This is a genomic window from Giesbergeria giesbergeri, assembly GCF_054779375.1.
The window spans coordinates 111,466-169,136 of sequence record NZ_BAAGYJ010000002.1 but is presented as its reverse complement, the minus strand read 5'-3'; the positions used below and the strand labels follow the sequence as shown (position 1 = coordinate 169,136).

The window sequence follows — 57,671 nt, the reverse complement described above, 5'->3', positions numbered from 1 at the left end:
GAGACGTCAACCAAGTCTCTAACGCATCGAGCGTTGCCGCATCGGTGCTCTGCGTGCCAATGATTTCAACCAAGTGCATATAGCGTGGCGGGTTGAAAAAGTGAATGCCACAAAAGCGCGGATGCAACGCCTCAGGCAATCCTTGTGCCAACGCATTCATCGACAAGCCCGACGTATTGGAGGCAATGATGGTATTGGTGCCAATATGGGGTGCAATCTTGGCGTATAGCTCGTTCTTCCAGTCCATGCGCTCAGCAATGGCCTCAATGATCAGGTCGCATTCAGCCAGCAAGGGCAGGTGCTCCTCGTAGTTGGCGGCATCGATCCACTTCAACTTGTCCACGCTGGCCAGCGGTGCCGGATCGAGTTTTTTCAGCCCACTGAGGGCTTTTTTGACGATGCCGTTTTTGTCGCCCTCTTTGGCTGGCAAATCGAACAACACCACAGGCACATTGGCATTGGCAAGGTGCGCTGCAATTTGCGCCCCCATCACACCAGCGCCCAGCACGGCAGCCTTTTTCACGGTCAGTTTGCTCAAGGTTGTCTCCTTTGATTTTGGGGTGCCGAAAAAATAAAACGAACGTTTGAATTGTAGAGGGGCCGTTCTACGGGTCAACCACTTTTTGTGAAAATTTTTTGCGCGTTGACCGTAGTACGGCAGATGCTGTTAGAAGGCGTAGTTCAACTGCACCGACAACATGTCGGCAGAGGTTTTGAACTGGCCGCGAATGGTCTGCACCACCGTGGTTTCGCTGGGATTGCTATAGACATTGCGTGCCGTCCTTGCATCCTTCACAAAAACATGGACATAGCCAAAATCCAGTGAGGCTTTGGGCGTCATACGCCACTTTGCCCCCAGCGCCAGCCAGACACGGTCGGCATCCGGCACGGTCATGGAGCGGAAGGTATCGCTTGGTACGGGGTTTTTGTCATAAGCCGTTCCAAACCGCAGCATCCATTGCTCATTGAGCTGATAGGTGGCCCCCAAACCAACGCGATAGGTGTCTTTGAAGTTATAACGCAATGGCGCTACCGCTCGCGTGCCATCGGCATAAACAGGCTCCAATTTTTGCAAACTGCTCCAACCCGACCATGTGTAGTCTGCCAGCACCGCCCATTTGCTATTGACCCGGTGGTGCAACGCCAAAGAGGCGGTATCGGGCGTGGTCAGATCAGCGGTAATGTCGCGTGTTGGGTTGGCTGTCTGGGTTTTTTCGCCCTTTAGATGAAAACGAATTTTGGAACGGTAACTAAAGCCCACACGGGTTTGTGGCTGTAGTTGGTACATCACACCCAAGTTATAGCCCCAAGCACCGCCATCGCCGGTCAGCCGGCCCGTTCCATCGGGGGTCGTGTTGGGGCCAAGCACCGTAGCCTGTTTGAAATCCACCTCTGCTCTGGCATAGTTGATCCCCACAGCCACCGACAGCGCATCATTGAGCTTGTAAGCCACCGATGGATTGAGATTGATGACTTTAATGCTGGTTTTTTGCCCCGAATAACGTCCGGTGAAAGCTTCTCCATAACTGGTTTCGTCGGCAAACGTGGGTGTGACCGCCATGCCAAAGCGCCAATCTGGCGTTGGTGCATAAGCGTAGTAAAACATCGGAATGGCATGCACCCCGCCGCCATCACCGCCACTATCACCTATGGGTTTTCCCACCACAGCATTCAAATAGCCACCCGTTCCCTCGTTGGTGAAGTGCGTACTGCGGTCAAGCACGGTGGTCGCCATGCTGAAGTTGTGTCGTTCAGGCAGATACGTCATACCAGCTGGATTGACAAATACGGTGCTGGCATCTTCTGCTGCGGCAGCAGCACCAGCATTGGCTACACCAATCCCAGAGGCGCTTTGCTCTGATAACTGAAAACCCGAAGCCAAGGCACCGCCACAAAACGCGGCAGCGATCAGCGCCGGAATGAGGCGCAGGGTCATTTTCTTTTTCATCCGTTTGTCTCCTGTGTTGTTGATGTAGGAATAAAAATTAGAACGAACATTCGTTTGAATTGATGGCAAAAAAATAATGCCCGTTCTGGTGGGATGACAGTGAAAAAATCTCTAGCGTTGATTACACCAACGTGCCTCAGGCCGCCTTGCGGCACACGGCGGGCTTATTGGCCGTTGCTACGTGGTAATCAAAGGGGAAATCATCCACACGCACCACCATGTCACGCAGATGATTGCGTCGGCGCATGATGTGGTACTCCGCTACGTTAATAACCCCTGCCTCCAAGGCCACCATGGCAATATCACGCACATTGGCTTGGGGGTTGTTGACAAAGCGCCCCTCTTTCTCAGCCGTGCGGATTTTGGCTTCGATCTCTTCGGCGGCCAGCGTTGCTTGGAGCGCCAGTTCAATCGCGCCAACCGGCTCATGCTCTTGGAGCGGCACAAAACACTCGGCGGTCAAGCGGTCGCGGGTGGCCGATGGTGCAATCAACAGCTGAGCCACTTGATGCCCCAGCGCATCTGATGGCAAAACACATGGATGGCCCCACGGAAACAAGATGCGATAAACCACGCGGGCCATGAAGCGCGCCGGAAAATTGGCTATCACCCCATCAAACGCCTGCTGTGCCTTGTACATGGCGTCCACAATAGCCCAATGGGCAAGGGCCGCATCCGCCTTCTGGCGACCTTCAGCTTCGTAGCGTTTCAGGGTGCAAGAGATCAAATACATCTGGGCCAAAATGTCACCCAAACGGGCCGACAGCTTCTCACGGCGCTTGACACTCCCGCCCAATACCAACAGCGACACATCAGACAAGAAGGCAAAGGCAGCAGAGAAACGGCTCAGTTGCTGGTAGTAGCGTTTCATTTCCGGGGCCACATCGGTATTGACACCCGCAAGGTGCGAGCCTGTCAGGCCCAACCACAAGGCACGCAAGCCATTTTTGGTAGTAAAGCCGATATGACCAAACAAGGCCTTATCAAAGTCCACCAACCCTTGCTGCACATGGGGGTTCTGGGCCGCCCGCATTTCTGACAACAAATAGGGATGACAGCGAATCGCACCCTGCCCAAAAATGATCAATGAGCGGGTTAGGATATTGGCACCCTCCACTGTGATGCCGATGGGCACTTGCTGGTAGGCACGCCCCAAAAAGTTGGACGGGCCAAGACAAATGCCCTTGCCGCCAATCACATCCATGCCATCATTGACCACCTGACGAGCACGCTCGGTTACATGGTACTTGGCAATGGCAGACACCACCGATGGTTTCTCTCCCAAATCCACCGCACCAGCGGTCATTTTGCGCACCGCATCCATCATGTAGGTGTAGGCGCCGATACGGGTCAGCGCCTCCTCAACACCCTCAAATTTGCCTACGGCCATCTTGAATTGCGAACGCACACGGGCATAACCGCCCACGGTACGCGCCGCCATTTGTGCCATGCCAGTGTTAGATGACGGCAGCGAGATAGAACGGCCCGCCGCCAAACACTCCATCAACATACGCCAGCCCTGCCCGGCCATCTTCGGGCCACCAATGATGAAGTCCAATGGCATGAACACCTCTTTGCCACGGGTTGGGCCGTTCATGAACATGGCATTCAGTGGGAAGTGGCGACGACCCGTATCAACACCCGGATGGTCGTATGGCACCAGCGCACAAGTGATACCTATGTGTTTTTGCTGACCCAGCAGACCCTCTGGATCATAGAGGTGGAAAGCCAAACCAAACACCGTGCATACCGGTGCCAAAGTGATATATCGTTTATCCCAAGACACCCGCATGCCAAGCACTTCCTTGCCTTGGTACATGCCTTTGCACACAATGCCCACATCCGGAATCGATGCCGCATCAGAACCGGCCCAAGGGCTGGTCAAGGCAAAGGCGGGCACCTCAATGCCCTTGGCCAAGCGCGGCAGGTAGTAGTTTTTTTGCTCCTCAGTGCCATAGTGCAACAACAACTCTGCTGGGCCCAGCGAGTTGGGCACCATCACAGACACCGACAACGCCGACGAGCGGGTGGACAGCTTGGTCACCACCTGCGAATGCGCATAGGCAGAAAACTCCAAACCACCGTATTTCTTGGGAATGATCATCCCCAAGAAGCCCTTGTCTTTGATGAAGCGCCACGCTTCGTGGGGCAGATCGTACAGTTCGTGGGTGACCTTCCAGTCATCCACCAAACGACAAGCCTCCTCGCACTCTGTATCAAGAAAGGACTGTTCTTGCGCCGCCAACTGGGGCACGGGGTAGGTGTGGAGTTTGTGCCAGTTGGGTTTGCCACGAAACAACTCCCCCTCCCACCATCCAGTGCATCACGCTCGGTGTCGGACATCTGGGGCAGCACTTGGCGGTAAGCCGCCAACACAGGGCTGGTAATCAGGCGGCGACGCAGCGGACGGATGGTAAGCAACAGCCCTAAGGCCAGTGCCACCCCTGCTGCCACCACAGGCCCGCTTGTCAATGTGAACTCCATCATTTGTCTCCTAGGATGCTCTCCAATGTTTGTCCCCTTGCTGATGGGCAACAAACATTCATACGTTCGTTTTAAATAATGATAAGAAGAAGGCCCGTAGATGACAAGTCTTTTTTCATTCATTCGTTTGAACGAGCTCCCCCGTCACGCTGGAGGGGGAGAGCACTAGGCAGCGATCAATGCTCTATCGGGGCAAATTGCGGCAGCGGTGCGCGCAAGCCACCCAGCAAAAAAGAGAGAAGGCGAGGCAACAACCGATCAATGCGATCAATCGAATCTTCGGGTTCAATCTGCCAGTCGGTCACCAAGCGCAAGCCATCGGTTCCAGCAATGGCGTAAGAGGTGGCCCCCAACATAAAGTGGAAGCGCCAGACAATCTCGGCCTTGGGCACATCTGGCAGCGCCTTGAATAAGGCCTCTTTCTAGCGTTCTACCACCGCCCCATACTCATGCGCCATAAAGGTACGGATGAACTCGGAAGGATCGGTTAACGTGCGGCCCAGCAAACGCAGAAAAGTCACGCCACCATGCTGCTGATTTTCGGCCATGCGCAACAAGGTGCCAAAAAAACCGTCCACGATCTGTGACGGCTTCAAGGGCTTGCCTGCAGCCGCACTTTCCATTTCATCCAGCACACGCAGGCGCTCTTCATTGAGCCATGCCAAGCGGCGTCGGAACACCTCCTGCATCAGTGCCCCCTTGGAACCAAAATGGTAATTGACTGCGGCCAGATTCACCGCGGCTCCACTGGTAATCTGGCGCATCGACGTGCCATCGTAGCCCTGTTCCATGAACAAACGCTCCGCCGCGTCGAGAATGCGTTCACGCGTATCTACCTGCCGAATTTCCATCACACTCACTCTCTATCATTCATACGTTCGCTTGAATGATAGAAAGAAGGCACAACTGCTGCAATCGTTTTTTTACGCCTTCCCGCCCGCGTCTTGATCCCACTTTTTCAAGCGGGCCAACTTCTCTTGGATCTTGATTTCCAGCCCTCTGGGCACTGGTTGATACCAACCAGGCTCTGCCATACCATCTGGCAAATAGGTGGCTGCTGCCGCATAGGCATGGGGTTCATCATGGGCGTAACGGTATGCCTGCCCATAGCCCTGTTCTTTCATGAGTTGGGTGGGCGCATTGCGCAAATGCACAGGCACTTCACGGCTCTTGTCCCGCTGCACAAAGGCCCGTGCCTGCTGGTAGGCCGCGTATCCTGCATTGCTTTTGGCCGCCACCGCCAGATAGATCACGGCCTGCGCCAACGCCAACTCCCCTTCTGGGCTACCCAATCGCTCATAGGTCAGGGCAGCCTCGTTGGCTATCTGCATCGCCCTAGGATCTGCGAGCCCAATATCCTCCCAAGCCATGCGAACTATGCGCCGGGCCACATAGCGAGGGTCGGCACCGCCGTCCAGCATGCGACAGAACCAGTAAAGCGCAGCATCGGGGTGGGAACCACGCACAGACTTGTGTAGCGCCGAGATCTGGTCATAGAAACTGTCTCCGCCCTTGTCAAAACGCCGACTGTTGAGGGTCAGTGCATTTTGGATAAAAGCCGCATTGATCTGGGTAACCCCAGCCGCATAGGCAGCCGTTTGGCATTGTTCCAGCAAATTCAGGAGCCGTCGGGCATCACCGTCGGCATAAGCGATCAGGGTGTCTTGGGCCGCAGCATCCCACTCCAGGGCGCTGGGTGCAATGGTGTGTGCGCGTTGCCACAGCTGCTTCAACTCCCCGTCAGTGAGTGGCTTGAGCACATAGACCTGGGCACGAGAGAGCAAAGCCGAGTTAACTTCAAAGGAAGGATTCTCTGTAGTGGCACCAATAAACGTCACCAAACCACTTTCGGCATAGGGAAGCAGGGCATCTTGCTGGGACTTATTAAACCGGTGAATTTCGTCCACGAACAGCAGTGTGTGCTGGCCGCTTGCCAGATGCTGTTCTGCCCGCTCCATCGCCGCTCGAATGTCTTTGACGCCAGAAAACACCGCAGACAACGCAATGAATTCGCACTGAAAAGCAGTCGCCATGAGCCGGGCCAAGGTGGTCTTGCCCACCCCTGGCGGCCCCCACAAAATCATGGAATGGGGTTTTCCTGATTGAAAAGCCAATCTGAGTGGTTTGCCCTGCCCCAACAGATGGGACTGTCCAACCACGTCATCCAAAGTTTGGGGGCGCAGGACTTCGGCCAGTGGGGTGTGTGCAGAAGACGTGGGCATGGCAAGCAAACGCAGAAAAAACGGGCATTATCCAACCCCCCACCTGTTCTTCAGGTATGTCATTTATTTTTCTGACACTGCACATGACCCCACACCTGTCCGCAGATCCATTTTTGATGGTGGTGACTACTGTAGGTAGCGCCGAACTGGCCCGCCAGATGGCCCGCAGCTTGGTCGAACAACAGCTGGTGGCCTGCGCACAAATCAGTGCCATTGAGAGCTTTTACCCTTGGGAAGGAAGGGTACAACACGATACCGAATGGCGCATTCTGTTCAAAACCCAGCGCCACCTGTATGCCCAGGTGCAATCAGCCATTCAGGCACTGCACAGTTACGATTTACCAGCCATTCATGCCGTCGCTGTGGAGGCTATTGAACCAGCCTATGGTGACTGGGTACAGTCCCACTGCAAACCAGCCGTGCTCTCTGTCTGACACTCTCCTCAGACCCAACACCGGCAATAGCCTGCTGTTACTGACGCAATACATCCGCCCCTGCGGGGGGCTTGAACTGGAAGGTAGCAGCGGGCAATACCGGATTGGTTTGCACCTGTGAAAACCGGATCATGGAACGCTGTCCAAAGCTGTCCAGAATTTCCAGTGCAGCCAATTGTTCCCCAGCAAAACCAATGCGCACACTTTGCAATTGGCCCTCTTTGCTCTTGGGGCGGGCCAGCACCCACTCCAGATTTTCTTCACCTTGAGGTGCCGGACTGACCTCTAACAGAAAATCCATGCGCAAAGCCTTCAAGTCGGGGGCAGCAGCCAATAAAGCTGCTGGTGCGCTACCCAAGGCCTGCGCCTGGGCACGTTGCGTGACTTGGTTCAAATCGGCATCGTAGAGCCACAGACTTTGACCGTCGGCCACAATGGTTTGCAAAAACGGCTTCTGGTAAACAAAGCGAAAACGCCCTGGACGCTGGAATTCAAAGGTGCCACTGGATGTCTTGCTGCGCGCTGCCTGCCCATCTTTGCCAGGGGAAGTCACTACCTGGGTAAAGTCTGCTCGCCCCGTTTGGGTTCCCCGCAAGAATACGTCAAGGCTTTTCAACCCGTCGGCCATCGCCGATGGAATGCCCACCAGCAAGACGAATGCAGTCAGTATCTTTTTCATCGGCATGGGCAACAGACACTTAAAAACCGACGGTCTCATCTGGTGCCAGTGGCTCATCCAGCACACCGGGCACATACACAGGCCGCCCCTGAGACTTTAAGAACGCCACTACGCGGTGGACTTCGTCGGCAGAAACCAACGCGCCATGCACCCGTGTTGGCACACCGGCGCCAGCCATCACATACAACATGTCTCCCATCCCCAGCAGGGTTTCTGCCCCAGTCTGATCGAGAATGGCTCGGCTGTCGGTCTTGCTGCTGACTTGGAAAGCCATGCGGGTAGGTATATTGGCCTTGATCAAAGCCGTAATGACCTCAGTGCCTGGTCGATGGGTAGACAAGATCAGATGGATACCCGTGGCACGGGCTTTTTGTGCCAAACGTGCGATCAATTCCTCGGTTTTCTTTCCCGCCACCAGCATCAGATCTGCCAGCTCATCGACCACCACCACAATGTGGGGCAAGTGCCCTAAAGGCTCGGGCTCCGAAAAATCTGCCACCAACGGATTGAGAATGCACTCATCACGGGCCTCGGCGGCATCAATCTTGGCGTTATAAGCCGCCAGATTGCGTACCCCCAACTTGCCCATGAGCCGGTAGCGGCGCTCCATTTCTGTCACGCACCAGTTCAAACCACGGGCTGCCTGGCGCATATCGGTCACGACAGGGGCCAACAGATGCGGAATATGGGCATAAAGGGACATCTCCAGCATCTTGGGATCGATCAGCAGTAGGCGCACATCCGCAGGCTCGGCCTTATAGAGCACACTCAGCAGCATGGCATGCAGGCCCATAGCCTTGCCAGAATCGGCGGTGCCCGCCAGCAAAACATGGGGCATTTTGGCCAAATCAGCAACCACTGGGTGGCCCACAATATCTTTGCCCAAGGCCAACGCCAGTAAGGAGGTATGCTCCCGAAAGGCTGCCGATGCCAAAATCTCGGTTAAACGAATACTTTGGCGTTTGACGTTGGGCAACTCCAACGCCATATGGTCTTTGCCCACAATGGTTTCTACCACCCGAATAGACACCAGACTCAGAGCGCGCGCCAAATCACGGGCCAACTCCACAATTTGTATGGGCAGTACGTCGGGGGCGAGTTTGATTTCGTAGCGGGTCACCACCGGCCCAGGCATGGCCGCAGCCACAGTCACCTCGACGCCAAAATCCCGAAGCTTCTTTTCAATGAGACGACTGGTCATCTCGAGTGTGTCGGAAGAGACGGCCTCCTGCCGCACCACTGCGGTCTCTAGCAAGGTCAATGGTGGCAGGCCCGTGCGGGGGCGATCCATTGCTGGGGCTTCCGACCGCTCCCTCATCAAGGGAGCCGGTGCAGAGTCTGGGGCCGGATCCACCCAGCGCGGCGCCGCTTGTTCTGGATCAATGATTTTCAGGGGCTGTGGATGGTGCTCTTCCAACTCGATGCGTTCTTCATGCACCACTTCTTCACGCAAACGGGCTGCACGTTTGCCCTCAGCAATATCTTTGGCCTCTTCGCGACGGACGCGCCCCAATTGCACCACAGCGTCGAGGCGTGCGCCCAAACCCTCGGCCAAACGCGTCCAAGAGAAATGAAACACCTGTGCGGCACCCAGCACCGCCAATGCAAAACCCAGCAGACCCGAGCCATCAAAGCCCAACCACCGCATGGTGGCTGGCCCAACGATGTAGCCCAACACACCACCTGCATGGCCTGGCAACAACGACTCAAAATGATACAGACGCGACCACTCTAGCCCTGCACTGGCGCACAACAACAACGCCAACCCACCCCAAAAGCGGGCACGACGGGCCAATACTTCTTTGAGCGACAGCTCATCGGCCAGCAACTCGTCACCGCGCAAGCGCCGGGCCAAAGACGACAGCCAAACAAAGGCTCCCGCCACCAAACACCACCACACCGAAAAACCCAGAGAAAAATAACTGACATCGGCCAGCCAAGCACCTGCCCGACCCAGACGGTTGCGCACCAATCCATCTCCGGCCCCAGAAGTAGACCAGGCCATGTCCAGTGGCGAATAACTCAGCAGCGTCAGCAGCCAGAGCACCAGTGCCAACGCACCGGCCAGCAGCGAGACCTCATGGCCTAGCCGGGCAATGCCTGTGCGCAGTGCAGATTTGCCAGGGGGAGAAGCATTCAGGGTGTTGGATGAATAGGTCATGGGCGTGCGGGCGAAGCTTACCCGATGATGCAACGACATATGGCGCAGAAGCCGACCCCGCCGACCAGCATTGCGCTGCCATTACGGCTATTGTCGTTTTCAATGAATGCCATGCAAAGCATGCCATCAGCAAGACGGCCAAGTTGCATGATACTTGCACCTCTGTGTAATCGCATGAATCTGAACTTTTAAGCCCTATGTCCAGCACCTCACACGCCCAAGTCCTGATCCTTGGTTCCGGCCCTGCCGGTTATACCGCTGCTATTTATGCTGCCCGCGCCAACTTGAACCCGGTGCTCATCACTGGCATGGCGCAGGGTGGACAGCTCACCACCACCACCGAGGTGGACAACTGGCCTGCCGATGTGCATGGCGTGCAAGGCCCAGAATTGATGCAGCGTTTTCTGGAACATGCCGAGCGATTCAAGGCACAAATCATTTTTGACCATATCAACCAAGTAGACTTTTCCAAACGCCCCTTTACCTTGACAGGCGACAGCGGCACTTACACCTGCGATGCCCTGATCATTGCCACCGGCGCTTCGGCCAAATACTTGGGCCTGCCCTCGGAGCAAGAATTTATGGGTCGGGGGGTTTCGGGCTGCGCCACCTGTGATGGTTTCTTTTACCGCGAGCAAGATGTCTGCGTGGTCGGTGGCGGCAACACGGCGGTGGAAGAAGCCCTGTACCTGTCCAACATTGCGCGCAAAGTCACGCTGGTGCATCGGCGCGACAAGTTCAAGGCCGAACCCATCTTGATCGACAAGCTGATGGAAAAGGTGGCTGCGGGCAAAATTGAACTCAAAACTTTCTTTACCCTACAGGAAGTGCTGGGCGACCAAAGTGGCGTCACTGGCATTCGCATCCAAAGCACCCAAGACGGCCACAGCGAAGACATTGCCCTGCAAGGCTGCTTTATTGCCATCGGCCATGCCCCCAATACCGACATTTTCCAAGGCCAACTGGAGCTGGACAACGGCTACGTTGTGACCCAAGGCGGGCGCAATGGCTTTGCCACACAAACCAGCGTACCTGGCATTTTTGCCGCCGGGGACGTGCAAGACCATATCTACCGCCAAGCCATCACCAGCGCGGGCACCGGCTGCATGGCTGCACTGGATGCCCAACGTTTCTTGGAACAAAACCCACCCGTTTAAAGCGCACGGGTTATAATCCTAGGCTTTGCCAAAACTGGCCCAGTCTCTTGCAGACAAAGCCGGGGTTTTGATAACCATGGCAATCGGGTTACCGCCACCCTTCTGGCGAGGTGAGGTTGAGCCACCAGGCAGGTGCCGCAAGGCAGCCGCCCCGCAGTGGCCAACCGTTCCAAATGATCGGAGTGTCCTTATGGCACGCGTATGTGACGTCACGGGCAAGAAGCCCATGGTCGGGAACAATGTTTCCCATGCCAACAACAAAACCAAGCGCCGGTTCCTGCCGAACCTGCAATACCGCCGTTTCTGGGTTGAGTCGGAAAACCGCTGGGTGCGCCTGCGTGTTTCGAGCGCAGCCCTGCGTTTGATCGACAAGAACGGTATTGAATCGGTGCTCGCAGACCTGCGCGCACGTGGTCAGGCTTAAGGAGAAGCACCATGGCAAGCAAAGGCGGACGCGACAAGATCAAGCTGGAATCCACTGCGGGTACTGGCCACTTCTACACCACCACCAAAAACAAGAAGACCACGCCCGAGAAGATGCTGATCATGAAATTTGATCCTAAAGCTCGCAAGCACGTCGAATACAAAGAGATGAAGCTGAAGTAATACTTCTGCCTCTACCTTCTCCAAAAGGCTGCCCGGTACACCATGACCCGGCAGCCTTTTTTCGTTGCCAGTCCTCTCTTTACTGAGCGTTCAATCCTTGGCATCGATGCTAGGACAGCCGACACGCATCAGCCGCAAGGCGCCCTGCTCATGGACGATACGCAGCGAGCCATCCGCTTGGGATGCTTCGATCATGGGCAGCAGAAGAAAACGGTGCAACAGCAAATAGCGAATTTGGGAAAATCTTGGCGAGATGGCCTGCAATTCGCACCAAGGGCGTCCTTGCACCAAGGCTTGGCTTAACACTGGCGCTAGGTTGGGGTTGTCTGTAAGCGGTGGGGTATGGCGCCTCAACTCCTCCATCATCAGCATGGGGGCATAGGTGGTCAACACCAGCCCCCCGAATCCGGGGTCGCGTGCATAGTCCAGCAGATAGCGGTTCAACGCCGGATCATCAGCCGCCTGCTGCAACGAGTGCTGCCTTTGACGGAAGTCTTCGATGCTCCAAGGGGCCACCCAAGCCAGCACAGCAGCCACGGTTAGCACACCAAAAGACATCCATCGGCCAACCCCAGACAAAGGCCAGTTCACTAGACCACCGCCGTCTGCAGCGACTGTGACAGGAAGCACTTTGTCCCATTGGTCGAGTAACCACTGCACGCCAAACCCCAAAGCAAGGGCCACAGGCACCATGACGGGCAAGAGATTGCGACTGTCATAAGAGAACAAGCTGGCCCACAACAACAAATACGGTAGACACAGGCCAAGCACCAAACGCCGACCATCCACCCTCATGCAGGCCATCGCCAACAGGACAGTGACCACACCAGCAGCAGTAGTTGCAGAACCAAAACCAGCGAATGCGTCCATCAGCGGCCCTTGCAAAGCATGGCCGATACGCTGTATCCAGTTCCGATCTGCATGGATAATGCCAACGAGGTAGCCAATGTTTGTCACATCGACCCCCATGCGAATGCGCCAAGCGGTATACAGATACCACGGGGCGGCAAGCGCCAAAAAAAGCAACGCCTTAAACGCAATTGATGACCACGGCACCTGACGGCGCAGCCACATCGCAGCCGCTGCGCCTAGCCACCACAGCCATGCAATACCGCCCGGCTGCTTGGTCAACAGTGCAGCAGCGGCGGCAATGGCCGCCAGCGTCAGCGCCATACTGCGATCTATGCTGCCACGATAGCCAAGCAGGAGCAGATAGGCTGTAAGCGAAACAAAGCAGGCCACGGGCACATCCGCATAGCCGGAGTCGGCCATGCCGCGGAACGCGAAACGCAGCAAAACCAGCCAAGCAGCACACCCCCACAAAAAGGCATCGTCACGCCAACGCCGATACCCATCCACCAAAAGCAAACAAGGCAAAACTGGAAACAGCAGTATGAAGAGTCGGGCCACCGGCTGCGCAGCATCCGGATCGATCCATCCATACAGCCCCGCCAGAGCCGTCGGCAACAGTTGTGGATAGCCCATCGTATAGATGGGCGGAACGTGGCGATGCCATTCTGTAGCCCAGCGATTCCAACTGACAAGGGCATCCCAAGCCTCAAACACACCGGGCACGCCACGGGCAATATCTTGGGCGAGCAGGGCCAGGGCAATAGCAACAGCGGCCATCGCCAGTGCGTGCCGATACCAGCGGCCTTTTGCAGGGGTGGCTGGCATACCCAGGTGTACATGCCGGAAACGGCGCACGAGCCAAGCCCACGCCACGAACGTGAGAGCAGCGGCAATGGTAGGCAACGCCCAAGCCGGCAAAGCCCCCTGCCCCACGGCCACGGCAAAGAAGAAAGTCTGGAAATTTGCCAGCAACCCAAGACACATCCCAAGGCCCAAGGCAGGCACAAACCCCAGCTGTCGCCCCAATGCCGTGGGGGCTAGCCAAGGCCACAGCAAGGGCATGAACCCCACCCACTGGAGCAATGCCATGAGGGCAGCGAAGGTGGCGTGGACGCTCAAGAGGTCTGCGGTCATTGATCAGGCGTGCGCCGCACGCAATTTGAGCAAGAATTGCCGTTTAGCGTGGGTAACTCAGCCTTTTCTGACCCAGACTGCGGCAAAAAAACCATCAGTTTGGTGCAGGTGCGGCCACAGACGCACATACTGCGTGCCCGTGTCACCACCGCTGCACAAACTGGCCGCCGCATCGACTTTGAGCTGTGCCAACACTTGGCCGGCATCCAGTGCCACAAAGTCGGGGTGTGCAGCCGCAAAGGCTTGGGCAATGCGTTCATTTTCTTCGGGCAGCACGCTACAGGTCGCATAGACCAAACGCCCACCGGGTTTGACCAAGCGTGCAGCACTGGCCAAGATGGCCGCCTGTTTGACCTCTAGCTCCTGCACGGCTTTAGGGGTTTGGCGCCATTTCAAGTCGGGATTGCGGCGCAGGGTGCCTAGGCCAGAACAGGGGGCATCGACCAGAACACGGTCAATCTTGCCCGTCAGGCGTTTGACACGTTCATCACGCTCATGGGCAATGGCGGCTGGATGCACGTTAGACAGTCCGCTGCGCGCCAGTCGTGGCTTGAGCGCATCCAGCCGGTGCGCCGACACATCAAAAGCATACAAGCGCCCAGTGCTGCGCATGGTGGCACCAATCGCTAGTGTTTTGCCGCCCGCACCAGCGCAAAAATCTACCACCATCTCGCCACGCTTGGCATCGAGCAGCAGCGCCAGCAGTTGCGATCCTTCATCTTGCACTTCAATCGCGCCACGCACAAAGGCGGGCAACTTGGTCAACGCAGGCTTGCCCACCACACGCAACCCCCAAGGGGAATAAGGGGTTTCTACCGAAGCTATACCCGCCTGTGCCAACTCTCGCTGCACATCGGCGCGTTTGTCTTTCAAGACGTTGACCCGCAAATCCAATGGCGCACTGCACGACAGTGCCCGCACCAGTGGCCAAAAGCCTTCTCCCACTTGCAGTTTCAGTGGCTGTGCCAGCCAATCGGGCAGGTTGTGGCGGTGGCGCTCCATCAACTCATCGTCGCGCACAGCATCGCATTGGATGAGCCATTGTTTTTCACGCTCATTCAAGGCGGCATGCAAAAAATCACGGGCACCGTGCACAGCCTGAGGGTGGGTGCGCCGTGCCTCCTCGTCTTGCCAGTGGGCAAAGCCCAAGATGGCCAGCCGTCGCTCACGCGGGCCAGAGCCGGAAGGGGCCATGTGGTCAAACAAAAGTTTCTTGCGTAATACCGTATAAACGGTTTCGGCCAATGCCGCACGCTCGCGCTGGCCCAAGCCCCGGTGATCACGGAAAAACCGCGACACCACGGCATCGGCTGGGTGTTCAAAGGTAAGGGTGAGCCGCACCAGTTCGGTACAGGCTTCAATAAGGGCTTTCGGATGCATGGGGGTGATTGTCCCTGATAAGGAGATAGCCCTCCCGCCCCTAGCATCATCATCACCACCCGTTAGGATGGATGGTCTGCCACGCCCCAGGAGCGATGCCGTGCCCCTATCCCCACGCTGGAGCCACTGTTTGTTGCTGTGCAGCATGGCCCTGCTGCCACTGGCGCATGGGGACGGTGCCCCTGCACCACGAGAACAAGCCTCGGTATATGCCCATATTGCTTGGCCCAATCCGCTCAACCCCGATTATGTGCCGCTGGGGCAAGACCAGTTTCTGCTCTTTACCCGCCAGGGAATGCGGCGCTGGGATGTGCCCACCCACACATTCAGCACGGTGCCTAGTTGGCCTGCCCACCATGCGCTCAAAGAGATATGGGCACCCTTGGGAGCAGGCAGGCTGGTGGTAGGCCGCAGCCATGACGCACAGGATCAATCGACCGATGTAGTGGTGTGGTGGGATACGCAACAGCAGGCTTTCTCGCTGCCCCTGCCACAGGCACAGAATGTTCGGATTCATGCCCTTGTGCCGCTAGACGCCCAACACGCCCTGGTGTGCCAGCAACCGCCTACGGCATACGGCAGCACCCAGCCCGCGCACCGAGCCGCTAAGGTGCTGGCCCTGAATCATCGCCAACTGCATTGGGTATCCACACCCACCGAGGCGCTGCGCCAACGCCTGCAGGCCCACGGTGTGCGTGGGCAGATTGAAGACTGGGGGAGTCTACCGAACACCCCCACCCACCACCCGGTGTATTTTGATGCCGATGCCTGTGCATGGAAGCTCACCCATCCGCCCAATGCCATGCGCAACCTGCCTGAGCTGCGCATTCAGCACCACCGCTTGCCCGATGGCCGCGTGCTGGTGTCGCAAGCCGAATGGAATCGCCAGAACGACAGTACCCACCCCACACTGGGGCCGCCTATGGTTTGGGATGCAACAGCCCAACATTGGACACCCATAGAGCTAACGGGCGAGAGCGCCTCTGCCCCCAGACATTTGCACGCCTTGGGGCTGGATGATCTGCCGGTGCGTACGCACAAGACCTTCATTGAGTTTTTAGACCCACAAAGCCTGCGCTGGGTACGATCTCGGCAAAATTTCCCAGAATCGCCCTGGCCTCGGGTGGCTCCCTTGGCGAACGGGCAGGCGCTGGTGTTGGGGTTTGATAACGGGGAGGTGTATAAGCTAGACCAGCAAACCAAACCCGACCGTGGACACCTGCTCAGTGCTCACGGTCGGTTTGGTGTTGTCCGACAGCACCACGGTGGGGTGTTGCTGGCAGGCGCGGGGCAGCAATGGTCACCAAGCAACCGGGTACAACGGATTGACACCTCGCAACGGCAAGCCCACAGCGCCGCCCCTATGCATTGGCCCATAGCTTACTTATCGGGGCTAGAACTGGCCGACCGCAGCGTGCTCTACTTTGGTGGTGCGCCCACCGGCTGTGCCCCTTCGTCATGGGGCGAGCCATGCAGCCAACAAGAGGCGATGCCCTCGTTTCGTTATTTTCCGGCCCAAGACCGTTGGGAAACAGTGCCCGACTTGCGCATCCACTTTGCCCACGGCTGGCATTGGGATACAGGCAACTCGGATGTGGTAAGCCAGTGGCCCCGGCACGATGTGCTGCGGCGGCGCAATGGCAACGTGTGGTATCTGGAGGCAGGCAACCCTTGGCAGCGCCCCCCGGAAGGACAAGCCCCTGCACCTGTGCGGCTGATGCGTTGGCACGCTGGTGGGCCTCCCCAAGAGGTACTGCCCCTACCACAACACCGCACCCAAGCCACATTGCTAGAACTGCCTGCAACAGCACAGGGTAGGCTCGTGGCTGTGGTAGGGGGGCAATCGAACCATACAACCCCCTTGCGCAGTACCCTGCTGCTGGACGAACGAACGCAACGTTGGCGCTCAGGCCCGCCAGCCCATTACCCCGGCGGTATGGCGGTACAGCTCCACAATGGGCGCATCTTCAAACTATCGCTCAAAACCCAGTTTGCGGACTCTGGCTACCAAGCAGAAATCGCTGACCGAAGGCTGCGCCGCTGGAGCCGTTTGCCCCCCTTACCACTGCCCCCAACGGGGGTGGGCAATTTCCGCATCACCAACATGGTGGCAGCTGGCAACCGGGTGTATTTGTTCACCAATGTTTTTGACCGCCGCAGCTTGATCTGGGATGACGTTCGCCAGCGTTGGCAGGTCTCTGGGCCTTGGCCCCAGCGTGAGTTGGCCCCAGACTATGTGTTGCCCCTGACCCCACAGCGCCTGTTGGTGCGCTCTCAGGAGAGATTCCATGTGGTTCCCTACCCGCAGGCACGCTGATCTGCCTTGGCCCCGGCTGCGCTGGTGGCTGGCTGGTTTGGTACTGCTACTGGCAGATGGTATGAGCGCGTGGGCACAAGCATCTTCTGCACTGCCAGAGCCACCCCCCCCTGCCATCGCCCAGACGCCCGTGGGAATGGCGGTGATGACCAGCTTGCAGCCTTTGTCTGCACTGGAGTTTGACGCGGCGGTGATTGAATCCAAGCGCCGCCACCGAGGCAGGCGCGAAGACCCCGTAGATGGGCCGTGGGAGTTTTTAGACCCCGACCGGCTGCGCCGGATGCTCCAGATGCCAGCCTTTGCAGCCTTGACTGCTCAAACCAAGGAGCCGCTGATCGACCAAGCCGGGGCATGGAATTTACTGACCTTCGAGCGCCCCTCAGAGGCACTGGCGCTGTGGGCCATGCTGTTTCCAGAGCGCCAGCCCGGCCAGCCTATCGATCCTCAGTGGGGCACCCATCTGCCCAGTTTGCAGGTCTACCGGGCCGATGCCTCTTGGGCCACCGAGGCCGCGGCCACCATGATCATGATGGATTGTCTGTCCCGCCCGGTTTGGCATATCTATGCCCAAGACCCCATGCTGTGGGCCATGCGCAGCAACATGGGTTGGGAAATGCCCAACAGTTTTGATTTTGGTATCTGTGTGCGCAAAAGCACCCCCGCCCACGGCCCAGGCCGTTGGAGCCATAGCCCCGACACCGACTACGGGCACCAAATTGCGGCAGTGCTAGAACAGAAATTCTCTCGCCTGTTGCTGCGCCAAGGTTGTGATGGCAAAGGGCCAGACAGTTGCTTGCACTTGATGTATGCCTTGGCCTCCCTGAACCCCCGCCATCCACAATGGCCTGCCATTTTGGATAAGACCGCTCTGGCCTTTACCCCAGAGCAGATGCCACTCCCCACAGCACAATGGTTACAACGGGTGCGAGACAAGGGCCATCCGCTAGACGATGCCGACCGCCACACACTGCTAGCAGCCCATACGGCCATTGCACGGCAGATGATCTACTTGGGCATTCGCTTGCAGGTACTGAGCCACAGCGCCACCAGTTGGCCTCAGCATGGCATGCGCGAGCTGCGTACCACCATCGACCACATACTGACCCAAGCCTTGGCACAGCAAGCACTGGGGGCTGTGTATATCGGACAAATGCCTTTGGATGTGGTGGGCACTTCATTCCCACCCTCCGACCCGTGGCGTAGTTTTCGTGCAAGCCCTGAATGGCCCTCGGCCTTGCAAGCGGCAGTACGGGACTGGGCACGCGACCATGCCTCGGCAGCAGATTGTGTCTTGCCTGAACGGCTGCTCCAGTGGGTGCCCCCGATGATGGCACTGGCTTGGTCTTTGGAAAGAATGCAACAAGGCCGCGATACCTGCAAGGCACTGCCCCAACAGTGGATTGCGCAGCAATACGCCCAAGGCCACACGGCGGCTCTGGCCCAGTTACGCACCTACCTGCCTCTGGCTGCATCCCAGCATTCCACCAAGCATCTGGTAAGGATAAAAAACCACAGCTGGCTTTGCACTGGCTGGACTGACATCACCCGCCCACCACCCCAAGACCCTTGGAAACTCTGCAAGGCTCCCCTGCGAAAAACGCAGTCAGGCTCCACTGCGAGGCAGCTCCACACGGGCCAGTAACCCGCCGCCTTCTGCATTGCGCAATTCGAGCATGCCCCGATGGCGCTGAACAATGTCGTTGGCGATGGCCAAACCCAGCCCAACACCCCCAGTATGGCGGTTGCGCGAGGTTTCGACACGGTAAAAGGGAGCCAGCACCCGTTCTAACTCGGTGTCTGGCAGACCGGGGCCGTGGTCTCGCACTTCAATGGTGAGGGCCGTAACGGTATCGTGCAGCACGATCTGCGCACTACCACCATAACGAATGGCATTGCCCACCAAATTGTCCATACAACGGCGCAAGGCGCTGGCCTGTACCCGCAGTGGAACCGCCTTTCCTTGCACTGTCACAGTGTGTCCACAGGCCTGCTGGTCATCGGCCAGACTCTCTATCAAAGCCTGCACATCTACCAGCACCCAAGGCTCGGCTTGAGCCCCCCCGCCCAAATGGTCTAGGGTGGCGGCAATCATGGCATCCATTTCTGCGATGTCGCGGCTCAAGAGGCGGCGCTGCGCATCATCTCCCAGACATTCGGCCCGCAAGCGCAAACGGGTCAATGGGGTGCGAAGGTCGTGCGACACAGCCGCCACAAAACGGTCACGTTCTTGTAATTGTTGGCAAATGCGCGCCTGCATCTGGTTAAAGACCCGGCTGGCCTCACGGCATTCCAGCGGGCCCACTTCGGGCAAGGGCGGGCGGTGAATGTCTTGCCCCAAATCCCGTGCCGCTGCGGCCAGATGGTGCAGGGGTTGCGACAGCCAGCGCGCCCCTACCCAAGCGGCAGCCATCAAAGCGGCCAGACGCACCCCCACATCCAGCAACAGCCCTGCGGGAAACCCCCGCCCCGGTGGCTCAGGCGGCTTGCCGGGGTGGGGCGGTGGGGCGCTCCAACCGGGGGGTGGAGGATGGCCCGGATGGGCCACATGCAACGGCGGTCGGCCCGGTGCCCCTGGCCCAGGCTCGGGACGCAACTCGAACAACAGTGTGATAGCCAGGGCATGGCTGCTCAACACTGCCACAAATAGCAAGGCTGCCAAACGGCCAAACAAAGTTGCAGGCAGCAAATGCGCCAGCACCTGCTGCACGCCCCGGTAGCAACGGGTGGCACTCAACGCAGCCATGCCACTGGCCCTTGCACCGTCTGGCTATTGAACAAATAGCCTGCACCACGTACCGTTTTGATCATGGCAGGCTCGCGCGAATCATCAGCCAGCTTATGCCGCAATCGGGACACCAAGAGATCAATGCTGCGGTCTAGCATGTCCATTGCGCGTCCTCTGGCCTCTTCCATCAACTGATCGCGCCCCAAGATGCAACGCGGTCGGCGCAAAAAGGTACACAGCAGGCGAAATTCGGCATTCGACAAAGGCACCACCACCCCTTGGGGTGACACCAAATGGCGCTCCATGCCATGCAGCGTCCAACCATCAAAACGCACCACAGCATCTGCACCGCCTCCTACAGCGCCCCCAGAGCTGGCCCCTGTGGCAACCGCACGACGCAGCACCGTCTGGATACGTGCCACCAACTCCCGTGGTTCAAAGGGCTTGCCCATGTAATCATCGGCCCCCATCTCTAACCCCAACACACAATCGTAGGGATTGGCCCGCGCCGTCAAGATGATGATGGGCAATTGTGAGCGCGCCCGCAGCTCACGCGCCAAGGTAATGCCATCGGTGCCGGGCAACATGATGTCCAGCACCACCAAATCAATCGGGTGCGCTGCCAGTTGTGCGCGCATAGACCAGCCATCACTGGCTGCATGGGCCGTGAAACCAAAACGGTTGAGGTACTGGGTCAGCAGCGTGGTGATGTCTTCATCGTCATCCACCACCAAGATATGGGACATGGGCAGGTGGCAGCACAAGCTGCCAAACAAAGCAAAACGGCAGTATAGGCAAGGCATGCCCCCCAGCCATCCCCCGAAATGGTGGGTGTTTTACAAGCTGTTAGGAGGCTGAAACCGGCTTTCGTATCAACCTTGGTACAAACAGGACAAACTGGGTTTACCGGCAGTTCCAACAATGCCTCTCAGGCTGACGCAGGTCATGCGCCAGCCCTTCATGGAATGAAAGGAACCGACAATGACAAGCATCAGTGGCGTCAGCAGCGCATGGTCTCACACCTACGCGCAGCGCAGCAATGCGCAACCGCAACCAGGACGGTTGTCCGAACGCCTGCAAAACAAATTTGACCAAGACCAAAGCGGTGGCATCGATGCCACCGAACTGGAAGGGTTGCTCAGTGATGTAGCCCAGAAAACAGGTGCCAGCAGCACCTCCAGTGCTGCCGATTTGCTCGCCAGCAACGATGCCAATGGCGATGGCAGCCTCAGCGGTGATGAACTCGACAACACCCTTCAAAGCGTGCTGCCACCCCCCTCCACCATGGAATTTGCCCAATCGCGTGGCCTGTCTACGGAGGCGGCCAGCCAAGAGGAGGGGGATGACCTGTTTGGCAAGGTAGACAGCAATGGCGATGGTGCCGTCAGCCAAGAGGAATTACAGGGGCTGCTGGAAAAAATGTCTGGGGGCACTGCCAGCCAAACAAGCGTTAGCTCCGATGAGGTCTTTAGTCAGCTCGATACCGATAGTGATGGCAACCTGACCCCAGCAGAATTTGATGCGGGCCGCCCTTCTGGGGGCCAACAACAGGTGGCGGGTGACTCCCCTGCCGCAGGTATGCCGCCCCCACCCGGCGGAATGCCACCGCCTGCCCCCGGTGCCAACTCCACCGCAACCGACAGCACCAGCTACGACGAACTCGACACCAACGAGGACGGCGTGGTCTCTGCCGCCGAGCGGGCTGTGGCAAGCCTCCAAGAGAGTGTGCAAGACACCCAAGAAGCCGCCTCCACCCTGTTCAGCGCCATCGATACCGATGGCGACAACACCATCAGCAGCAGCGAAGGAGAGGCCTTTATTGCACAACTCAACAGCCAGAGCAACACCAGCCAGACCGATGCGGACAACACCCGTGGCACACAGCGCAACCCGCTGAATGAGGAAGTACGCCAAGATTTATTGCAACTGGCCCAGTTGGCACAACGCCAATATGCGGCTGTGGCGAACAATTTGTCCAGCACAACCACCCAAGGCAACACCGTCAATCTGTTGGCTTGAGCGGGGTGCCACCCCTCGGAATGGGGGTAGCGACTAACGCGACGACAACCATTGTGCAATGGCCCTGGGGTACAACACATGCTCTTGGGTCAGCACCCGTGCCGCCAAGGTGTCGGCGGTATCGTCAGGCAGCACCGGCACCACCGCCTGATCGACAATCGGGCCCACATCCAACTCTGCCGTGACTTGGTGTACGCTGGCCCCCGCAAACTTACAGCCAGCATCCAACGCACGCTGGTGTGTGTGCAAGCCGGTAAAAGCGGGCAACAGCGAAGGATGGATGTTGAGCAACCGCCCCGCGTAGTGCTCAACAAAACCGGGCGTCAAAATACGCATAAACCCAGCCAGTACCACCAGGGCCGGATCGTACTGGTCAATCAACGTAGCCAGCGCCGTATCAAAGCCCTCGCGGCTGTCAAATTGTTTGTGGTCTAGCACTTCCGTGGCAATACCTTGCGCACGGGCCAGCTCCAACCCTTTGGCATCAGCCTTGTTGCTGATGACCACTGCCACCCGCGCCCTTAGGCGCGTAGCCCAGTCTTGTTGCTGCGCTGCGCGCACAATGGCGGCCATATTGGAGCCACCCCCCGAAATCAAAATCACGATGTTTTTCATTGCTTTGGATTATCCCCGCCATGCCCTTTGATCCGACCACCCACCCCCTGACTGCTGTGCAAGCCCGTGTGCTGGCAACCCTGATGGAAAAAGCCCGCACGGTGCCCGACAGCTACCCACTCACGCTCAACAGCTTGGTGCTGGGCTGCAACCAGAAAACCACGCGCGACCCCGTGATGAATGTGAGCGAAGCCCAAGCCCAAGAAGCACTGGATGAACTCAAACACCTGTCTTTGGTGTTTCATAGCAGCGGTGGACGCACGACACGCTGGGAACACAATTTTCAGCGCGGTATTGGGGTGCCCGAACAATCGGCAGTGCTGTTGGGCTTGCTGATGCTGCGTGGCCCGCAAACAGCCGGTGAGTTGCGCATCAATGCCGAACGCTGGTATCGCTTTGCCGATATTTCTTCGGTCGAGGCCTTTTTGGATGAGCTGCAAGAGCGCAGCAGCGAGAAAGGCGGCCCGCTGGTGGTGCAGTTGCCACGCGCTCCCGGCGCCAGAGAACAACGCTGGGCACATCTGCTGTGTGGCCCCGTCGATACCAGCAGCGCCAGCCCAGGCGGCAGTGCTGACAACACAGCCCCCGCATTACAAGCACGGGTAGCCACCCTAGAGGCCCAAGTGGCAGCCTTGCAGGCCACCGTAGAGCGCCTGTGCAACGAACTGGGCCTGCCTGGGCCTACGTCAGCCGAAAATTGACCGGCAGCAGCGGGGGAGGCAACTGCGTCTCTCCCAACGACTCACGCAACATAATTTCCATGCTGCGGCACAGTGTGTCTAGGGGCAAATCGTTGCTCTCCAAGCCAAATGGCTCCTCAATCTCATCGCCCAAAGCATCCAGACCAAAAAAGGTATAAGCGACAATGCCAACAACAAACGGCGTCATAAAGCCAGTCACATCTACCAACCCAAACGGCAGCAAGAAACAGTACATGTAGGCCGTGCGGTGCAGCAGCAGCGTATAAGAGAACGGAATCGGCGTGAACTTGATGCGCTCACACGAAGCTGCCGCCGCCGTCATGGCCGAGAAGGTCTGATCCAATGGCACCGCCAAAGCTGGGTCAATCTGCTTTTGGCGCACACACTCGCCCAGATCGCGCCCCATCGCTTGCATCAGTGCATCGGCCACATTGGAGCGGTGCTGCACCTGTGCCCATTCGGCAGGCGTGAGCCAATTTTGCAGCAACGCATCATCTTTCTGGCCCCGCAATTGCAAGCGCAGCGCATGGACAAAAGCAATCGCCCGGTGCACCATGCGCACACGCACATCGCTCTCACGCTGGCGGTAGTCCAGTGCTTGGGGCAAATGGATCAGGCTCTGGCACTGGCGCGTGAGGGAGCGGGTGCGCAGCACCAACTCACCCCACAACTTTCGTGCTTCCCAGTAGCGGTCATAGGCGGTGGTGTTGCGAAACCCCAGAAAGATCGCCAACGGCAAGCCAATCAACGTGAATGGAATCGCAGTCAGCGTGATTTTGAGTGTAAAGAGGTTGCCATGCGCCAAAGTCACCAAAGTAGCCAGCAAAATGTTGAGCAACAAGGTAAAGCGTATGCGCTGCAACACCGAGCCGCGCACGGCCAGAAACAGGCGCCAACCGGCGGGGCGATCACGAACGATCATCAGAATCCCATCCTGAAAGAAACAGCAAAGGGACTGCATTGGAGCATGTTGGACAGCATTTTGCGCACCAGATACTGAATGTCCTACGTACCAAGCCGCACAGGCTGGGCGACAATAAGCCCTTTTCGAGCCTCCGGGGCCGCCACTGCCGCACCAGCAGGTATAGGGCACCTTTGCAAAGAACTCCCCTCCATGAAGATTTTTCGCGGTTTCCGCCACCCTGGCATCGCACCCGCCTGTGCCCTGACAATGGGCAACTTTGATGGCGTACACCGGGGCCACCAGGCCATGCTGGCACTGCTGCAAAACGAGGCCCGGCACCGGGGCGTGCCCAGTTGCGTGCTGACCTTTGAGCCCCACCCGCGCGACTATTTTGCTGGCGCTTTGCACCGGCCCGAACTGGCCCCGGCCCGCATTGGCACGCTGCGTGACAAGCTCACCGAGCTAGAACGCTGCGGTGTCGATCAAACCGTCATTCTGCCGTTTGATGCCCGCTTGGCAACCCAACCACCGCAAGCCTTTATTGACCAAGTGCTCGTCGCCGGTTTAGGGGCACGTTATGTGTTGGTGGGCGATGATTTCCGCTTTGGTGCCCAACGCGCCGGGGACTATGCCCTGCTAGATGCCGTAGGCGCAGAACAGGGCTTTGATGTGGCCCGGATGCTCAGCTACGAAGTCCACGGCCTGCGCGTCTCCAGCTCTGCGGTGCGGGAGGCGCTGCTGGCGGGCCGGATGCAGGATGCAGCGCAACTGCTGGGACGGCCCTACACGATTTCGGGCCACGTAGTGCATGGGCGCAAGCTGGGGCGTGCGCTGGGCGCCAGCCACAGCCAGGCCGATGATGGCTTTCGCACACTCAATTTACGCTTTGCCCATTGGAAGCCTGCCGCCAGTGGCATCTTTACCGTATGGGTACATGGCCTCAGCGATACCCCCTTGCCCGGCGTGGCCAATTTGGGCATCCGCCCCTCCCTCGACCCCAACGATGTCAACGGGGGCCGAGTGCTGCTAGAAACCCACTGTCTAGAATGGCCCAGCTCCCTCGGAGCCGAGGGGGGCTACGGTAAAATTGCCCGGGTGGAACTGCTGCACAAACTGCACGACGAGCTCAAATACGACAGCTTCGATGCCCTCACGGCGGGCATTGCGCGCGACTGCGCCGACGCGCGCGCTTGGTTTGCCACCCATGCCCAAACCCGCCGCCAAACCACCCGCGACCGAATTTGACGGGCTGCTTTGCCCGCCCTCCCCTTTGCTGCGCTACCTAAACAGCCCCGTTTAGGCTGCGTCTATCGTATTTCTCCAAAATTTTTGCTATGTCAGACACCCAAAAATCCACCGCTGCCACCGACTACCGCAGCACCCTGAACCTGCCCGACACCCCCTTTCCGATGCGTGGCGACCTGCCCAAACGCGAACCAGCTTGGGTGAAGGAATGGGAAGACAAAGGTATCTACCAAAAACTACGCGACGCCCGCAGTGGTAAGCCCAAGTTCATCTTGCACGATGGCCCGCCCTACGCCAACGGCCAAATCCACATCGGCCATGCGGTGAACAAAGTCCTCAAAGACATGATCACCAAAGCCCGCCAGCTGGAAGGTTACGACGCGCAATATGTGCCCGGCTGGGACTGCCACGGCCTGCCGATTGAAAACGCCATCGAAAAACTGCATGGCCGCAACCTGCCGCGCGACGAAATGCAGGCCAAGAGCCGTGCCTTTGCCACCGAGCAAATCGCCCAGCAAATGCAAGACTTCAAGCGGCTGGGGGTGCTGGGGCAGTGGGACAAGCCCTACAAAACCATGAACTTTGCCAACGAGGCAGGCGAATTGCGTGCCCTCAAGCGCGTGATGGAGCGCGGCTATGTCTATCGTGGCCTCAAGCCGGTCTATTGGTGCTTTGACTGCGGCAGCTCCTTGGCCGAGTTTGAAATTGAATACCAAGACAAAAAGAGCGAAACGCTGGACGTGGCCTTCAAAGCCCACGACCCAGCCCGCCTAGCGGCTGCGTTTGGCCTGCCTGCGGTGCAGCCAGAAGCCTTTATCGTCATCTGGACGACCACTGCTTGGACAATTCCGGCCAACCAAGCCCTGAACCTGAACCCAGAGCTGCCCTATGCACTGGTGCAAACCGAACGCGGCCAGTTCATTGTGGCGGCGCAGTTGGTCGATGCCTGCCTGCAACGCTGGGGCTTGACCGGCCAAGTGCTAGCGACCGTGCCCGGCCAAAGGCTGGATGCACTGGAGTTTGAGCACCCGCTGTACGACGTGGCCAACCCCGATGGCAGCTACGGCTACCGCCGCTTGTCGCCCGTTTATCTGGCCGACTACGCCACCGCCAGCGATGGCACGGGTATCGTCCACTCCGCCCCCGCTTATGGTGTGGATGACTTTAACTCCTGCATTGCCCACGGCCTGAAATACGACGACATCCTGAACCCCGTGCAAGGCAATGGCTGCTACGCCGCCGACTTCCCGTTGTTTGGCGGCCTGCACATCTGGAAAGCCGTACCCGTGGTGCTGCAAGCCCTGCGCGATGCCGGGCGCTTGTTGGCAACGCAAACCATCACCCACAGCTACCCACACTGCTGGCGGCACAAAACCCCGGTCATTTACCGCGCTGCGGCCCAATGGTTTGTGCGTATGGACGAGGGCGAAGGCGTATTCACCAGCGACAAGGCCGAAAGCACACTGCGCGCCACCGCCCTCAACGCCATTGAGCACACCCATTTTTACCCCGCCAATGGCAAAGCCCGCCTGCGCGACATGATTGCTGGTCGGCCCGACTGGTGCATCTCGCGCCAACGCTCTTGGGGCGTGCCACTGCCGTTCTTCCTGCACCAAGATTCGGGCGAGCTGCATCCACGCACGATGGAAATCATCGATCAGGCTGCAGAGATCATCGAACAAGGCGGTATCGAGGCTTGGAGCCGCGTGACAACCGAAGAGATTTTGGGCGCTGAAGACGCACCGCACTACACCAAGAGCACCGACATTTTGGAAGTGTGGTTCGATTCTGGCTCCACCTTCTGGCATGTAATGCGCGGCACCCATCCCGATATGCACCACGACAGCGGCCCCGAGGCCGACCTCTACCTCGAAGGCCACGACCAGCACCGGGGCTGGTTCCACAGCTCGCTGCTGCTGGCCAGTGCCATCTATGGCCGCGCTCCTTACCGTGGACTGCTCACGCACGGCTTTACCGTAGACGGCCAAGGCAAAAAGATGAGCAAGTCCTTGGGCAACACCGTCTCGCCGCAAGAAGTCAGTGGCAAGATGGGGGCAGAAATCATCCGTCTGTGGTGCGCCTCGACCGATTATTCGGGCGACTTGGCGATTGACGACAAAATCTTGGCCCGTGTGGTCGATTCTTACCGCCGCATCCGCAACACCCTGCGTTTCTTGCTGGCCAACGTCAGTGACTTTAACCCAGCGCAAGATGCGGTGCCGTTTGAGCAATTGCTAGAGATTGACCGCTACGCGCTGATGCGTGCCACCCAATTCCAGCAAGAAGTGTTGGCGCACTACAAGGTGTATGAATTCCATCCGGTCGTGGCCAAGTTGCAACTGTATTGCTCGGAAGACCTGGGGGGTTTCTATCTGGATGTGCTGAAAGACCGGCTCTATACCACGGCACCCAAGAGCTTGGCCCGCCGCAGTGCCCAAACCGCACTCTGGCACATCACGCACGCCATGCTGCGCTGGATGGCTCCGTTCCTCAGCTTTACCGCCGAAGAAGCCTGGAAGGTGTTCGGCCAGTCTGAATCTATCTTTTTGGAAACCTACGGCAGCATCGGCGTGGGCACAACCACCGACGAAGGCTTGCTCGACAAGTGGGAGCGCATCCGGGCCATCCGCAATCTGGTGAACAAAGACATTGAAGTGGTGCGCGCTGCCGGTCAGGTGGGCTCCTCACTCCAAGCCAAGGTGGTGCTGACGGTTCCGCCCGAAGACCATGCCCTGCTGGTCAGCCTGGGCGAGGATTTGAAGTTTGTCTTCATCACCTCGCATATCGAGCTGCAGGCAGGCGATGCCTATGCGGCCCAAGTGAGCGCCAGCACCGATGCCAAGTGCGAACGCTGCTGGCACTACCGCGAAGACGTGGGCCACGATGCAGTCCACCCCACTCTCTGTGGCCGCTGCACCAGCAATCTGCACGGTACCGGCGAGCACCGGGCCCACGCCTAAATGGGTTCTGCATTTGAGTTGGGCCGCCCCACAGGCGGCACCCTCTGGCCTTGGTTGGGCTGGGCGCTGCTGTTGCTGCTGGCCGACCAAATCACCAAGGCCATGATTTTGGGTGCTTACCAATTGGGTGATTCCACTCCCATCACCCATTTTTTTAACATTGTGCGGGCGCACAATACGGGCGCTGCCTTCTCCTTTCTGGCACAGGCGGGCGGATGGCAGCGGTGGCTGTTCACGGGCATTGGTGTGGTGGCTACCGTGTTCATTGTTTGGCAACTGCGCCAGCATCCAGGGCAAAAACTGTTTGCCTTTGCCTTAGCGAGCATTTTGGGTGGTGCCATTGGCAATGTCATCGACCGGGTCATCCACGGCTATGTGGTGGACTTTTTGGACTTTCATTGGGATTTTTTGTCTGGCCTGTTTTATGGCGGCCATTTTCCTGCCTTCAATATTGCCGATATGGGCATCACGGTGGGAGCCGTGTTGCTGATTCTGGATGAGTTTCTAAGGGCTCGCGCAGCACGCTGACATCCATTCGGCTCTGTCCCGATAATGCCAGTGACACTGCTGCCCCCACGCGGGACAGCGTTCTTCTTTTGACCCCTTCTTGGTGTTGGCCTGTGAACACAGGTCAGCACCAGCCATGCCATGAAATCCTCCCTGACCCCTGGCACCGCTGCCATGCTAACCTTAGCCCCTTTGCTATGGGCAGGCAATGCAGTAGTGGGACGCCTGATCAACGATCTGGTGCCCCCCATGACGTTGAACCTCATCCGCTGGCTGTTGGCTTTTGTCTTGCTGCTGCCACTGGCCCACCGGGTGCTGCGCCGTAATAGTCCGGTATGGACGCACTGGCGGCGCTTCATGGTGCTGGGTTTGCTGGGCATTGGTTGCTACAACGCCCTGCTGTATCTGGCACTGCAAACCTCTACCCCTATCAATGTCACCCTGGTGGGCTCCAGCATGCCGGTGTGGATGCTGGCCATTGGCACGCTGTTTTTTGGCGTCTCGGCCACACGGCGACAGGTAGCGGGAGCCGCACTGTCCATCACAGGGGTGGTGGTGGTGCTCAGCCGGGGTGAATGGGCTCAATTGCTGGCGTTGCGCTTGGTGCCCGGCGATTTTTTCATTCTGCTGGCTACCGTGGCTTGGGCGTTCTACAGTTGGCTGCTGGTGCGAACGTCTGAACCAGCGACCATCCGCAACGATTGGGCAGCCTTTCTGATGGGTCAGTTGGTGTTCGGTCTGGGTTGGTCATGCTTGTTTGCAGGCGCTGAATGGGCCAGTGGTATGGGCACGCCAATTGTGTGGGGCACACCCTTGCTGGCCGCGTTGGCCTTTATTGCTATTGGCCCAGCCCTGTTGGCCTACTGTCTTTGGGGCATTGGTGTGCGCCGTGCTGGCCCCAGCTTGGCCGGTTTTTTCGCCAACTTGACCCCTCTGTTTGCCGCGTTGCTGTCGGCGGCTTTTCTGGGCGAGACGCCCCACCTCTACCATGCCCTGGCTTTTAGCCTGATTGTGGGCGGGATTGTGGTGTCGTCGCGGCGCTAAGATTCAGTCGTCGTATCCAACCCGTGTGGCCCCGGCCACCAATTGCGACAAATCCCGGTCTAGCAGTGCTGCATCGCCCAACTGCCATTCGATCAAGCGGCGCAGGTGGGTAATGCTGTCCAAATCCATGTGCAGGCAGCGCAGCCCTGTGTGGTGCTCGTCGCCCCGAGCCACTTCCACCGACATCGTGATATGAACGCTCGATGGTGCCAAAGTCAATTGCAATTGGCACAGGGTGCCCGGCGGCACCGTCCGACCCTCAGGCAACTCCACCAAGGCACCCTTGAGCGAAAGATCCAACACATGCACACGCAGGCTGGAATGCTCAAGCTTCAATAAGGCCGGGGCATCGAAGTGGACACGGGTGAAATGGCGACGTTCGTGGGACATGGCGGCTCAGATTAGATGAAACGAATATGGCAGTTTAAGCGCCTGCTGTGTCTTCGTGTGAGAAACTGACAGCTTGTTTCTGCTCCGATTCAAGCACGCTTTCATGGCCACACCCACTTTTCTGCCACCGTTTTGCGCCCTTTCCGAGTTGCCGCAACGGCTCCAACAGCAGGGTTTTGCTGTCTTGCCACCCGCAGATGTGGCCCGCTGGATAGGCTGCAATCTGTCTGACTTGCAGGCGCTCGAGCCTGACTGGAATGACCTGCCCCCAGACCACTATCTGAGAGATGGTGGCCGCTACCGCCAACGCCGCCATGCCTCTTTTATCGTGCAAGAAGCCACTGTGCATACGGTGCACCACCGTGCCCACTGGCAACCTGTGGAATACAACGCGCTGCACGGCGGCATGGAACGGTGGTTTGAACCCATGCGCCCAGACAGCCTGACGCGCCCAGTCTGGAACCAATTGCTGCACACACTAGGGCAGTTGTGTACCGATGTGTTCACGCCCGGCCACCCGCCGCCGCCGTGGTTTGTCGAGTCGCACCAGTTTCGCATTGATACCACCGATGGGATTGGCCGCCCAACCCCCGAAGGCGCACACCGTGATGGCGTAGATCTGGTAGCCGTGTTTTTAGTGGCGCGCCAAGGCGTCAAAGGAGGCGAAACCCGCGTGTTTGAAGCCTGTGCGCCCGCCGGACAACGCTTTACACTGACACAACCGTGGTCACTGCTGTTGCTGGACGATGCCCGCATGATCCATGAAACCACCCCCATCCAGCCTGAAGTGGCAGGCGGTTACCGTGATACGCTGGTCATCACCTGTCGGCGTGGTGGTTTCCAGGACAACCCTCGTTCCTGAGAGCGCACTACTGGCCCGGCCCCTCTTGTGTCATCAACTCCAAGGAGAAAAACCATGTTCAAACACATTCTGGTACCAGTAGACGGCTCGCCCACCTCGATGTTGGCCGTCACCAAAGCGGCTGGTCTGGCCAAGACCTTTGGCAGTGCTGTCACCGCACTCTATGTGATTGACCCCTATCCCTTCACGGGCGTGGGTGCTGACTTTGCCTATGGTCAGGCGCAATACCTGAGTGCTGCCACCGCAGAGGCCAATGCAGCCCTAGAAGCCGTGCGCCAAGCCATGCAAGAAGCCCAGGTGGACGTGCAGGTGCTGGTGGGGGAAGGCCATGCCGTGCATGAAGGGGTCGTGCAAGCCCTTGAGAAGACGGGTGCCGATCTGATCGTTATGGGTTCACATGGCCGCCGTGGTCTGGAAAAACTGATGCTGGGCAGCGTGGCCCAACGCGTCCTCAGTGCCGTGCATGTGCCGGTGCTGGTGGTGCGCCAATAAATCCCACACCGCCCCTATCCCCCCCACAGGGGGCTGGGGGGTGTGCGGTTTACTCTTCAGAAGATCGGCTTTATTCGATCTTGGCGCCCGAGGCCTCCACAATGCCCTTCCACTGGGTATATTCACGTTGCAGCTGTTGGCTCAACTGGGCTGGGGTCATGGCTTGGGGTTCGGCACCCTGGGCCTGAATGGCGGTCTGGATTTCGGGCTTAGCCAGTAGTTTATTGACTTCTGCATTGAGGGTGGCGACCAACGCAGCAGGTGTGCCAGCTGGCGCAAACAACCCATACCATGTACTGACATCAAAGCCTTTGTAGCCTGATTCGGCAATGGTTGGCACATCTGGCAGCGAGGAGCTGCGCTGGGCCGATGTCACGGCCAGTGGGCGCAATTTTCCTGCCTTGATTTGTGCCATAGCCGATGGCACCGAGGACACCAGCAAATCGACATTACCCGCCAGCGCATCTAGCAGTGCCGGGTTGGAGCCTTTGTAGGGGATGTGGCTCAACTGAACACCTGCGGCCTTGGCAAACAGGTCAGCGGCCAAATGGATAGAAGTGCCATTGCCGGGTGAACCATAGCTCACGGTATGGGGGGCAGTGCGCGCAACCTGCACCACATCGGCCAAGGTTTTAAAACGAGATTGGGCACCTGTGGCGATCAGCACTGGGGTATAGGCCACATGGGCCACAGCCACCAAATCTTTGGTGGGGTTCCAGGGCAGGTTTTTGTACAACCAAGGGGCAATCACCAAGTTGTCTTTTTGCCCCATCACTATGTCGTATCCGGTGGGCGCGGCCTTGACGGCTTCGCCGATGCCGATGGTGCCACCTGCACCAGCCTTGTTGTCGGCCACGATGCTCCACTGGGTTTGCTCTGAGAGCTTGGTTGCCACGAGCCGGGCCAAAATATCGGTGCCACCCCCCGGCGGAAAGGGCACCACCATACGGATAGGTTTGCTGGGATAAGGTGCTGCCGCCACAGGCGTCTGGGCATAGGCGCTAGCGCCCCACAGCAAGGCCAAGGCAGTGCAAGAAAAAGAGCGACGCAACATGAGGGGGTTCCTTGTCCAGTAATCAAAGAGAAAAAAGCTGTGGACTGGATGCAGGCTCAGTCTGAGCGCACATCAGCCACGGGCAGACTGCCAAAATCGGGGCGGTGTAACCAAGCCAACAGGCGGGCCGCCGCCTCTTGTGGGGACGTGAGCATACCGGCGGTTTGCAGTGCCACAAAGTTGACCGCATCAGGGAAAGCACTGGTCTGGGCGCTGCGCAACTGCACCTGCATGTCTGTATCAATCACACCGGGCGCTAGGGAGCATACCTTGGCCCCGTGGGGTTTGAGCGCCTCATCCAAGGCCACACAGCGGGTAAAGTGGTCCATGCCTGCCTTGGCTGCACAGTAGGCCGCTTGCGAGGCCATGGCCCGCCGCCCCAGCCCCGAAGAAATGTTGAGCACCTTGCGCGGCAACGGCCAAGCCTCGGTAGCCCCCAAAAATGCAGCTGTGAGCAGCATGGGGGCTTCTAGCCCCACCCGCAGGGCTTGGGCCAATGCCACCGGATCGCTGGCAGACAATGGCGCAATGGGGGGGATGACCCCTGCATTGTTGATAAGGGTTGCACTGGTAAAAACCCCCACAGGCTGGGCTTGAAGCCACTGGCGCAGCCGCGCCGCCGCCGCAACGCCATCGGCCAAATCATGCTGCCACTGCTCTAAGGTGGTGCCCTGGGCCTGTGCTTGCTGTGCCAACCCGCTGTGGGTATGGCGGGACAGACAAATCAAGGTATCGCCCGGCTGCAATAACTGGTGGGCCAGTGCCAGACCCATGCCCCGTGATGCGCCCGTCAAGATGGTAAGGTTGCCGCTCATGCTGGGTGCTGCTCCTTGGTGATGCTAAAAATCCGGGGGGCAAGTGTAGTGCAATGGTTGGCCGGTGGCTGGATGCACCAACCCCAATGCTGTGGCGTGTAACAGCAGCCGGGGCGAACGGGCCAAGGTGGCCGCATCGGCATAGAGCGCATCGCCCAAAATGGGGTGGCCGCAAGCGGCCAAATGCACACGCAACTGGTGGGTGCGGCCTGTGAGCGGCTCTAGCTCGACCTTGGTGGTCTGCGTGGCGGTATTGGCAGCCAGCACCCGCCAACGCGTCTGGCTGGGCTTGCCGTGTACGAAATCCACCACGCGCAATGGCCGCCGCTCCCAATCAGCGGCGATGGGCAAATCAATGAGTTGCCACGCCCCACAGATGTCCGGCGGCGTCCACAGCCCTTGCACCACGGCTTGATACGACTTGTGGATACGGCGCTCGGCAAAGGCGGTGCTCAAGGCCCGTTGTGTGGTCAGATTGCGGGCCATGAGCACCAGGCCAGAGGTGGCCTGATCGAGCCTGTGCACAATCAATGCTTCGGGCCAACAGCACTGAACGCGGGCACTGAGGCAGTCTTGCTTGTCTGGGCCTCGTCCGGGCACACACAGCAGCCCAGAAGGCTTGACCAGCACCAGTAAGTCGGCATCGACATAGAGGCAACGTACCCCCTCTGGACTAGCACCCACTGCATGGGTAGGCGGGGTCACAGTTCACCCATCAGGAGCTTTTGCACGGTGGCGCACATCTCCTCGACATCGTTGGGTTTGTGGATGAGCGCGCGCGCACCTTCGGCCCGTGCGGCCTGCTCAATCTCTGCGGTGATGTAACCCGAGGCCAACGCCACAGGCAAATCGGGGCGAATACCCAATGCCTCGCGTACCAAATCGACACCACAATAACCGGGCATGTTGTAGTCTGTGACCAGTAAATCGTAGGTTTGCGGGTTGGTGCGCAAGGCCTGCGCTGCTTGGCGTGGGTCGGTAAAGCCACTGACGATATAACCGCGGCGCTTGAGCAGGCGCTGCACCAGAAAAACCAGTGCTTTGTCGTCATCCACATACATCACATGGTGTTGGCGACTGGGTGGGATAGGCGCTGCAGGCGCGCTACTGACGACGGGCAAGGCTGGCTCCTGCACCTCGCTGACAACTTCTGCCGCCAAAGCTGGAAAATACAGGGTAAACCGGCTGCCCTGCCCCAGCACACTGTGCACATCGACGGCGCCACCATGGGTGCGCATCACACCATGCACCACCGATAGGCCCAAGCCTGTGCCTTGCCCTACCGGTTTGGTAGTAAAGAAAGGCTCAAAAATGCGCTGCAAGATAGCTGCCTCAATGCCGGGGCCGTTGTCTGAGACTGTCAGACTCACGTAGTCCCCCTGTGCCAAGCCCAAACGTTCGCGCTGGCGTTGATCGGGCCGCGCGATCTGCAACTCCACCTGCACACTGCCGCGCCCATCACCCAGGGCATGGATAGCGTTGGTACAGAGGTTGAGCACGGCCTGCTCCACTTGGGTGGGATCGGCCAACACAGGGGGCAGTTGGGGGGCCACATGTAGCCGCAGCTCGATGGCTGGGGGCAAGGTCACACGCAGCAAACGCTCGGTGTCTCCCAGCACCTCACCCAGTGCCACAGTGGAGCGCCGGGGTGGCTCATTGCGGCTAAAAGTCAAAATCTGACGCACCAGATCGCGGGCACGTCGCCCGGCCTTTTCAATCTCGACCAAACTCTCATGCGCAGGGGAGCCAGATCCACAGTCGGCCTTGGCCAGTTCGGCATTGCCCAAAATGGCACTGAGGATATTGTTGAAGTCGTGGGCAATACCGCCTGCCATCGTGCCCACAGCTTGCATTTTGTGCGATTCGCGCAGCTGCACTTCCAGCTCGTTGCGATGGGCCTCGGCTTTTTTACGTCCGGTCAGGTCGCGGGCAAAAATAGTGGTGGTCTCACCCTCAGCATGGCGCTCGAACGATACGCTCACTTCCACCGCCAGCTCCTTGCCGCTGACGGTGTGCGCCGTCATTTCCCCCAGCATGGCTTGGGTCGCCAATTGGGCAAAGGCCAGCACTTGTTGTGCATCGGGCAAAAATCGTTGTACGGGGCTGCCCAGCGCATCGCTGGCAGCACACTGAAACAAGGCTGCCGCCGTGGGGTTAAACACCGTGATACGCTGGTGCTGATCAACACAGATGATGGCGTCTAGCGAGGAGTTGATAACAGCCTCCAACCGCCGTTCGCTAGCGTGAAGTTGGGCATTGCGCTGTTGCAACTCTTGGGCGCTTTGCTGCAAAGCCTGCCGCTCTGCCAATAGCGGCCCCTGATCAATCACGGCACACAAAAACTGCAACAATGGCGGCTCGCCATCATGCTGGGGTGCCTCAATCCGGGCAATGTGCAAATCCCCAGTAATGTGGTGCTGGTCGCCAATAGAAAAGACGACTTCGGTGGCTTCGCTGTGGCCCTCGGCCAAGGCCTGGGCAAAAGCCTGCTGTACCCGCTCTGCATGGGCCTCACAGACAAACGCTTGCAATTCGGTCAAGGGCCGGTCTCGTTCAGTGGGCTGAAAAGAGCGGTGGGCCATAGAGTTGGCCTGCACGACCATGCCATGCTCATCTAACACCATCAGCGCCAGCGGCACACTAGAGAAGAGGGTTTCAAACCGCTCGGAGGCGCTCTCTGCTGCCGACTGGCTATAGCGCAATACCTTGTTTTGCGCCTCCAGTTCGACTTGGTAAGCGCGCAATTCGGCAATCAGATCAGCCATGGGGCCACTGGGCCGCTCAGCCAAATTGCGCCGCTCTTTTTCCTCCACCGGGGCCGGTGGCAGCAACAGTGGCTCGGTGGTACGCAGCAAAAATGCAAGATCGGGGCGGCTCATGGCAACAAACACCCCTGGCAGGTGGGCACAAATATCGGCCCAGTGGCTGTGGGGTCAGGTGGGCGAGTGTACGCGCAGCACTGGCCTTGACCACCACGGCCTGCTCAGGCATTTTGCACAAAGGCGGCATAGGCGGCTTCATCCATCAAAGCAGACAACTGCGCCGGATCTGCCACCTTGATTTTGAAGAACCAACCGGCGCTCAGGGGATCGGTGTTAGCCAGTGCCGGATCGGCGCGCAGTGCCTCATTAACGGCCACCACCTCACCCGCCACCGGCATGAACACGTCGGCCGCGGCCTTGACCGATTCGACCACGCAGGCCACTTCGCCTTGGGCCAAGACCTTGCCTACTGTGGGCAAATCCACAAACACCACATCGCCCAGCGCCTCTTGGGCATGTGCGGTAATACCCACCGTAGCGGCCTGCACATCGGCTGCATCGATCCATTGGTGGTCTGGAGAAAACTGGAGGCTCATGACAGCAATCCTGGCAAAAATTAAAAAACTGCACTGTAGCGGCTTTTGACTTTTGCCACCTCTTCATCAATAGGGACGGGTTTTTGCCGCTATGAAATCAGTAGCTTTTCTGGCTCCGCTACAGACCGCTCTTTGCCCTCTGGGTGCCTCAGACACGCGGGCCTGACACTATTCGGCTGGACGAACACCGCCTTTTCCAGAAAAATGGTCTGCACCCCGATTGAACTTTGCCTGTAGGCCGCCTGTTTTCTGCCGTCCATGTGCACCATCTTTTTGTTCTCTGACTATCGTTCTGTTGTCAGATCCACGGCCACAGTTGCCGTTGGCACTCCATTCTGCAAAGGATGCACACCATGAAGCGGTTGCTGTGGTGGTTTCTTGCCGTGTTGGTGAGCGTCTCGGCAGGGTGCATGCTCATCAGTGGCATGCTGGCCTTCAATACCCTGCGCAATACACAAAAAGATGTCTTCAATGCCAAATTTTCTGTGGCGGCACAACGGGCGGCTACAGCGGCTGAACAAGCCGTGGCCTTGGGCATGCCCCTGTCCGACCAGTCCCCGCTGGAAGCCATGTTGGCGCGTGAAACCATCCTTGAACCTGCAATTGCGGGTTTTGGCATTGTCTCGGCCCAAGGGCAAGCCCTGTTGGGCCAGCGTCCTGCGCACACCACACAGCCCACCCTGACGCTGCTGGAGCAACCCATTCGCAACGATTTGGGTGAGACGATAGCCAAAGTTGCACTCTACTACGACACATCGGCACGGTTACAGGCAGAGCAGCAATTGCGCCAACGCATCACCACGGCCACTTGGACAGCCCTGCTGGGCGTGTGTGCTGCCACCTTGGTGGCAGGCTTTGCTCTGTTGCGCCATATTGGCACCCCCCATGCCCGCCGCGCCCGCCCCCTGATAACGGGCGGCTTGCGTCTGTCCCTCACTGCCATGGCCGCCTTGGTGTTGAGCTTAGGTATGCTGTGGATAGGTTGGCAGGCCCACCGGGCTGGTCAGGATCTCATCCAACCCGACCAACTCGCCAAAACTGCCGCTATTGTTCGCTCCAGTGCAGGCCTCATAGAGCGAGGGCTGGCCGCAGGCATTCCAGCCCAAGCATTGGTGGGCCTTGATGCACATACCGACCGGTTACGCCAAGAAAACCCCGAAATCGCATCCCTGTCCTTTATTGCCACCACGGGCCACGCACTCTATGGGGCTGTCCCCACCGCCACAGAAAAACGGCTGGCCTCCACGGCCCCCGTGACCCATGCAGGCATCGCCGTGGGAGAACTCGTGGTGGTGCTCGACCCCAGCATACTGGCACGCCTGCTACAGGCCACCCTGCTGGATATGGTCTTTCTGGGAGCCATCAGCCTCTTGATGGCGCTAGAACTGTTGGCTTTGGCCCTGGGTTCACGTGGCGCACGGGCATTGGCCAGCACCGAAGTACGCCAACAACGGCTGGCCCATCCAGAACAACAGCACACGCCGTGGCGCACTACCAGTGCCTCCAGCGTGCGGCCAGCACTGTTCCTGTTCATGTTGTCGGAAGAATTGACACGGCCCTTCTTGCCGGGCTGGGCCCGCCAAATTGCCCCCGAAGGGCAGACACTGTCTCCCGAATTACTGGCCGGATTGCCGTTGGTATTGTTTTTGGCCACCGTGGCACTCCTGCAATGGCCGCTGGCCAGCTGGTCAGAGCGCCGTGGCCGCAAGCCCGGTTTTATTCTGGGGGCATTGCTCAGTGCCACCGGCTTGGCGCTGGCCGCAGCCACACAGCACTACGGCCTCTTTCTTGCGGCCCGGCTGTTAAGTGCTGCAGGCTTTGCTTTGGTGTTTGTCTCTGGTCAAGGGTTGGTGATTGATGGCTCCATGCCTGCCGACCGGGCCCGGAGCCTGGCCCAATTTGTCCGGGCTATTCTGGTAGCAGGGCTCTGCGGCCCTTCATTGGGGGGGCTCATTGCAGACCACTGGGGCGTGCAAACCGCTTTTGCCATTTGCAGTGTTCTGGCCCTGCTCGTGGCGGCTGTAGCATGGATGCAACTGCCACCAAGCACACCTGCCGCCCCCACCGCCCAAGAGCGTCCATCGACCAATCCGACGCATACATTAGGTACGGTACTGCGCCAACCAGGGCTCATGACCCTGCTGATCGGTTGCGCACTGCCCGCCAAACTGCTGCTGGCGGCACTGTGCTTTTATCTCCTGCCGGTCTATCTGCAAGACACCGGCCACAGCAGTGCCACCATTGGCCGCCTGCAAACCATTTACCCCCTCACCATGGTCTTACTGGTTCCGCTGGCAGCCCGTCTGGCCGACCGCTGGGGGCGGCGCAGCCTGTTCGTACTCATGGGTGGCCTGCTGGCCGGTTGCAGTGCCATGCTGGCGTGGCCCACCGGCACTTCCACCACCGCGCTGGCGCTCGTTCTGCTGGGCTTGGGGCTAGGACAATCGCTGTCCATTGCTCCGCAATCTGCCCTGATTGCCGATTTTGCGCGCAACGCCCCAGCGGGCCAGAGCGCAGGCATTCTGGGTCTTTTCCGACTGGTAGAGCGTGGTGGCAGCGCATTGGGGCCAGCCACTGGGGCCATGCTTTTGACTGCCTGGGGCTTTGGCCCCGCCTTGGCCTGCATCGGTTTACTGGTGCTGGGCGGCAGCGTCACCTACGGCTGGCATCTGTTCCAACAACCTGCCGATACCCCACCCCCACAACCGGCACACTAAAAAGCAGCACGCCCCTGACCATGAGCAATCGTCGCCACTTTCTGTCCCGCAGTCTGCACCATGCCACCAGTGCCTCTTTGTTGTCATGGGGCACATGGAGCAGTGCAAGCACCTCCCCCCGTCATCTGCGCCACAGCACAGGACGGCCCTTTCGCATCCTGATGATCACGTTCAGGGGAGAAACCGATGTAGACCGTGGTTTCCGGGCCTATCTCACCGAGGCAGGGCTAGACATGCAGATCACCGTGCGCGATGTGCAACAAGACATCTCTCGGGTGCCGGGCATTCTGCGTGAAGCCCGGCATTTGCAACCCGATTTGATCTATGTCTGGGGCACCCCCATCACCTTGGCCGTGGTGGGCGCACACGATGCCCCCAGCCAAGGCAGCCACTTCATCCGTGACATTCCTGTGGTTTTTGCTCTGGTTGCAGCCCCCCTGCAATCGGGCATTGTGGCGCGGCTCGATCGCCCGGGGGGCAATGTGACTGGCGCCGTACACGTTGTTCCTACCGATGTGCAACTGCGGGCCATGAAATCCTACCTGCCCTTCCGAAAGCTGGGGGTGCTCTACAACCCCGCAGAACAAAACTCGCGGGCTATCGTGGCACAGGCACGGGATTACTGTCAGCGCAATGGGGCTCAGTTGATTGAAGCCAACTTTCACACCAACACCGCCGGACAACCCATCAGCGATGGCGTAGAAGATTTGCTATCGCACATCCAAAAAGCAGGTGCCCAATGGCTTTACCTGCTGCCCGACACCTTTTTGGGCAGCCTCTATGGCCGCATTGCCCCAGCCGCACTGGCACTGCAACTGCCCTCCTTTGGCGCCGCAGAATTGGCGGTGCGTTCGGGCGGTGCGCTGGTAGGACTGGTCAGCCGCTATTACTCAGTAGGGCAACTGGCCGGGGCCAAAGCACTGGATATTTTGGTCTCGGGCAAGCCTGCGGGCCAAATACCTGTCGAGACACTCAAGCGGTTTTCTCTGCTCGTCAACATGCGCGTTGCCAAAGCCCTAGAACTCTACCCCCCCATTGACATGCTCAATTACGCAGAGGTCATTGCCATTGGCACAGGGGAGCAACAACCCTCATGAGCTCCCCCCCCACCCCTTTGTTACGCACAAGCGGCCTGCATTGGCGCCTGCTCCAACCCCAAGACCTTGATGCAATGGAGGCTTTGCACCACCTGAGCATTGCGGGCCTGCCACCACACACGGTCAAGGCCGAAGCACGCACATTCCTGCAAAGCCTGCTCCAAGGCCGGGGCACTGTGATTGGTGCTTGGCACCACCACACCGAATTGATCGCCTATGGCGTACTGCAACATGACCTGCTGCCCACTGACGATCCCCGTGAGCACCTGCAACTGCCCCCACAACAGACGCTCGCCAAACTGGCTGGCGCTGCTGTCGCCCCCCAATGGCGTGGATACGGCTTGCAGCGGGCCTTGATCACCCAGCGCATTGGCCACACAAACAGCACCACCGTACTGTTTGCCACCGCTGCCCCCGAAAACACGGTCAGTTGGCACAACCTGCTGGGTTGTGGCTTCAGAGTGCGGGCGCTGGAATATCGCTATGGCGGCTTTGCCCGGTATTTGCTGGTGCGCCTGCCCTCTCACGCCCCTCCCCAAACCTCCGATGCCAGCCCACTCGAACTCCACATCGATGCCCTAGCACAGCAACAGACCTTACTAGCCCAAGGATGGCAAGGCATTGCCCCTGGCACTCTGCCCGGCAGCCTGCGCCTACAGCCCCCCACCGGGAACCCTGGATGAACACCTTGCTGGCCCATGACCGCCCCCACATGCACATTGACTTGGGTGTGCTGGCCAACAACTGGCGCACGGTGCGCCGCACCTTTCGGGGCCAACGTGTTGGGGTCGTGGTCAAAAATGATGCCTATGGTCTGGGCATATCCCAAGTGGCTCCGTTGCTCTGGAACCTAGGCTGCCGCGACTTTTGGGTCAGCCACAGCACCGAAGCCCTCAAATTGCGGGGATTGCTGCCCGAGCACAGCACCAGAATCATGGTTTTGCATGGTCTTGGAGGCATAGCCCCCGAAGATTTTGCGGCACACGGACTCATTCCTGTGCTGGCTGGCCCCCATGAACTGCACCAGCTACAAGGATATGGCAGCAAACACGGCCAAGCCATGCCTGTGGCTATCCACCTGGATACTGGTCTGACACGGCTGGGGTTTACTGGCACCAACCTGCACTTGTTGCACGATAGCCGCTTGCAAACCGATATCAAAGCCATGATATGGGTCAGCCATCTGGGCCGCTTCAGCCACCCGGATGCCCCAGAGTGCCTGCACCAACGCCACACCTTTGCGGCCTGGCTCCAACAGCTGCCACCGGCCGAACGCAGCATCACCACCTCATCGAGCGTGTTTGCCAACCCCGCTTGGCACTGTGACCATGCGCGGGTTGGCAGCGCCTTGTTTGGCGTACAAACAGCCGCCCAATACCAACAACCTCTACAGAACGTTACCAGCCTGTACGCTCCGGTGATGCGGGTGGCCGATGTCCCCGCCTACACCGAAGTCGGTTACGCCGGACAATACCGCACCAGCCAAAACACCCGCATCGCCACAATAGCAGCCGGTTATGGCGATGGCCTACCGATCAGTCTGGCCCCACGCGGCGTCTTGTACCTCAAAGGGCGCCCGGCCCCCATTGTGGGAGGCATTGCCATGGGCATGCTGGGGCTGGACATCAGTGCCTTTGCCCCCGGCGAGATTCAACCGGGCATGTGGGCCGAAATCTATGGCCTGCACCAGCCCCTCGCGCAATTGGCGGCCACCGCAGGCATCACCCCTAATGCTTTATTGGCATGCACTGGCGCACTGGCATTGCGCCGCTACATGTCCCCGCATTCTGGACAGGAGCCACTTGTATGAGCCCACGTTCCCATCTCTTAGCCATTGTTCTAGGCTGTGTGCTCAGTCTATTGGCCATCAATCAAGTGCTGCTGCTTTGGGCTACCAAAACACTAGACCAAGAAGTTGCCAGCCAACGCGACCTTTACTTACTGCAAAGCCTGCACACCGCTGTAGACAACTACTCCACAATTGGCCTCGATCTGGAGCAGATGGACGCCCTGCAACGGCTGATAGAACGTGAGCGCAGCAGCTTTGCCGAAGTATTGGCGATTGATATTTTTTCTGCCAATGGCACTTTGCTCTACAGCACCGATCCGCATACCCGTGGGAGCCGTGTGCCCAACGCCTGGCTAGAGCACCTTGCACAAAAAGACGCATGGCATATTGACAGCCCCTCGCAACGCCAGATGGGGATACGCTTTGAAAATGACCTCGGACAGGCCGCAGGCGGTATTGCCCTGACGATTGCAACCACCAGCCCCTCCAAGGTTTTGGATCAATGGAAACGCATAGGCCAACAAATCATGGCCTGGCTACTGGTTGCCATACTGGCCTGCACAGCCGCGGGCCTGGGTATTTTCTGGGGACTGCGCCACCTGTTACGGCCCTTTGCACGCATCTCACCCCTGCTCCAGCAAGACCGGCCCCTCTCGATGGGTGCAGACCCACTGGAAAAAGCCGCCCACCACACCCGTCTCAGTTGGGCAGAGCAAACGCGCCAGAACCAGGAGCGACTGCGCCAACTCCAGGAGATCGACCATGCAGGATAAGGCCACCACCCGCTGCGCCCAACCACTGGACTGGCGTGTTGGCCTGCTGGCTTTCTGCACCACTGTGCTCATTGGCAGCGTATGCACCATCTGGGCGCTGCAACAGCTCCACCACAGCACCCAGCAACAGGCCAGCCAAGCGGCCCAAGCTTTAGCGCATTCTGTGGCCCATACCCTATCGCAGCAGATCGCCCGGGCGATCCGCATCGGCATTCCGGCCAACCATATTCCGGGTCTGGACAGTTATCTGCAACGGGCACTCGACCAAGCGCCAGGACTAGCCTATATTGCCTTGCGCAGCCCCAACAACACGACACTCAACACCACGCAACTGCGCCCTGCCCACGAAGAAATTCATGCCGAAGTGCAAGTACACGGGCAGACAGTAGGCATTGTGGCTGTAGGCACGGCACCAGCCACCCTAACCCACGGTCTGACTGCTATTCAAGCACTATCAGCCCTGCTGGTTTTGTGCATGGGTCTGCTCAGCGGTTGGCTAGCAGCACGCGGCCCTGGCAAGCGTCTGGAACAACAACGCTGCCAACTAGAAATGGGTCTGCAAGGCGCTCGGCTAACGCCCGCTGTACCACTGCACCACACCAGCAATGCCCTAGAGCAGGCACTAGAAGCCTTGGCCCAAGGTCAGCAGCAACAACAGGAGCAAGCAACCATGCTGAACAGCTATGCCGAAGAACTTCTAGCGGTAGATTTCGACCACCGCATGCAAGTGCGCATTGCACAGATCATGGCCCCCACTGGCACCTCAACCCCCTCTGGTTCACAAGACGGGGAGGCGTAATGTTGCTGCGTACCCGGATCACCCTGATTGTTGGCACAGCCCTGGTACTCACCGTGCTGGGATTGGGGGGCGCCAGTCTGCTGCGCGAACAGCTATTACAGCAGCGCCTCACAGCCACCGCTGTGGCCGGACAAACGGCCCTCTGGAACGAGATGCTGGCTACAGAAAGCCAACGGCTAGAACAGTCTCTCCAGTCACTCAAAGCCCAACCGGGCTTTTTGCAAGCCCTTTATTCGGCAGATCGGGCCACCATTGCACAAGCCTTGACCCATGCCCATGTGCTCATAGGCCCACAAGAACCCTTGGCACTGATGGGCGTGATCAGTGCAGGTTCAGAACCGATTGTGTTTGGGACTGAACCACCACGCCCCTTGTTAGACGCTGTGAGCCTCGATCGCGCACTGGGCGGAGAGGGAGTCAGCGGACTGCGGATGGTGGCAGGCAGTACGCCCGTCATGATTGCAGCACACACACTGCCCGGCAGCACCTATCCCATCGTTCTGGTGCTAGGGCGTCATGCTGAGCATGGGCTGCAGCGATTCGCTCAACGCAGCGCCACCAGCGCACACCTGATCGACTTGCACGGTACCTTGCTGGGCAGCACCGACAGCAACTTATGGCAGCGTCTCCAAATCACCTCCTCTCCCCGCATAGCCACCTACCAACAACACCAAGACAAAGACCACACTTACACACTCAACAGTACGCCAGTCACCGACCTCTCAGGGCACCCTGCCGGTGCTCTGGTCACGTTGGCAGACAACACCCATGAGGCCAGCACCCGCCAGTTCCTAGACCGCATGGCGTTGATCAGCACCAGCTTGCTCATGCTCACCGTGCTTTTGGGGCTGTATGTTTACCTGGGTAAAAACTTCCGCACCCTCGATAACGCAATTGCAGCCCTCCAAGCCTTGGCACGCGGTGATGCCCGCGTGCGTCTTCAGCATGCGGGCAATGATGAAATTGGTCGCATTGCCCAAGCCGTTGTGGTGTTTCGGCACAGTGCCGAAGAGTTGACCGCGAGCCGCTCGCTGCGCGAACGGGTGCGCCGTCGGCAAGAACGCCTGATCCACACCCAATTGCAACAATTGGCAGACGCCACCGACATGACCAGCCGAGAAGAAGTGCTAGAGCTGCTGCACAACGGTGAGCCACACCAGGGCAGTGCAGCTTCTGAAGACGAGGAACAACTGCGGCATCTGGCTGCAGTCATGGGAAGCCTGACCCAGCGCATTATTGGTCAGCACCAGCGCCTATCCACCATGATTGTGGAGCTGCGTGAAGCCTTGGTTACCAAAACCAGACTGGCCGGACTGGAGCAAGAACTCCAAATTGCTGCACAGGTGCAATTGAGCATCCTGCCACGCCACCTGACTGTGGATTCCAGAGTGCAAATCGACTGCCACATCACCCCAGCCCGCGAAGTAGGGGGCGACTTCTATGACTACTTTGTCATTGATGCAGAACACCTCGGTTTTGTCATTGCCGATGTGTCGGGCAAGGGCGTGCCTGCGGCATTGTTCATGGCAATTACACGCACCCTGCTCAAGGCCACTGCCGTGTTTGTCACAGCACCCGCTTCCTGCATTCGCAAACTCAATGACCTGCTAGCCACCGAAAACGAACAGATGATGTTCGTCACCATCTTCTATGGTGTGCTGCACCTGCCCACTGGCCGGGTCACCTATGTGAATGCGGGGCACAACCCACCCTATTTGCTGCGTTTGGGCACCACCACACCACTGCCACGCACCGATGGCATTGCCGTTGCCGTCAGTGATGGCTTCGTCTACGACGAAGGGGTTGTAGATTTAGCCCCTGGCGACAAACTGTTTTTGTACACCGATGGCATCACCGAAGCCTTTGATCCGGATGGACAAGAGTATGGCAATCACCGCCTCGAACAGGTATTGCAACCCTTGGCGGCACCGCATTGCACTGCACAAGCCACCAACGAGACGGTGCTGGCCGACGTACACCGCTTTGAACGCGGAGCACCACAGGCTGATGACATCACCTGCCTGTGCCTGCAATACCAAGGCGACACCAGCCACTAGCCCAGCAGCAACGCATCGTCGGCAAGCTTTTCGCCACGCACTTTCTCAAACATCTGCAACAAGTCGGGCACATCCAAACGTTTGCGCTGCTCACCCGACACATCCAACACCACCTGACCTTGGTGCAACATCACCGTGCGCTGGCCCACATCCAAGGCTTGGCGCATGCTGTGCGTGACCATCATCGTAGTGAGCTGGTTTTCCGCCACAATGCGTGCCGTCAGTTGCAGCACAAAATCCGCAGTGCGTGGGTCGAGTGCCGCTGTGTGCTCATCCAAAAGCAAAATGCGGGATGGCTGTAACGCCGCCATCAATAAACTGACTGCTTGACGCTGCCCACCCGAGAGCAAGCCAATACGGTCAGTCAGACGGTTTTCCAGCCCCAAACCCAAGGTGGCCAAACGGGCACGAAAAGTCTCCCGTTGTGCCACCTTCACCGCCCCCCGCAAGTTGCGCATGGTGCCGCGCTGCTGTGCCAGCGCCATGTTTTCTTCAATGGTCAGGTCTTCACAAGTACCGGCCATGGGGTCTTGAAATACCCGTGCAACCCGCGAGGCCCGCGCCCAAACGGGCTGGCGCGTCACATCACTGCCATCAATGGTAATGGTGCCACTATCGACCGATTGATCGCCAGAAATGGCATTGAGAAAGGTGGATTTGCCCGCTCCATTGGAGCCGATGACAGTGACAAACTGCCCCGCCGGAATGCTCAACGACATGCCGCGCAGAGCGCGGGTTTCGATGGGCGTGCCAGGATTGAAAGTGAGTTGGAGGTTTTTGGCGCTCAACATAGCAAGTTTTTCTCTGGTGCGCTTTATTGGGGGCGGCGTGCCGCCATTTTGCGTTTGAGTTGGGGAATCACCAACGCCACCGTCACCAGCAAAGCCGTGACCAAATTCAGGTCTTGGGCCTTGAGACCGATGAAATCGCTGTTGAGGGCCAGTGCAATAAAGAAACGGTACACAATCGCACCAATCACCACAGCCAATGTGGCCAGCACCAGCTTGCGAGACGGCAAAATGCTCTCGCCCACAATCACTGCGGCCAAGCCAATGACAATGGTGCCAATACCCATCGAAATATCGGAGCCGCCTTGGGTTTGGGCAAACAGCGCCCCCGCCAACCCAACCAAGCCATTAGACACCGCCATGCCCAACAACACCATACCGCCGGTATTAATGCCTTGGGCACGCGCCATGCGCGCATTGGAACCGGTAGCCCGAATTGCCAAACCGCGCTCGGTGGCAAAGAACCAATCCATCGCCAACTTGGTGGCCAGCACCACCACCGCCAAAATCAACGGACGGGCCACATAGTCACTCATACCATCGGGTTGCAGCAGGGTCAGTAGGGTCGGGTCGTTGATCAGTGGCACGTTGGGGCCCCCCATGATGCGCAGATTGATCGAATACAACGCAATCATCATCAAAATGCTGGCCAGCAGATCCATGATCTTGAGCTTGACATTGAGCCAGCCAGTGATCAGCCCAGCTACCGCACCAGCAGCCATTGCTGCCACGGTAGCCAGATAAGGGTTGGTGCCTGACGCAATCAACACAGCACAGACAGCACCACCCAACGGAAAACTACCATCCACCGTCAGGTCAGGAAAGCGCAGCAGGCGGAACGAGATAAACACGCCCAGCGCCACCAGGCTAAAGATGAGGCCGATTTCAACGGCGCCAAGCAGGGAAAAAAGGGACATGGTGCAACGGCAAGGAAGCAAAAAACAAAGCAGGAGCCAGACAGTGCATGGCTCCTGCGCAGCAGTGGGGACTGCCTGTGCAGCCCCCGAATAAAAGGGTGTACTTTACTTCACCACTTGGGCGGCTGACTTGACCAACGCGTCAGACAGCTTCACGCCCTGCTTTTCGGCGGCACCGGGGTTGACGAAAAGCTCCATCTTGGTGCTCACTTCGGGCTTGAGGTCTCCGGGCTTTTCGCCCTTGAGCACACGCACCACCATGCGGCCTGTTTGCTCGCCCAAATCTCGGTAGTTGATACCAAAGGCCGCCACCGCACCACGCTTGACGCTATCGGTATCGGCAGCCACCAGAGGCAACTTGGCCTCTTGACCCACCTTGACCAAGGCCTCGTAGGCCGAAACCACATTGTTGTCTGTGCTGGTATAGATCACATCGACCTTACCAATCAAGCTGCGGGCTGCGCTACCCACATCCACCGAGCGTGGGGCCACTGCTTCAACCAGCGTCATGCCCAACTTGGGCAACAGCGCCTGCAATTGCTTGACCACCACCACCGAGTTGGCCTCGCCAGGGTTGTAGACCATACCAACACGCTTGGCACCAGGCACGACCTGCTGTACCAAATCCATCTGCTTGTCCAACGCCAACAGATCCGACACCCCTGTCACATTGGTTTTGGATGGCTCCCAGCTACCCACCAACTTGGCTGCCACTGGATCAGTGACGGCAGAAAACACCACTGGCACAGTCTTGGTAGCAGCCACGACCGCTTGGGCCGATGGGGTAGCAATGGCTACGATGGCATCGGGCTGGTCGCCAACAAACTTGCGCGCAATCTGCGCAGCCGTGCCAGTGTTGCCTTGGGCACTCTGGTATTGCCACTTCAGGTTTTTACCGGCTTCAAATCCAGCCTCTTTCAGTGCCGCCTGCACACCATCGCGCACGGCATCAAGGGCCGGGTGCTCAACAATGGCCGTCACGGCCACCGATTTTTGCTGTGCGCTGGCGGGAGCCACCGCTGCTACGGCCAATGCAATGGCGCCCAAGGTCATCCAAGGCAATTTTTTCATCCAATATCTCCAAGATCAAAAGGGTCTGCACCACAGACCCGGACAGCGCAAGGCGCCACAATGGTTCACATGCCGGAGTAATTCGGGCCGCCGCCACCTTCGGGCGTGACCCAGACGATATTTTGCGTTGGATCTTTGATGTCACAGGTCTTGCAATGCACACAATTTTGCGCATTGATCTGCAAACGTTTGCCGCCACCACCTTCGTTATCCACAAACTCATATACCCCGGCGGGGCAATAACGCTGCTCTGGCCCCGCAAATCGGGTCAGATTGACGTTGACCGGCACGCTGGCATCCTTGAGGGTCAGATGGGCAGGCTGGTTTTCAGCATGGTTGGTGTTGCTGATAAACACGCTGGACAGACGATCAAAGGTCAGTTTGCCATCGGGCTTGGGATACTCAATGGGCGTACACTCTGATGCAGGCTTGAGGTAAGCATGGTCGGGCTTGTCACGGTGCAATGTCCAAGGCACATTGCCCTTGAGCACAAACTGCTCCAACCCATTCATCACCGTGCCAACCGTCAGCCCCTTCTTGAACCACGCCTTGAAATTGCGTGCCTTGTTCAGTTCCGTATGCAGCCAACTGTTCTCAAAGGCACGGGGGTAGGCGCTCAACTCATCATGCTGGCGGCCTGCCACCAAGGCGTCATAGATGGCCTCAGCAGCCAGCATGCCGGTTTTGATGGCGGCATGGCTGCCCTTGATGCGGCTCACGTTCAAATAACCAGCATCGCAACCCACCAAGGCGCCACCAGGAAACACCGTCTTGGGTAGCGAGAGCAAACCACCCGCCGTGATGGCACGGGCGCCATAACTGATGCGCTTGGCTGGTTTGATGCCCTTTTCGGCATCACCCTCTAGGTAGTAGCGAATATTGGCGTGCGTCTTCCAGCGTTGGAACTCTTCAAAGGGGCTCAGATACGGATTGCTGTAGTCCAGCCCGGTGATAAAGCCCAGCGTGACTTTGTTGTCTTCCATGTGGTAGAGGAACGAGCCACCGTAAGTGTCACTGTCCATCGGCCAACCCGCCGTATGCATGACAAAGCCCGGTTGATGGCGCTGGGGATCGATCTCCCACAGCTCTTTGATGCCAATACCATAAGTCTGTGGATCACGACCTGCATCCAAGTGGAACTTGGCGATCACCTGCTTGCCCAAATGGCCCCGTGCACCTTCAGCAAAGATGGTGTACTTGGCATGCAACTCCATGCCCAACTGGAAGTCTCCCGTAGGCTCGCCTTCCTTGCTGATGCCCATATTGCCTGTGGCCACGCCCTTGACCGACCCATCATCGTTGTAAAGCACCTCGGCAGCCGCAAAGCCCGGGAAGATTTCTACACCCAAGTTCTCTGCCTGTTGGCCCAGCCAGCGCGTCACATTACCCAAGCTGACGATGTAGTTGCCGTGGTTCTGAAAACACTGCGGCAGCAAAAAATCGGGCGTGCGAAAAGACGACTTCTCGCCCAAAAAGATCATGGCATCTTCAGTGACCGGCTGGTTCAGCGGTGCGCCCAGCTCTTTCCAATTGGGAAACAGTTCGGTCAGCGCCTTGGGGTCCATGATGGCGCCCGACAGAATGTGTGCGCCTGGTTCGGAGCCTTTTTCCAACACCACCACAGAGACGTCTTGGCCCTTGTCTGCGGCCAGCTGTTTCAGTCGGATAGCGGTGGACAGACCCGCCGGCCCGCCCCCCACCACAACCACGTCGTACTCCATCGCCTCGCGGGGGCCGTACTGGGCCAAGATTTCTTCATTGTTCATCGGGATGTCTCGCTCAATAGTGGGATTGCAAAAGTCGGGGCGCCTGACGCTCTTGCGACAGATGTTGATTGACGTAAACGTAAGGCGAATGAAAGATTTTATGCGGCACTTTACTGTCACTAAGCTGGACAGTCGTTTCTTTTTTGGGGGGTAGCAGCAGGCTCTGACCCCCATCGCCCCCCCATGCCCCGCTTCTTCTGTGCTTTCTATATTTACTTTTGCGTATATGAGAAGCACAAAACAATTGTTTGCTTTTATATGCAAGGCTACTACATTCGCCGCCATGCATGATTTCGCATTTGTTTTTGCTGGATTTGCCGTAGGGCTGATTGTGGGCCTAACCGGTGTGGGTGGTGGCTCGCTCATGACACCCATCCTGATCTTTTTCTTCGGTATCAAGCCGCACATGGCTGTCGGCACCGATTTGCTGTTTGCCGCTTTTACCAAAATGGGGGGCACCGTCAGTTTGGCCCGCCAACGCTTGGTACCCTGGCGCGTAGTCGGCATGTTGTGCGCTGGCAGTATCCCTGCTGCTTTGGCCTCGCTGTGGCTGTTGCATTATCTGGGGCCAGCCAGTGCCAAAGCCCAGCACATCATGACCACCACGTTGGGTATAGCTCTGTTGCTGACCGCTGCAGCCACCCTTTACAAGGTCATCGCCTTTTCACACACCAAACAAACCACCGACCATGCCAAGCGACTGGCTAATCCCGAACTGGCTACGCAGCCACGCCACTGGAGTTTGCCAATACTGCTAGGGGCTGTGATTGGCACCTTGGTCACATTTACCTCCGTGGGCGCAGGGGCAGTGGGCGTAACGGTGTTGCTGCTGGTCTATCCGCTGCTGCCTTTGCCACGGATCATTGGTGCCGATATTGCCTACGCCGTGCCCCTGACACTGGTCGCCGGGTTGGGCCATGCCTCTCTCGGCTCGGTCGATTGGCCCTTGCTGGCCCTCTTGCTGGCTGGCTCACTGCCGGGCATCTGGCTCGGCTCTCGTCTCGTCTCCCACGCTCCAGAGCGGTTGATCCGCTCGGCGCTTTCCGTGTTGCTCGCTTGGGCGGGCGCCAAACTGGTTTTGATCTGAAGCACCATGTACCAATACACCGACTTTGACCGACAGTTCGTCCGCCTGCGCGCCGACCAATTTCGCGACCAGCTAGACCGCTGGCAAGCTGGCAAACTGAGCGAAGACGATTTCCGCCCACTGCGCCTGCAAAATGGCTGGTATGTGCAACGCTACGCCCCCATGCTGCGCGTGGCCGTGCCTTATGGCGAGATTGCCAGCCGCCAGTTGCGTGTGCTAGCCACCATTGCCCGCGACTACGATGCCCCTGAAGCCACCGTATTCCAAGAGGCCATGACCGGCCAAGGCAAGCTGGGCACCACCTTCTTGCCCACCCACTGCGCCCACTTCACCACCCGCACCAATGTGCAGTTCAATTGGATTCCGCTGTCCAAAGCTGCCGACGTCATGGACTTACTCGCCAGTGTCGATCTGCACGGCATCCAAACCAGCGGCAACTGCATCCGCAACACCACCACCGATGCGCTGGCCGGTATTGCCGTTGATGAAGTGGTCGATCCACGCCCCTATGCCGAAATCATCCGCCAGTGGACGACTTTGCACCCCGAATTTGCCTTTTTGCCACGCAAATTCAAAATTGCCATCACTGGTGCCACAGAAGACCGTGCCGCCAGCGCCTGGCACGACGTTGGCCTGCAATTAGTGAAAAACGCGGCGGGCGAAATCGGCTTTAAGGTATCGGTAGGCGGTGGCATGGGTCGCACCCCTGTCATTAGCAGCGTGATCCGCGAGTTCTTGCCCTGGAACCAGATCATGAACTACATCGAAGCCATTGTGCGCGTATACAACGAGCAAGGCCGCCGCGACAACAAATACAAGGCCCGCATCAAAATTTTGGTCAAGGCCGAAGGCCAAAGCTACTTTGACGCCGTGGAAGAAGAATTCCGCCAAATCGTAGAGATCGACGGCGGCCCACACACCATTCCACAAGCTGAACTCGACCGTGTGGCCGCCTGCTTTGTGCCGCCCGTGTTGGCCGATGTGCCCGCTATCGACCCTGCGACATTGACGCAGCAATTGCAAACCCAGGCCACCCAACAGCCCGCCTTTGGCCGCTGGTTGGCGCGCAATGTCCATGCACACCAAAACCCACAGCTGCGCGCCGTCACCTTGTCGTTCAAGCGCCTAGGCCAAGCCCCCGGCGATGCCACCGCCGACCAACTCGATGCCTTGGCCGCACTGGTGGATAAATACTCGGCAGGCGAAGCCCGTGTGACGCACGACCAAAACGTGCTGCTGCCTTGGGTACATGGCAGCCAACTGTTTGCTTTGTGGCAAGAAGCCAAAGCCTTGGGGCTGGCCAGTGCCAACGTACAACTGCTCACCGACATGATTGCCTGCCCCGGTGGCGACTTCTGCGCCTTGGCCAATGCACGCAGCTTGCCCATTGCCGAAGCCATCACACAACGCTACCAAGATTTGGACGAGCTGGACGACATCGGTGAGATTGACCTGCACATCAGCGGCTGCATTAACTCGTGCGGCCACCACCACAGCGGCCATATCGGCATCTTGGGGGTCGATAAGGATGGCAAAGAGTGGTATCAAATTACTTTGGGCGGCTCCGATGGCTCGCGCCTGTCTGGTGCTGCGGTGGCCGGTAAAGTGATTGGCCCCTCGTTCTCAGCCGCCGAAGTGCCCGATGTGATTGAAGCTGTGCTCACCACCTACCGCGACCAGCGCCAGCCGCGTGAGCCTTTCGTCGATACCGTGCGTCGCATCGGCTTGGATGCCTTCAAGCAGGCTGCCAATGCCGTGCGTATCCCGGTGGCTGCCTAAAAAATACAGTGGATGATCGCCCCATGAACTTTCAGATTCTTGCTTCTGCCAGCCACACCCCGCCCACCGAAGGCGACACCAGCGCCGTGGCTCTGCCCAACGATGCGGACGCCTTGACTGTGTCACTCGACGGCGTGACGCGTATCGACTTGCACTTTCCCAACTTCACCGATGGCCGTGCCTTTAGCCAAGCCTACCTGTTGCGCCGCCGCCGGGGTTTTACGGGCGACATCCGCGCCACCGGCGATGTGCTGATTGACCAATTGGTACAAATGCAGCGCACCGGCTTTAGCTCTGCCGTGCTGAAAGCAGGGGTCGATGCCGCCGACGCACAGCGCCAGTTTGAGCGTTTCCAAGGCTTCTACCAAGCCGATGCGGTACAAACCAAACCCATTTTTGCCTTGGAGCCATGATGAGCAGCAGCAGTTTGCTTTCACGCGGTGCGCCCACCAAAGCCACCAGCATCCATGCCCGTCCCAGTGCCGACTTTGCTGCCAAGCTAGAGCAAACCCGCGCCTTGCTGCGCCAAGCGGCTGCCTTGGGTGCGCCCGGTGCGGTCACGCAAGCCTCCAGCCTGGGTGCGGAAGATGTGGTCATTACCCACCTCATCAACGCACTGGCATTGGATATTCCCGTCTTCGTGCTAGAAACCGGCGCACTGCACACTGAAACGCTGGCGCTATTGGAGCGCACACAAGCCCACTCCCGCGCTCCCATCGTCGTCTATCGCCCCGAGTTCGATGCCGTCATCCAATTCATCCGGCGAAACGGCCAAGATGCCATGTACAAAAGCATCGAGTTGCGCAAAGCCTGTTGCCACATCCGCAAGATGGAACCCTTGGCCCGCGCCTTGGCCGGCAAGCAAGGCTGGATTACTGGCCTGCGGCGCGAACAATCCAATGCCCGTGCCGACGTGCCCCAGATTGACACCGCCGAAGTCGCCAACAAGGGCTTGACCAAATTCAACCCGCTGGCCGACTGGACACTGGGCGATGTTTGGCACTACATCGCCGAAAATGGCGTGGACTACAACCCGCTGCACGACCAGTTCTTTCCCAGCATTGGCTGTGCCCCCTGCACCCGTGCCATTGCCTTGGGTGAAGACTTTCGCGCTGGCCGCTGGTGGTGGGAAGACGAAGCCGCCAAAGAATGCGGCCTGCACGTCAAGAATTGATTGGAACAAGCAACATGAATGCCCGTATCGACACCTCTGCACTAAGCCATCTCAGCAACCACCACCTTGATGCCTTGGAAGAAGAAACCATCTTCATCCTGCGCGAAGTGGCCGCCGCTTTTGAGCGCCCCACGCTGCTGTTTTCGGGTGGCAAAGACTCCTTGGTGATGCTGCGCTGCGCCGAAAAAGCCTTTGGTGCAGGCCGCATCCCCTACCCGCTGTTGATGATCGACACCGGCCACAACTTCCCCGAAGTCACCGATTTTCGCGATGCTCGCGCCAAAGAGCTGGGTGCTGAACTGATCGTGCGCAGCGTCGAAGACTCGATGGCCCGTGGCACCGTGCGTCTGGCCCACCCCGGCGAATCGCGCAACGTCCACCAATCGGTCACGCTGCTCGAAGCCATTGAAGAATTCCGCTTTGACGCCCTGATCGGCGGTGCCCGTCGGGACGAAGAAAAAGCCCGCGCCAAAGAGCGCATCTTTAGCCACCGCGACAGCTTCGGCCAATGGCAACCCAAGGCCCAACGTCCAGAATTGTGGACACTGTTCAACACCCGGCTGGCTCCGGGTGAGCATTTCCGTGTCTTCCCTATCAGCAATTGGACAGAGCTGGACGTCTGGCAATACATTGACCGCGAGAACATCGCCCTGCCCAGCATTTACTACACCCACCAACGCCAAGTGGTCGACCGCCGGGGCTTGTTGGTGCCCGTGACCGAACTCACCCCGCCCAAAGAAGGCGAAGAAGTGGTGGTGCGCGATGTGCGCTTTCGCACGGTGGGCGACATCACCTGCACTTGCCCCGTAGAAAGTCTGGCCGCCACGGCGGGTGAAATCGTCATCGAAACCTTGGCCGCTGATGTCAGCGAGCGCGGTGCTACACGCATGGACGACAAAACCAGTGATGCCTCGATGGAAAAGCGCAAGAAAGACGGATACTTCTGATGACCACCCCCGACAACACCCCTATTTCGGCCCTGCGTTTTATCACCTGTGGCAGTGTGGATGATGGCAAAAGCACCCTGATTGGCCGCCTGCTGGTCGATAGCAAAGCCGTGCTACAAGACCACTTGGCCGGTGTGCAGCGCCAAGGCGAAACAGACCTGGCCCTGCTCACCGATGGTCTGTCGGCCGAGCGCGAGCAAGGCATCACCATCGATGTGGCCTACCGCTACTTTGCCACCGAAGCGCGCAAATTCATCATTGGCGATGCCCCCGGCCACGAACAATACACACGCAACATGGTCACTGCCGCCAGCAGCGCCGATGCTGCGGTAGTGCTGGTCGATGCCACCAAACTCGATTGGCAAAATCCACAACTCACCCTGCTGCCACAGACCCGCCGCCACAGCCTGTTGGTGCATTTGCTGCGTGTGCATTCGCTGGTGTTTGCTGTCAACAAGCTCGATGCCGTGGCAGACCCGGCCTTGGCCTGGAAGCACATCAGCGCCGCACTAGATGCCTTCTCGGATGCCGCCGGCATTGACGTACACACCACCGTGCCCGTCTCGGCGCTCAAGGGCTGGAACGTGGTCGATGCCCAACCCGGCTGGTGCGGCTATACCGGCCCCACCCTGCTGGAAATTTTGGAGCAACTGCCCAATACCCCCACCGATGCCCACCTGCCACTGGCTTTTCCGGTGCAATGGGTCGAGAAGTTCCACGACTCTGCCATCACCACCCAAGGGCGGCGCGTCTTCTGGGGCCGGGTCGCTGCGGGCAACGTTGCCGCAGGCACCGAAGTGCAAATCTTCCCCAGCGGCCAAAAGGCCGTAGTGGCCCAAGTGATTGACCACGCCCGCCAACCCGGCAGCGTAGCCGCTGGCTTGAGTGCTGGTATCACGCTCGACCGCGAGGTGGATGTATCGCGTGGCGACTGGATTGTGGCTGCCCCCGTATCTGCTGCGGTGGCCGAAGACGACTTTGACACCCCCGCCGCCATCAGCCCGTGGCCAGGCCACAAAGAACTCTCCACCACCATCGCTTGGATGGACGATGAACCACTGGTGGCGGGCCGCACCTACTGGGCGCTGCACGGCCACCGTTGGGTCAAAGCCAAAGTGCGCCGCGTGGTGCACAAACTCAATATCAACACCTTGGCCGAAGAAGAGGCGACGCAGCTAGAGCCCAATGCCATCGGCCATGTGGAGCTGCTGCTGCAAGAAGCCCTGCCTGCTGCCCCGTTTACACAGGCACGCGTGTTAGGCTCGTTAATTCTGGTCGACACCGCCAGCCACAAGACCGCCGCAGCCGTGCTGGTGAATTAACCCGCATCCATTTGGTTGCACCACAGCCTCCCCACGCTGGGGAGGCTTTCTTGATCCATACCCAGTGAAAACTTCTAAAATCACAGGTTTTCACCGTTCCCACTCAAAAATCCCATGACCCACGTTGTTTCCGAAAACTGCATCAAGTGCAAATACACCGATTGCGTGGATGTGTGCCCGGTGGACTGCTTCGTTGAAGGCCCAAACATGTTGGTCATCAACCCAGACGAGTGCATCGACTGCGCTGTCTGCGTGCCCGAGTGCCCCGCTAATGCGATCTTTGCCGAAGAAGACTTGCCTCCAGCCGAGTTGGCCTTCATCAAAATCAATGCCGACCTGACCAACGCCTCCGGCTGGAAAGCCATCACCAAGCGCAAGGCAGCCCTGCCCGATGCTGATGCCTGGAATGGTCAGCCCGGCAAAATCAAGGATCTGGTGCGTTAAGCGCAGATCTGTTTGTTGCTCCCCGAGTCTTGCCGTGCCAGCATCTCACCACACTATTGACACCGATGCCGTCGTGGTG

The 57,671-nt window shown here is 58.6% G+C and carries 50 protein-coding genes and 2 pseudogenes (2 of these 52 only partly in view); 29 read left to right on the top strand and 23 right to left on the bottom strand.

The genetic code is table 11. The features are described from left to right. The 5 genes and pseudogenes from ACYVB2_RS04900 to ACYVB2_RS04880 form a co-directional block, all read right to left on the bottom strand. Window positions 1–538 carry the 5' portion of a 3-hydroxyacyl-CoA dehydrogenase/enoyl-CoA hydratase family protein gene (locus tag ACYVB2_RS04900; protein WP_382430934.1) on the bottom strand. It extends 1,862 nt beyond the left edge of the window, so only the first 538 of its 2,400 coding nucleotides appear in the window; the start codon lies at window positions 536–538; the stop codon falls past the left edge of the window. 129 nt (window positions 539–667) lie between these two features. Then, window positions 668–1,948 (bottom strand): OmpP1/FadL family transporter, encoded by a 1,281-nt coding sequence (locus ACYVB2_RS04895; RefSeq protein WP_382430936.1) that lies wholly within the window; start codon window positions 1,946–1,948, stop codon window positions 668–670. Window positions 1,949–2,084: 136 nt separating this feature from the next. Further along, window positions 2,085–4,432: pseudogene (locus ACYVB2_RS04890) on the bottom strand (acyl-CoA dehydrogenase). 176 nt (window positions 4,433–4,608) lie between these two features. Further along, window positions 4,609–5,283: pseudogene (locus ACYVB2_RS04885) on the bottom strand (TetR/AcrR family transcriptional regulator). A gap of 72 nt (window positions 5,284–5,355) precedes the next feature. Then, window positions 5,356–6,654, bottom strand: coding sequence for a replication-associated recombination protein A (locus ACYVB2_RS04880; RefSeq protein WP_382430942.1), 1,299 nt, complete (start codon window positions 6,652–6,654; stop codon window positions 5,356–5,358). Between the two features lie 83 nt (window positions 6,655–6,737). On the opposite strand from ACYVB2_RS04880, the gene cutA reads away from it, so the two are divergent. Further along, window positions 6,738–7,088, top strand: a complete 351-nt coding sequence (gene cutA / locus ACYVB2_RS04875; protein WP_382430944.1) for a divalent-cation tolerance protein CutA — start codon at window positions 6,738–6,740, stop codon at window positions 7,086–7,088. 37 nt (window positions 7,089–7,125) lie between these two features. On the opposite strand, the gene lolA is transcribed toward cutA, so the two are convergent. Both lolA and ACYVB2_RS04865 read right to left on the bottom strand, forming a co-directional pair. Continuing rightward, window positions 7,126–7,767, bottom strand: a complete 642-nt coding sequence (gene lolA / locus ACYVB2_RS04870; protein ID WP_382430946.1) for an outer membrane lipoprotein chaperone LolA — start codon at window positions 7,765–7,767, stop codon at window positions 7,126–7,128. Between the two features lie 19 nt (window positions 7,768–7,786). Continuing rightward, window positions 7,787–9,928 (bottom strand): DNA translocase FtsK, encoded by a 2,142-nt coding sequence (locus ACYVB2_RS04865; RefSeq protein ID WP_382430948.1) that lies wholly within the window; start codon window positions 9,926–9,928, stop codon window positions 7,787–7,789. Between the two features lie 197 nt (window positions 9,929–10,125). Here ACYVB2_RS04865 and trxB point away from each other — a divergent pair, with 197 nt between their 5' ends. From trxB to rpmG, 3 genes are all read left to right on the top strand, one after another. Continuing rightward, the gene (gene trxB, locus ACYVB2_RS04860) at window positions 10,126–11,085 is read left to right on the top strand and encodes a thioredoxin-disulfide reductase (protein WP_382430950.1); all 960 of its coding nucleotides are present in this window, start codon (window positions 10,126–10,128) and stop codon (window positions 11,083–11,085) included. A gap of 190 nt (window positions 11,086–11,275) precedes the next feature. Continuing rightward, a complete protein-coding gene (gene rpmB / locus ACYVB2_RS04855) occupies window positions 11,276–11,509 on the top strand; it encodes a 50S ribosomal protein L28 (RefSeq protein WP_091451105.1) in 234 nt (77 codons plus the stop codon). Between the two features lie 11 nt (window positions 11,510–11,520). After that, complete coding sequence (gene rpmG, locus ACYVB2_RS04850; protein ID WP_091451102.1) at window positions 11,521–11,691, top strand: 50S ribosomal protein L33; 171 nt, start codon at window positions 11,521–11,523, stop codon at window positions 11,689–11,691. A 90-nt stretch (window positions 11,692–11,781) separates the two neighbouring features. Here the strand turns inward: rpmG and ACYVB2_RS04845 are convergent, their stop codons facing one another. Beyond that, complete coding sequence (locus ACYVB2_RS04845; RefSeq protein ID WP_382430953.1) at window positions 11,782–13,677, bottom strand: hypothetical protein; 1,896 nt, start codon at window positions 13,675–13,677, stop codon at window positions 11,782–11,784. 57 nt (window positions 13,678–13,734) lie between these two features. Next, the gene (locus tag ACYVB2_RS04840; protein ID WP_382430955.1) at window positions 13,735–15,057 is read right to left on the bottom strand and encodes an RsmB/NOP family class I SAM-dependent RNA methyltransferase; all 1,323 of its coding nucleotides are present in this window, start codon (window positions 15,055–15,057) and stop codon (window positions 13,735–13,737) included. Between the two features lie 100 nt (window positions 15,058–15,157). Between ACYVB2_RS04840 and ACYVB2_RS04835 the strand changes: the two genes are divergently transcribed. Continuing rightward, window positions 15,158–17,374, top strand: coding sequence for a Kelch repeat-containing protein (locus ACYVB2_RS04835; RefSeq protein ID WP_382430957.1), 2,217 nt, complete (start codon window positions 15,158–15,160; stop codon window positions 17,372–17,374). Continuing rightward, window positions 17,346–19,016, top strand: a complete 1,671-nt coding sequence (locus ACYVB2_RS04830) for a hypothetical protein (RefSeq protein ID WP_382430959.1) — start codon at window positions 17,346–17,348, stop codon at window positions 19,014–19,016. Before ACYVB2_RS04835 ends, ACYVB2_RS04830 begins: the two co-directional genes overlap by 29 nt. Here the strand turns inward: ACYVB2_RS04830 and ACYVB2_RS04825 are convergent. Then, a complete protein-coding gene (locus ACYVB2_RS04825; protein ID WP_382430961.1) occupies window positions 18,978–20,117 on the bottom strand; it encodes an ATP-binding protein in 1,140 nt (379 codons plus the stop codon). The two genes, ACYVB2_RS04830 and ACYVB2_RS04825, sit on opposite strands and share 39 nt — an antisense overlap. Beyond that, window positions 20,105–20,845, bottom strand: coding sequence for a response regulator transcription factor (locus ACYVB2_RS04820; protein ID WP_382430963.1), 741 nt, complete (start codon window positions 20,843–20,845; stop codon window positions 20,105–20,107). The genes ACYVB2_RS04825 and ACYVB2_RS04820 overlap by 13 nt, the downstream gene beginning before the upstream one ends. A 235-nt stretch (window positions 20,846–21,080) precedes the next feature. Between ACYVB2_RS04820 and xopAW the strand changes: the two genes are divergently transcribed. Further along, window positions 21,081–22,118 carry a XopAW family type III secretion system calcium-binding effector gene (gene xopAW / locus ACYVB2_RS04815; RefSeq protein ID WP_382430965.1) on the top strand — a complete coding sequence of 346 codons (1,038 nt, stop codon included), beginning with the start codon at window positions 21,081–21,083 and terminating at the stop codon, window positions 22,116–22,118. A gap of 33 nt (window positions 22,119–22,151) precedes the next feature. Here xopAW and purN read toward each other — a convergent pair whose 3' ends face one another. Beyond that, a complete protein-coding gene (gene purN / locus ACYVB2_RS04810) occupies window positions 22,152–22,733 on the bottom strand; it encodes a phosphoribosylglycinamide formyltransferase (protein ID WP_382430967.1) in 582 nt (193 codons plus the stop codon). Between the two features lie 20 nt (window positions 22,734–22,753). Here purN and ACYVB2_RS04805 point away from each other — a divergent pair, with 20 nt between their 5' ends. Next, on the top strand, window positions 22,754–23,434 hold the full coding sequence (locus tag ACYVB2_RS04805) for a YceH family protein (protein WP_382430969.1): 681 nt from the start codon (window positions 22,754–22,756) through the stop codon (window positions 23,432–23,434). On the opposite strand, the gene ACYVB2_RS04800 is transcribed toward ACYVB2_RS04805, so the two are convergent. Further along, window positions 23,415–24,356 (bottom strand): bestrophin family protein, encoded by a 942-nt coding sequence (locus tag ACYVB2_RS04800; RefSeq protein ID WP_382430971.1) that lies wholly within the window; start codon window positions 24,354–24,356, stop codon window positions 23,415–23,417. The genes ACYVB2_RS04805 and ACYVB2_RS04800 overlap by 20 nt on opposite strands. 192 nt (window positions 24,357–24,548) lie before the next feature. Here ACYVB2_RS04800 and ACYVB2_RS04795 point away from each other — a divergent pair, with 192 nt between their 5' ends. The 4 genes from ACYVB2_RS04795 to ACYVB2_RS04780 all read left to right on the top strand — a co-directional run bounded on the left by ACYVB2_RS04795 (window position 24,549) and on the right by ACYVB2_RS04780 (window position 30,094). Continuing rightward, entirely contained in the window at window positions 24,549–25,583 is a 1,035-nt protein-coding gene (locus ACYVB2_RS04795; protein ID WP_382430973.1) for a bifunctional riboflavin kinase/FAD synthetase, read from the top strand. An 89-nt stretch (window positions 25,584–25,672) separates the two neighbouring features. Next, window positions 25,673–28,543, top strand: coding sequence for an isoleucine--tRNA ligase (gene ileS, locus ACYVB2_RS04790; protein ID WP_382430975.1), 2,871 nt, complete (start codon window positions 25,673–25,675; stop codon window positions 28,541–28,543). Continuing rightward, window positions 28,544–29,071 carry a signal peptidase II gene (gene lspA / locus ACYVB2_RS04785; protein WP_382430977.1) on the top strand — a complete coding sequence of 176 codons (528 nt, stop codon included), beginning with the start codon at window positions 28,544–28,546 and terminating at the stop codon, window positions 29,069–29,071. A gap of 120 nt (window positions 29,072–29,191) precedes the next feature. Beyond that, window positions 29,192–30,094 (top strand): DMT family transporter, encoded by a 903-nt coding sequence (locus ACYVB2_RS04780; RefSeq protein ID WP_382430979.1) that lies wholly within the window; start codon window positions 29,192–29,194, stop codon window positions 30,092–30,094. A 3-nt stretch (window positions 30,095–30,097) separates the two neighbouring features. Here ACYVB2_RS04780 and ACYVB2_RS04775 read toward each other — a convergent pair whose 3' ends face one another. Further along, on the bottom strand, window positions 30,098–30,484 hold the full coding sequence (locus ACYVB2_RS04775; protein WP_382430981.1) for a PilZ domain-containing protein: 387 nt from the start codon (window positions 30,482–30,484) through the stop codon (window positions 30,098–30,100). Window positions 30,485–30,587: 103 nt separating this feature from the next. Here ACYVB2_RS04775 and ACYVB2_RS04770 point away from each other — a divergent pair, with 103 nt between their 5' ends. Continuing rightward, window positions 30,588–31,346, top strand: coding sequence for a 2OG-Fe dioxygenase family protein (locus tag ACYVB2_RS04770; protein ID WP_382430983.1), 759 nt, complete (start codon window positions 30,588–30,590; stop codon window positions 31,344–31,346). Window positions 31,347–31,400: 54 nt separating this feature from the next. Beyond that, window positions 31,401–31,838 carry a universal stress protein gene (locus ACYVB2_RS04765; protein WP_382430985.1) on the top strand — a complete coding sequence of 146 codons (438 nt, stop codon included), beginning with the start codon at window positions 31,401–31,403 and terminating at the stop codon, window positions 31,836–31,838. 70 nt (window positions 31,839–31,908) lie between these two features. Here the strand turns inward: ACYVB2_RS04765 and ACYVB2_RS04760 are convergent, their stop codons facing one another. The 5 genes from ACYVB2_RS04760 to gcvH all read right to left on the bottom strand — a co-directional run bounded on the left by ACYVB2_RS04760 (window position 31,909) and on the right by gcvH (window position 37,065). Beyond that, a complete protein-coding gene (locus ACYVB2_RS04760) occupies window positions 31,909–32,892 on the bottom strand; it encodes a Bug family tripartite tricarboxylate transporter substrate binding protein (protein ID WP_382430987.1) in 984 nt (327 codons plus the stop codon). A gap of 56 nt (window positions 32,893–32,948) precedes the next feature. After that, window positions 32,949–33,707: an SDR family NAD(P)-dependent oxidoreductase gene (locus ACYVB2_RS04755; protein ID WP_382430989.1), complete on the bottom strand. Its 759-nt coding sequence runs from the start codon at window positions 33,705–33,707 to the stop codon at window positions 32,949–32,951. Between the two features lie 24 nt (window positions 33,708–33,731). Beyond that, the gene (locus ACYVB2_RS04750; protein ID WP_382430991.1) at window positions 33,732–34,412 is read right to left on the bottom strand and encodes an RluA family pseudouridine synthase; all 681 of its coding nucleotides are present in this window, start codon (window positions 34,410–34,412) and stop codon (window positions 33,732–33,734) included. Further along, window positions 34,409–36,586 carry a PAS domain-containing hybrid sensor histidine kinase/response regulator gene (locus tag ACYVB2_RS04745; protein ID WP_382430993.1) on the bottom strand — a complete coding sequence of 726 codons (2,178 nt, stop codon included), beginning with the start codon at window positions 36,584–36,586 and terminating at the stop codon, window positions 34,409–34,411. The genes ACYVB2_RS04750 and ACYVB2_RS04745 overlap by 4 nt, the downstream gene beginning before the upstream one ends. 104 nt (window positions 36,587–36,690) lie before the next feature. Next, a complete protein-coding gene (gene gcvH / locus ACYVB2_RS04740; RefSeq protein ID WP_382430995.1) occupies window positions 36,691–37,065 on the bottom strand; it encodes a glycine cleavage system protein GcvH in 375 nt (124 codons plus the stop codon). Between the two features lie 353 nt (window positions 37,066–37,418). On the opposite strand from gcvH, the gene ACYVB2_RS04735 reads away from it, so the two are divergent. Genes ACYVB2_RS04735 through ACYVB2_RS04705 form a run of 7 tightly spaced genes read left to right on the top strand, consistent with a single transcriptional unit; the run spans window position 37,419 to window position 46,297 of the window. Further along, window positions 37,419–39,782, top strand: coding sequence for an MFS transporter (locus ACYVB2_RS04735; protein ID WP_382430997.1), 2,364 nt, complete (start codon window positions 37,419–37,421; stop codon window positions 39,780–39,782). A gap of 20 nt (window positions 39,783–39,802) precedes the next feature. Further along, complete coding sequence (locus tag ACYVB2_RS04730) at window positions 39,803–40,879, top strand: ABC transporter substrate-binding protein (protein ID WP_382430999.1); 1,077 nt, start codon at window positions 39,803–39,805, stop codon at window positions 40,877–40,879. Beyond that, window positions 40,876–41,562: a GNAT family N-acetyltransferase gene (locus tag ACYVB2_RS04725; RefSeq protein WP_382431001.1), complete on the top strand. Its 687-nt coding sequence runs from the start codon at window positions 40,876–40,878 to the stop codon at window positions 41,560–41,562. The genes ACYVB2_RS04730 and ACYVB2_RS04725 overlap by 4 nt, the downstream gene beginning before the upstream one ends. Continuing rightward, window positions 41,559–42,689, top strand: a complete 1,131-nt coding sequence (locus ACYVB2_RS04720) for an alanine racemase (protein ID WP_382431003.1) — start codon at window positions 41,559–41,561, stop codon at window positions 42,687–42,689. Before ACYVB2_RS04725 ends, ACYVB2_RS04720 begins: the two co-directional genes overlap by 4 nt. Next, complete coding sequence (locus ACYVB2_RS04715; protein ID WP_382431005.1) at window positions 42,686–43,441, top strand: hypothetical protein; 756 nt, start codon at window positions 42,686–42,688, stop codon at window positions 43,439–43,441. The genes ACYVB2_RS04720 and ACYVB2_RS04715 overlap by 4 nt, the downstream gene beginning before the upstream one ends. Continuing rightward, entirely contained in the window at window positions 43,431–44,240 is an 810-nt protein-coding gene (locus tag ACYVB2_RS04710; RefSeq protein ID WP_382431007.1) for a hypothetical protein, read from the top strand. Before ACYVB2_RS04715 ends, ACYVB2_RS04710 begins: the two co-directional genes overlap by 11 nt. Then, window positions 44,240–46,297 carry a PP2C family protein-serine/threonine phosphatase gene (locus ACYVB2_RS04705; RefSeq protein WP_382431009.1) on the top strand — a complete coding sequence of 686 codons (2,058 nt, stop codon included), beginning with the start codon at window positions 44,240–44,242 and terminating at the stop codon, window positions 46,295–46,297. Before ACYVB2_RS04710 ends, ACYVB2_RS04705 begins: the two co-directional genes overlap by 1 nt. Here the strand turns inward: ACYVB2_RS04705 and ACYVB2_RS04700 are convergent. The 4 genes from ACYVB2_RS04700 to ACYVB2_RS04685 form a co-directional block, all read right to left on the bottom strand. Then, entirely contained in the window at window positions 46,294–47,088 is a 795-nt protein-coding gene (locus ACYVB2_RS04700; protein WP_382431011.1) for an ABC transporter ATP-binding protein, read from the bottom strand. The genes ACYVB2_RS04705 and ACYVB2_RS04700 overlap by 4 nt on opposite strands. Window positions 47,089–47,111: 23 nt before the next feature. Then, on the bottom strand, window positions 47,112–48,002 hold the full coding sequence (locus ACYVB2_RS04695; RefSeq protein WP_382431013.1) for an ABC transporter permease: 891 nt from the start codon (window positions 48,000–48,002) through the stop codon (window positions 47,112–47,114). Window positions 48,003–48,107: 105 nt separating this feature from the next. Continuing rightward, complete coding sequence (locus ACYVB2_RS04690) at window positions 48,108–49,073, bottom strand: ABC transporter substrate-binding protein (RefSeq protein WP_382431015.1); 966 nt, start codon at window positions 49,071–49,073, stop codon at window positions 48,108–48,110. Between the two features lie 65 nt (window positions 49,074–49,138). Beyond that, entirely contained in the window at window positions 49,139–50,839 is a 1,701-nt protein-coding gene (locus ACYVB2_RS04685) for an electron transfer flavoprotein-ubiquinone oxidoreductase (protein ID WP_382431017.1), read from the bottom strand. A gap of 283 nt (window positions 50,840–51,122) precedes the next feature. Here ACYVB2_RS04685 and ACYVB2_RS04680 point away from each other — a divergent pair, with 283 nt between their 5' ends. From ACYVB2_RS04680 to ACYVB2_RS04645, 8 genes are all read left to right on the top strand, one after another. Next, window positions 51,123–51,926 carry a sulfite exporter TauE/SafE family protein gene (locus ACYVB2_RS04680; protein ID WP_382431019.1) on the top strand — a complete coding sequence of 268 codons (804 nt, stop codon included), beginning with the start codon at window positions 51,123–51,125 and terminating at the stop codon, window positions 51,924–51,926. A 6-nt stretch (window positions 51,927–51,932) separates the two neighbouring features. Then, window positions 51,933–53,705 (top strand): nitrite/sulfite reductase, encoded by a 1,773-nt coding sequence (locus ACYVB2_RS04675; RefSeq protein ID WP_382431021.1) that lies wholly within the window; start codon window positions 51,933–51,935, stop codon window positions 53,703–53,705. A gap of 23 nt (window positions 53,706–53,728) precedes the next feature. Continuing rightward, window positions 53,729–54,118, top strand: a complete 390-nt coding sequence (locus ACYVB2_RS04670) for a DUF934 domain-containing protein (protein WP_382431023.1) — start codon at window positions 53,729–53,731, stop codon at window positions 54,116–54,118. Next, complete coding sequence (locus tag ACYVB2_RS04665) at window positions 54,118–54,879, top strand: phosphoadenylyl-sulfate reductase (RefSeq protein ID WP_382431025.1); 762 nt, start codon at window positions 54,118–54,120, stop codon at window positions 54,877–54,879. Before ACYVB2_RS04670 ends, ACYVB2_RS04665 begins: the two co-directional genes overlap by 1 nt. A gap of 14 nt (window positions 54,880–54,893) precedes the next feature. Beyond that, window positions 54,894–55,826, top strand: coding sequence for a sulfate adenylyltransferase subunit CysD (cysD, locus tag ACYVB2_RS04660; protein WP_382431027.1), 933 nt, complete (start codon window positions 54,894–54,896; stop codon window positions 55,824–55,826). Then, the gene (locus ACYVB2_RS04655) at window positions 55,826–57,148 is read left to right on the top strand and encodes a sulfate adenylyltransferase subunit 1 (protein ID WP_382431029.1); all 1,323 of its coding nucleotides are present in this window, start codon (window positions 55,826–55,828) and stop codon (window positions 57,146–57,148) included. The genes cysD and ACYVB2_RS04655 overlap by 1 nt, the downstream gene beginning before the upstream one ends. 114 nt (window positions 57,149–57,262) lie before the next feature. Then, window positions 57,263–57,592 carry a ferredoxin FdxA gene (fdxA, locus tag ACYVB2_RS04650; RefSeq protein WP_382431031.1) on the top strand — a complete coding sequence of 110 codons (330 nt, stop codon included), beginning with the start codon at window positions 57,263–57,265 and terminating at the stop codon, window positions 57,590–57,592. A gap of 34 nt (window positions 57,593–57,626) precedes the next feature. Next, window positions 57,627–57,671, top strand: partial view of an NAD(P)/FAD-dependent oxidoreductase gene (locus tag ACYVB2_RS04645; RefSeq protein ID WP_382431033.1) — the start only. The gene runs 1,050 nt beyond the window's last position; the window shows 45 of its 1,095 coding nt (coding positions 1–45); it begins with the start codon at window positions 57,627–57,629; the stop codon falls past the right edge of the window.

Excerpts from the sequence above, each read along its gene's own strand:
- ACYVB2_RS04895 (WP_382430936.1), bottom strand. The coding sequence starts at position 1,948 with ATGAAAAAGAAAATGACCCTGCGCCTCATTCCGGCGCTGATCGCTGCC.
- ACYVB2_RS04880 (WP_382430942.1), bottom strand. The coding sequence starts at position 6,654 with ATGCCCACGTCTTCTGCACACACCCCACTGGCCGAAGTCCTGCGCCCC.
- cutA (WP_382430944.1), top strand. The coding sequence starts at position 6,738 with ATGACCCCACACCTGTCCGCAGATCCATTTTTGATGGTGGTGACTACT.
- lolA (WP_382430946.1), bottom strand. The coding sequence starts at position 7,767 with ATGAAAAAGATACTGACTGCATTCGTCTTGCTGGTGGGCATTCCATCG.
- ACYVB2_RS04865 (WP_382430948.1), bottom strand. The coding sequence starts at position 9,928 with ATGACCTATTCATCCAACACCCTGAATGCTTCTCCCCCTGGCAAATCT.
- trxB (WP_382430950.1), top strand. The coding sequence starts at position 10,126 with ATGTCCAGCACCTCACACGCCCAAGTCCTGATCCTTGGTTCCGGCCCT.
- rpmB (WP_091451105.1), top strand. The coding sequence starts at position 11,276 with ATGGCACGCGTATGTGACGTCACGGGCAAGAAGCCCATGGTCGGGAAC.
- rpmG (WP_091451102.1), top strand. The coding sequence starts at position 11,521 with ATGGCAAGCAAAGGCGGACGCGACAAGATCAAGCTGGAATCCACTGCG.
- ACYVB2_RS04845 (WP_382430953.1), bottom strand. The coding sequence starts at position 13,677 with ATGACCGCAGACCTCTTGAGCGTCCACGCCACCTTCGCTGCCCTCATG.
- ACYVB2_RS04840 (WP_382430955.1), bottom strand. The coding sequence starts at position 15,057 with ATGCATCCGAAAGCCCTTATTGAAGCCTGTACCGAACTGGTGCGGCTC.
- ACYVB2_RS04830 (WP_382430959.1), top strand. The coding sequence starts at position 17,346 with ATGTGGTTCCCTACCCGCAGGCACGCTGATCTGCCTTGGCCCCGGCTG.
- ACYVB2_RS04825 (WP_382430961.1), bottom strand. The coding sequence starts at position 20,117 with ATGGCTGCGTTGAGTGCCACCCGTTGCTACCGGGGCGTGCAGCAGGTG.
- ACYVB2_RS04820 (WP_382430963.1), bottom strand. The coding sequence starts at position 20,845 with ATGTCCCATATCTTGGTGGTGGATGACGATGAAGACATCACCACGCTG.
- xopAW (WP_382430965.1), top strand. The coding sequence starts at position 21,081 with ATGACAAGCATCAGTGGCGTCAGCAGCGCATGGTCTCACACCTACGCG.
- purN (WP_382430967.1), bottom strand. The coding sequence starts at position 22,733 with ATGAAAAACATCGTGATTTTGATTTCGGGGGGTGGCTCCAATATGGCC.
- ACYVB2_RS04805 (WP_382430969.1), top strand. The coding sequence starts at position 22,754 with ATGCCCTTTGATCCGACCACCCACCCCCTGACTGCTGTGCAAGCCCGT.
- ACYVB2_RS04800 (WP_382430971.1), bottom strand. The coding sequence starts at position 24,356 with ATGATCGTTCGTGATCGCCCCGCCGGTTGGCGCCTGTTTCTGGCCGTG.
- ACYVB2_RS04795 (WP_382430973.1), top strand. The coding sequence starts at position 24,549 with ATGAAGATTTTTCGCGGTTTCCGCCACCCTGGCATCGCACCCGCCTGT.
- ileS (WP_382430975.1), top strand. The coding sequence starts at position 25,673 with ATGTCAGACACCCAAAAATCCACCGCTGCCACCGACTACCGCAGCACC.
- lspA (WP_382430977.1), top strand. The coding sequence starts at position 28,544 with ATGGGTTCTGCATTTGAGTTGGGCCGCCCCACAGGCGGCACCCTCTGG.
- ACYVB2_RS04780 (WP_382430979.1), top strand. The coding sequence starts at position 29,192 with ATGAAATCCTCCCTGACCCCTGGCACCGCTGCCATGCTAACCTTAGCC.
- ACYVB2_RS04775 (WP_382430981.1), bottom strand. The coding sequence starts at position 30,484 with ATGTCCCACGAACGTCGCCATTTCACCCGTGTCCACTTCGATGCCCCG.
- ACYVB2_RS04770 (WP_382430983.1), top strand. The coding sequence starts at position 30,588 with ATGGCCACACCCACTTTTCTGCCACCGTTTTGCGCCCTTTCCGAGTTG.
- ACYVB2_RS04765 (WP_382430985.1), top strand. The coding sequence starts at position 31,401 with ATGTTCAAACACATTCTGGTACCAGTAGACGGCTCGCCCACCTCGATG.
- ACYVB2_RS04760 (WP_382430987.1), bottom strand. The coding sequence starts at position 32,892 with ATGTTGCGTCGCTCTTTTTCTTGCACTGCCTTGGCCTTGCTGTGGGGC.
- ACYVB2_RS04755 (WP_382430989.1), bottom strand. The coding sequence starts at position 33,707 with ATGAGCGGCAACCTTACCATCTTGACGGGCGCATCACGGGGCATGGGT.
- ACYVB2_RS04745 (WP_382430993.1), bottom strand. The coding sequence starts at position 36,586 with ATGAGCCGCCCCGATCTTGCATTTTTGCTGCGTACCACCGAGCCACTG.
- gcvH (WP_382430995.1), bottom strand. The coding sequence starts at position 37,065 with ATGAGCCTCCAGTTTTCTCCAGACCACCAATGGATCGATGCAGCCGAT.
- ACYVB2_RS04735 (WP_382430997.1), top strand. The coding sequence starts at position 37,419 with ATGAAGCGGTTGCTGTGGTGGTTTCTTGCCGTGTTGGTGAGCGTCTCG.
- ACYVB2_RS04730 (WP_382430999.1), top strand. The coding sequence starts at position 39,803 with ATGAGCAATCGTCGCCACTTTCTGTCCCGCAGTCTGCACCATGCCACC.
- ACYVB2_RS04725 (WP_382431001.1), top strand. The coding sequence starts at position 40,876 with ATGAGCTCCCCCCCCACCCCTTTGTTACGCACAAGCGGCCTGCATTGG.
- ACYVB2_RS04720 (WP_382431003.1), top strand. The coding sequence starts at position 41,559 with ATGAACACCTTGCTGGCCCATGACCGCCCCCACATGCACATTGACTTG.
- ACYVB2_RS04715 (WP_382431005.1), top strand. The coding sequence starts at position 42,686 with ATGAGCCCACGTTCCCATCTCTTAGCCATTGTTCTAGGCTGTGTGCTC.
- ACYVB2_RS04710 (WP_382431007.1), top strand. The coding sequence starts at position 43,431 with ATGCAGGATAAGGCCACCACCCGCTGCGCCCAACCACTGGACTGGCGT.
- ACYVB2_RS04705 (WP_382431009.1), top strand. The coding sequence starts at position 44,240 with ATGTTGCTGCGTACCCGGATCACCCTGATTGTTGGCACAGCCCTGGTA.
- ACYVB2_RS04700 (WP_382431011.1), bottom strand. The coding sequence starts at position 47,088 with ATGTTGAGCGCCAAAAACCTCCAACTCACTTTCAATCCTGGCACGCCC.
- ACYVB2_RS04695 (WP_382431013.1), bottom strand. The coding sequence starts at position 48,002 with ATGTCCCTTTTTTCCCTGCTTGGCGCCGTTGAAATCGGCCTCATCTTT.
- ACYVB2_RS04690 (WP_382431015.1), bottom strand. The coding sequence starts at position 49,073 with ATGAAAAAATTGCCTTGGATGACCTTGGGCGCCATTGCATTGGCCGTA.
- ACYVB2_RS04685 (WP_382431017.1), bottom strand. The coding sequence starts at position 50,839 with ATGAACAATGAAGAAATCTTGGCCCAGTACGGCCCCCGCGAGGCGATG.
- ACYVB2_RS04680 (WP_382431019.1), top strand. The coding sequence starts at position 51,123 with ATGCATGATTTCGCATTTGTTTTTGCTGGATTTGCCGTAGGGCTGATT.
- ACYVB2_RS04675 (WP_382431021.1), top strand. The coding sequence starts at position 51,933 with ATGTACCAATACACCGACTTTGACCGACAGTTCGTCCGCCTGCGCGCC.
- ACYVB2_RS04670 (WP_382431023.1), top strand. The coding sequence starts at position 53,729 with ATGAACTTTCAGATTCTTGCTTCTGCCAGCCACACCCCGCCCACCGAA.
- ACYVB2_RS04665 (WP_382431025.1), top strand. The coding sequence starts at position 54,118 with ATGAGCAGCAGCAGTTTGCTTTCACGCGGTGCGCCCACCAAAGCCACC.
- cysD (WP_382431027.1), top strand. The coding sequence starts at position 54,894 with ATGAATGCCCGTATCGACACCTCTGCACTAAGCCATCTCAGCAACCAC.
- ACYVB2_RS04655 (WP_382431029.1), top strand. The coding sequence starts at position 55,826 with ATGACCACCCCCGACAACACCCCTATTTCGGCCCTGCGTTTTATCACC.
- fdxA (WP_382431031.1), top strand. The coding sequence starts at position 57,263 with ATGACCCACGTTGTTTCCGAAAACTGCATCAAGTGCAAATACACCGAT.